Here is a 55,566-nt window from a genome sequence, read left to right as displayed (position 1 = left end):
CGGCGGCATGAAGGGCACCACCTGGGTGCAGATCGTCAAGGCCGTGCTGCTGATCAGCGGCACCCTGCTGATCACCTTCCTGGTGCTCAACAAGTTCGACTTCAACATCTCCGACCTGCTGGGCGCCGCCGCCGACAACGCCTCCCAGGGCGAAGGCGGCGTGGACGCCGGGCAGTTCCTCTCCGGCGGCCTGCAGTACGGCCTCAACACCACCACGAAGATCGACTTCATCTCCCTGGGCATCGCCCTGGTGCTGGGCACCGCCGGACTGCCGCACATCCTCATCCGCTTCTACACGGTCCCCACCGCCCGCACGGCCCGCAAGTCCGTGCTCTGGGCGATCGGCATCATCGGCGGCTTCTACCTGATGACCATCGCGCTGGGCTTCGGCGCCGCCGCCCTGATCGACCGCACCGACATCATCTCCTCCAACAAGGCCGGCAACACCGCCGCGCCACTCCTCGCCTTCGAAGTCGGCGGCGGCGAGGACTCGGCGGGCGGCGCGATCCTGCTCGCGGTGATCTCCGCCGTCGCCTTCGCCACCATCCTGGCCGTCGTCGCGGGCCTGACCCTGGCCTCGTCCTCCTCCTTCGCCCACGACATCTACGCCAACGTCATCCGCAAGGGGCAGGCCACCGAGGGCGAGGAGGTCGGCGCGGCCCGCCTCTCCGCCGTCGCCATCGGCGCGGTGGCCATCCTGCTGGGCGTCTTCGCCGGCAACCTCAACGTGGCCGGACTGGTCGCCCTGGCCTTCGCGGTCGCGGCCTCCGCCAACCTGCCGACGCTCCTCTACAGCCTCTTCTGGCGGCGCTTCAACACCAACGGCGCCCTCTGGTCCATCTACGGCGGACTGACCACCGCGGTGGTGCTGGTGCTCTTCTCCAAGGTGGTCTCCGGCGACCCCAACGCGATGTTCCCGGACGCCGACTTCCACTGGTTCCCGCTGAAGAACCCCGGCATCATCTCGATCCCGGCGGGCTTCCTCTTCGGCTACCTCGGCTCGGTCCTCACCAAGGACGAGGACCCCGACGGCGCCAAGTACGCGGAGCTGGAGGTCCGTTCACTGACGGGAGCGGGCGCGCACTGACGAAGTCGTACGGGGGCGGGGGCAGGCCCAGCTGGGCTTGCCCCCGCCCCCGTACGCTTCGAGTCCCTTACGCCCCCCACGCAGCCCCCGCCCCTGACGCTTTCGACACAAAACAGGGTGAGTTGTTGTGGAACCACCCCGTCACTCCCGTCACTCCAGCCTCGTTCTTCCCGCGTACGGATCGCGCCGGAGGAGGCAGCCGCTTGGACGCCACCGTCACCCTGACCGGCTCGGTGCTGGCCTGCTTCGGGATGCTGGGCGCCGCGCTGGTGGCGTACTTCGGCAAACGCGGCGAGAACGTGGTCGCCGGCTACTCCAGCCTCACCGAGCGCCTCCAGACCGAGCGCGACCGCCTGGAGCGGCAGGTCGCCGAACTGGGCGCGCAGGTCATCGAGTTGCGCACCCAGCAGGTCGAGGACAAGAGCGAGATCGCACGGCTTCGGCACAGCAGCGACCACCGGGGAGGCGTCTCGTGAGCAAGGTGGAACGGCTGCTGGCCCGGCGCTGGCGCTCGGTGTTCCTGGCCTGCGTACTGGTCGCCCTGTGCGGGGTGGCGGCCGTGCTGTGGGCCCGGATCGACGCGGGCGACCGGCGCGCGGAGCGGATGACCGCGGAGGCCGACCGCCGCGGCCGGGCGCTGGTCACCCTCGCCGACGACGTACGCGCCCTGCGCGCGCAGGTCTCCCGCACCGGGGAGACCCCCGCCGCCCCCGACCCCTCGCAGGCCGTCGAAGGGCTGATGGCGCGGGTACGGGTGCCGGTCGGCGCCGCCGGGAGCGACGGCAAACCGGGCGAGGAGGGGGCCGACGGCTCGATCGGCCCGCGCGGACCGGCAGGCGTCCGGGGACCTGGAGGAGAACAGGGCACCCCGGGCGCGGACGGCGCTCCGGGTGCCGACGGAGCGGACGGCGCTGCTGGAGCGGACGGAATCGACGGTGCGAACGGCATCGACGGCGCCCCCGGAGCGCCGGGCGCGGACGGGGCGGCGGGCGCGCCGGGGGAGCCCGGGGCCTCCGGCGAGCAGGGCCCGACCGGCCCGCAGGGACCGGAAGGCCCCACCGGCCCGCAGGGGGAGAGGGGCGACCCCGGCCCCGCCTGCCCCGAGGGCTACGCGCTGCAGGCCCCCGCCTACGACGCCGACGCGCTGGTCTGCCGCCGCGGCGCCCCCGCGCCCGAGGCGCCGGCGGCGAGCGCGGGCTTCATGCTCCTGCCCCTCCCGCGTCGCTGGACGGCCCGCCTGCGGCGGTGGCGGGACCGGGCGTGGTCGGACCGGCCGCAGTGGGACCGGCCGTAGCAGGACCCGACTGGGGACGGGGAATGCCGGCGGCCCGCGCGGCGCGCAGATCGGCGCCGACGGCCGGGGAGTCCGCGAGCGCCTCCTCCAGCGTCCCCACCGGCCGGAACACCCGCGTCAACTCGGCGGCCCGCAGCACCCGCAGCGCGCGCCCCGGCCCGCAGACCAGCCGCAGCGTCCCCTCGCGCTCGGCGACCCGGCGGTAGGCGCGGCACAGCAGCCGCAGCCCGGAGCAGTCGAAGAAGTCCGCCGGCGTCAGGTCGACCACCAGCCGGGGGGCCGGCGCGCTGGTGAGCGCGTCCACCTGGGGCTCGGCCTCCGCCAGCGCGGCGATGTCTATCTCCCCGTGCAGCTCTAGGACCGAGAAGCCCTCTAAGAGATAGCTGCGGGCATGCCACGTCCGCGTGGGGAGCGACGACTCCCCGGCGTGGCTCTGCGGGGCCTCAGCTTGCACGACGGTCCCCCTCGCGGCATGCGAACGGCCTGACTTGGCGGCTTGACGGATTGGCGCCTTGGCAATGCGTAGGGCAACAGGCAACCGACCGCGGGCCGTCGTGGTCAAGGGCGGCGATGCGATCACCGCTCACCGTAATGGCCCATCCCCGAGCCCTGGCAAGAGTTGACCCCTCCGCAACCAAGGTATTTCGCCCGATGGGGTGAACACCCCAGGGCATCCTTGACGTTACCGTCTTACCGGCAACGAGCACCCTTCTTCCCGCCAAACCGCAGCGTGCCGGAGATGCCGCCCCGCTCCTTCGCGCTCCCGCCGCACCCGCCCGGACCGCACCGGCCCACCCCACCCCGGTACCTATGCGCGGCCGCCGCCCGGCTCCCACCGCGCGGGCCGGCCGGCCCTGCTGGCGGGCACACCGCTCAGCGCGTCAGTACGTACCCCTGCGGGCGGTCCCCACCGCGGCTCAGCGTGCGCAGCCGCGTCCAGGCGGGGGCGGGCTCGCGGCGCGTCAGCAGCAGGACGCCGCGCGCCGCGACCGCCGCCGCCACCAGCGCCAGGGCCGCGCCCAGCACGCCCGCCTGGACGCGCTCGCCCAGCAGCGCGAGGCCGATCGCCGCGGCGATCGCCGGGTTGACCAGGTTGGAGACGGCCAGCGGGGCGCCCACGCCGTTGCCGTAGCCGGCCTGCGCCAGCATCAGGCCCGCGGGGGAGAACGCCACCACCGCGAGCGCGGCCAGCAGCGTCCCCGCGCCCCACTCCGGGCGCACCGCCACCGTCTGCGAGAGCACCGACGCCACCCCGAAGGCCACACCCGAGGCGGCGGCCAGGCACAGGCTGCGCACCGTGGCGCCGATACGGGCCCGCGCCGCCCCCGCGAGCACCGCCACCGCCAGGGCGGCGACCGCGGCCACCGCGGCGACCTGGCCCGTACCCAGCGCCTGCGGCGTGCCGTCCGAGCGGGTGAGCAGCACGATCCCGGCCAGCCCCGCCATCGTCAGCGCCGCGCCCCGCCACTGCACGGCGCCCACCCGGCGCCCGGTCACCGCCGCCTGCAGCGGCAGGGCGAGCACCAGCGTCAGGGCGCCGAGCGGCTGGACGATCGTCAGCGGCCCGTAGCGCAGGGCGACCACGTGCAGCAGCGCGGCGGCGACGTTGAGCCCGACCGCCACCCACCAGCCGCCCTGCCGCAGCGCCTGCGCGGCCGAGGCGCGGCCGGCGATCCGCTCCTGCAGAACGGCCCCGCCCGCGTACGCGACCGAGGAGGCGAGCGCCAGGAGGAGTGCTGCGTACATGACGGTTCTTCTTCCTCTGCGGAGGGGAGGGGATCGGCTCCCTCTGTACTTCTCAAGTTAGAAGCCAACTAGGACAGTTGCTGTCCTCGACGGCTGTCGGAGACCCGACTTCCTTGTCTGCCGCCTGTGCTGACCCGCACTGCCCGGGAAACTCATCGCCGCGGGCCGTCCGGTGCCACTCCGGGGCATCCAAGAGAGAAGGATCGTTCGTTTTAGCGTCGGGAACACTGTCCTCCCGGCTCCGCCTCCTTGTCAAGAACGACCGTTCGTTCTAACGTGCCGCCCATGGCACGCGTATCCCAGCAGCACCTCGACGCCCGGCGCCGGCAGATCCTCGACGGCGCTCGCCGCGCCTTCACGCGGGGCGGCTTCCACGCCACCTCGATGCAGGACATCCTCAAGGAGAGCGGCCTGTCCGCCGGTGCGGTCTACCGCTACTTCCCGGGCAAGAACGAGATCATCGCGGCCGTCGCGGAGGAGGCGTTCGAACGGCTGCGCGGCGCCTTCGAGGACGCGGTGCACGAGGCCCCGCTCCGGCCGCTGGAGGACGTACTGGCGAGCGTGCTGGCCGCCGCGCTGCACGAGGAGGGGTCGTGCGGGGCGGACGGGGCCGGCGGAACGGGCGGATGCGCGGACCCGCTCGACGGGCGGACGTTCCCGCAGCTCATCCTGCAGGTCTGGGGCGAGTGCATCCGCGACGAGCCGCTGCGCCGGGCCATGACCAGCGGCTACGGGCGGATGCGCGAGGCGTGGGCCGGGCTGATCGCCGCCTACCAGTCCGCCGGCGTGCTGCCCCCCGACATCCCGGCCGTCGCCGTCGCCCGTACGCTCATGGCCGCCTGCCAGGGCTTCCTCGTCCAGCAGGCCGTCTTCGGCGACGTCACCAGCGACCTCCTGCGCGACGGCCTGCGCGCCCTGCTGACCGCGCCCGTGCCGCAGTCCGGCGCCCGCGATCGGTAGCCTGGCCAGCGCCGCAACCGCGACCGATCCGCCGGACGAGCGTACATACACCGCCGCGCGGAGTGTCCGCGCCGCCCGGCGGCCGTGTCGCGTGACGATCACCCCATGCGACGATTTATCACACAAACGGGAGTGGCGACCGTGCTCTGCCTCGCCGTGTCGGTACCGGCCGTCGCGGCACAGGCGGCCCCGCGACCAGGCACCCCGCAGACCGGCCTCCCGCGCGCCGGCGACGACGGCAAGAACAGCCTGAAGGCGGCGAAGAGCGAGGTCGACCGCCTCTTCGCGGACGCCGGGCGCATCACCCAGCAGTACGAGGCCGCCCGGCGCGCCGTGCGCCACCAGCAGACGAGGATCGAGCGGCTGGCCGGCCAGGTCCGCGACCAGCAGCGCCGGGTCACCGCCCTGCGGGGCAGCCTCGGGCGGATGGCCGCCCTGCAGTACCGCAACGGCGGGGACGCGGCGTTCGACCCCACCACCCAGTTCATGCTGTCCGACGACCCCGGCGACTTCATGGACCGCCTCTACCTCGCCGGCAGGGGCGAGCGCGCCGCCGGACAGCTGCTGGAGCGCACCCAGCGGGCCGAGGAGGGGCTGCGGGCGGAGAAGGCGCGCGCCGGGCGGGCGAAGCTGGAGCTGGACCACGAGCTGTACGTACAGCGGCAGGCGAAGCGCACGCTGGAGAGCAAGCTGCTGCGCGCGCAGGACAAGCTGGCCAAGCTGCGCGACCGGCTGGCGGCCCAGGAGCGCGCCCGGGCCGCCGCGCAGGCCCGCGCGCGGACCTCGGACAAACCCGCCGCGGGCGGCGCGGACAGCGCGGACAGCACGGACAGCACGGGCGGTGCGGGCAGCAAGCGCGGCAGCGAGTGCGTGGCGTGGCAGTCCGCCGTCCCCTTCAGCATGAACGGCGCGGAGGACGCGGCCGACGGCAAGCCCTTCGTGGCCCGGCGCTGGCGCGCCCCGGTCACCGGCTACCAGCTCACCTCGCGCTTCGCCCAGGCCGGCGAGCACTGGGGCAGCCTCCACACCGGCCTGGACTTCGCTGTTCCCGAGGGCCGGCCGGTGCGCAGCGTCGGCTTCGGCACGGTCTACGAACTGGGCTGCGACGGCGCCTTCGGCAACTCGGTGACCGTCCAGCACGACGACGGCTACTACACCTTCTACGCCCACCTCTCCGAGCTCGACGTCCGGCCCGGCCAGCGGGTCTTCCCCGGCCAGCACCTCGGCAAGGCGGGCACCACCGGCAACTCCACCGGCCCGCACCTGCACTTCGAGGTCCGCGCCACCCCGCTCTTCGGCTCGGGCATCGACCCCGAGCCGTGGCTGAAGGCGAAAGGAGTCACCCCGTAGCCGCCCGCGCTCACCCCAGCGCGAACTCGCACCACACCACCTTTCCGTCGCCCCGCGGCTCGACCCCCCAGACGTCCGCGAGCCGGTCGACCAGCAGCAGCCCCCGGCCCGACACCCCCGACTCGCCCGGCTCACGGCGCCGGGGCATCGCGCTGGAGGCGTCCGCGACCTCGATCCGGACGCGGTGGCGCCGCACCCCGGCGGGGCCGGCGCCGGCGGCCCGCAGCGTCCGCGCCGTGACGACCGCCGGGCCGTCGGTGTGCAGCAGCGCGTTGGTGACCAGCTCGTCGGCGACCAGCTCCACCTCGTCCGATCGGTCCCCGGCGCCCCAGGCCCGTACCGCGGCCCGGATCATGTGCCGGGCGGCCGAGAGGCCCTCCGGGTCGGCCGGGTTGACGTGCTGGGTGAGCCGCCCGCCGGTGTCCCCGACGGCGGGGGAGCCGCCGCGGCGCAGCGCGAGCAGCGCCATGTCGTCATCGCCCCCGCGCGTCTCCACCAGGTCCAGCAGCGAGTCCGCCAGCGCGCCCAGCTCCGCCGGCCCCGAGGCGACCCGCTCGGCCAACTCCCGCATCCCCTCCTCCAGTCCGGACCCCGGCCGCTCCAGCAGCCCGTCCGTGCACAGCAGCACCGTCTCGCCGGGGTCGAGCCCCAGCCGCGTCACCGGGTACTCCAGCTGCCCGAACTCCGCCGAGAGCCCCAGCGGCAGCCCGCCGGGCACCGACAGCCAGCGCGCGGTGCCGTCCGCCGCGCGTACCAGCGGGTCCACGTGTCCGGCCCGTACCACCCGCAACGCCCCTGAATCCAGGTCCACTTCGGCGTAGACGCAGGTGGCGAAGCGGTCGGTGTCCAGCTCGTGGAGGAACTCCGAGGCCCGCGCCATCACCGTCACCGGCGAGTGCCCCTCGGTGGCGTAGGCGCGCAGCACGATGCGCAACTGCCCCATCACCGCCGCCGCTTCGGTGTCGTGCCCCTGCACGTCGCCGATCACCACCGCCACCCGGCCGCCCGGCAGCGGGATCACGTCGTACCAGTCGCCGCCGATGTCGCGCCCGCTGCCGGCCGGGCGGTAGCGCACCGCGACCTGGGCGCCGGCCAGTTCGGGGATGGTGCGCGGCAGCATCGCCCGCTGCAGGTCCTCGGCGAGGTGGTGCTCCTGGTCGAAGAGCATCGCCCGCTGCAGGCTCTGCGCGATGCTGCTGCCCAGCGCGATGAGCAGGTTGCGCTCCTCGGGCGTGAAGACGGACTTCCCCTTGTAGAAGAGCGCGATCGCCCCGATCACGCGGCCCTGCGCGATCAGCGGCAGGTAGGCGGCCGAGTCGATGTCGCGCGGCTCGATGTACGGCCACAGCCGCGGATAGCGCCGCCGGAACTCCCTGCGCGACAGGACGAACAGCGGCCGCATCGTGCGGACCACCTCGCTCATCGGGAAGGGGTCGGAGACGCGGGTGAACTCCGTGCCCGCCGCGTAGCTGCCCGCCTGCCCCTCCGCGACCAGCGAGATGTGGCCGCTCTCCACCAGCCCCAGGATGACGTTGCCCGCGCCGAGCCGCTTGAGGCCCTCGGGACCGTCGAGTACGTCCACGACCTCGCCGACGGTGCGCGCGTGCGCCAGCGCCGCCGTGGTCGACTCCACGATGGAGGTCTGGCGCGCCCGCTCCCGGTCCAGCGCCAGCCGCACGGCGGAGTAGGTCAGCTCCAGCGTGGCGTCCCGCAGGACGCCGACGATCCGCAGCGCCCGGCCCGCCCCGTCGCGCTGGATCGCGCCCTGGGTGTGCGTCCAGCGCAGGGTGCCGTCCGGGCGGCGGGTGCGGAAGTAGGCGCCGTAGTGGGAGGAGCCGTCGTTGAGCGCCTGCGAGATGAGGGTGTCCAGCCGGTACACCTCGGCGGCCGGCACCCGCGCGTTCAGGGAGCGCGGGTCGCCGCCGTACTCCTCGGGGGTCATCTCGAAGACGGCCAGGGCGTTGTCGTCCATCGCTATCTGCCCGGTGGACAGGTCCCACTCGAAGGCGCCCATCCGGTTCAGCGCCATGGCCTCGCCCGGGTCCGGCCGCCGGGCGGACGGCGCGGGCGGGGCGGGGCGGGCCGGGTCGCTCACCTGTCCACTGTGTGGCCTGCGGGGGCGTTCCGCAGCTTGTGCGGGACCGCCGCGGGCGCCGCTGCGGAAGCGGCCGGGGCCGGGCCGGGGCTGCCCGAGCGCCCGGTGGGCGGTGATGAGACATTGGCACCATGAGCGACTCAACCGCAGCCACCTCCCCGCAGACCCCCGAGCTGTCCCGCGAATGGCAGCTGAAGGCCCGCCCCGAGGGCTGGCCGGTGCCCGGGGACTTCGCCCTGCTCGCCTCGCCGGTGCGCGCGCCCGAGCCCGGGGAGATCCTGGTCCGCAACGAGTACCTCTCCGTGGACCCGTACATGCGCGGGCGGATGAACGACGTGAAGTCCTACGTCCCGCCCTTCCAGCTCGACGAGCCCATGGACGGCGGCGCGGTCGGCGTGGTCGTCGCCTCCCAGAACGAGGACTTCCAGCCCGGCGACCACGTCCTGCACGGCCTGGGCTGGCGCGAGTACGCCACCCTGCCCGGCGCCCGCGCGGCCAAGGTCGACCCCGAGGCGGCGCCCCTGCCGGCGTACCTCGGGGTGCTCGGCATGCCCGGCCTGACCGCCTACGCGGGCCTGCTGGAGGTGGCCGGCTTCCAGCCCGGCGACGCGGTCTTCGTCTCCGGCGCGGCGGGCGCGGTCGGCAGCCAGGTCGGCCAGATCGCCAAGCTCAAGGGCGCCTCCCGGGTCGTCGGCAGCGCGGGCTCCGACGAGAAGGTGCGCATCCTGGTCGAGGACTACGGCTTCGACGCGGCGTTCAACTACAAGAACGGCGACGTGTACGGCCAGCTGAAGGCCGCCGCCCCCGAGGGCATCGACGTCTACTTCGACAACGTCGGCGGCGAGCACCTGGAGGCCGCGATCAGCGCCCTGCGCGTCCACGGCCGCGCCGCCATCTGCGGCATGATCGCCCAGTACAACGCCACCGGACCGGAGCCGGGCCCGAGCAACCTCGCCCAGGTCATCGGCAAGCGGCTGCGCCTGCAGGGCATGCTGGTCAGCGACCACGCCGAGCTGCAGCCGCAGTTCCTGCGCGAGGTGGGCGGCTGGATCCGCTCCGGCGAGCTGGCGTACAGCGAGACGATCGCCGAGGGCATCGACAGCGCGGTGGACGCCTTCCTGGGCATGCTGCGCGGCGACAACATCGGCAAGATGATCGTCCAGCTCTGAGGCCGGTCGCCACGACGCACGCCCGCCCGCGGCCCGTCCCGGGCGGGCCGTTAACCTCGGAGCATGGACAGTCTGCGGATGATCGACTCCTGGCCCGTGCCCACCGCGGCGGCGGCCGTCGTACGGGCCGACGGGACGCTCGCGGGCACCCGCGGCCCCCAAGGCCACCGCTTCCACCTGGCCTCCGTCACCAAGCCGCTGGTCGCCTACGCGGCGCTGGTGGCGGTGGAGGAGGGCGCGATCGAGCTGGAGGAGCCGGCCGGCCCCGAGGGCTCGACGGTACGGGACCTGCTCGCGCACACCTCCGGCCTCGGCTTCGACGAGGACCGCGTCTTCGCGGCGCCCGGCAACCGCCGGCTGTACTCCAACGAGGGCTTCGAGACCCTCGCGGAGCACCTGGTGAAGGCGACCGACATCCCCTTCGCCGAGTACCTGCGCGAGGCGGTCCTCGTCCCCCTCGGGATGACGGCCACCACGCTGGAGGGCTCGGCGGCCAAGGACGGCCGCTCCACGGCCGCCGATCTCACGCGCTTCGCCGCCGAGTTGCAGGCCCCGCGGCTGATCTCCCCGCAGCTGCACGCCGAGGCGACCTCGGTCGTGCGCCCCGGCCTGAAGGGCGTCCTGCCGGGCTACGGCCACCAGAGCCCCAACGACTGGGGCCTGGGCCTGGAGATCCGCGGCGGCAAGTCCCCGCACTGGACAGGGACTTCCTCCTCCCCGCGCACCTTCGGCCACTTCGGCCAGGCGGGCACCTTCCTGTGGGTCGACCCCGAGGCGGGCGCCGCCTGCGTCGTCCTCACCGACCGCCCCTTCGGCGAGTGGTCGGCGCAGGCCTGGCCGCCCTTCACGGACGCGGTGCTGGCCGAACTGCGGGCGCGCTGAGCGCACTTCGGGGCGGGCCGGGGCCCGTGGGGCGCAGGTCCTAGCCGAACTCCGGCCCCGCCGCGTTCATCTCCCACACCAGCACCTCCGCCGCCCCCGCGGCGGTCAGCTCCAGCCCCTCCGAGCCGGCGATGCGCGCCGCGTCGCCCGCGCGGACCTCCTCGCCGGCGAGGAGCACCGCGCCGCGCACCACGTGCACGTACACCCACGGGGCGTCCGGCAGCGCGGTGCGCTCGCCGTCCACCAGGCGCCGCACGTGCAGCATCGCGCCCGCGCGCTCCACCGCCAGCGGGGTGCCGTCCGCGATGCCGCGCACCAGTTCGTACGAGGACCGCCCGCCGGGCTTGCGGGGCATCAGCCACATCTGCACGAAGCGCAGCGGCCCGCTGGAGTCGTTGCGCTCGACGTGCCGCACGCCCTTGCCCGCGCTCAGGTGCTGCACGTCCCCGGGGCGCACGGTCTGGCGGTTGCCCCGCGAGTCGCGGTGGGTCAGCTCGCCCTCGATCACCCAGGTGACGATCTCCATGTCGCGGTGCTGGTGCTCCGCGAAGCCCGAACCGCCCTTCAGCCGCTCCTCGTTGGCGGCGACCAGCGCCCCGAAACGCACGTTGGAGGGGTCGTAGAAGCCCGAGAAGGAGAACGCGTGCAGCGACTCGACCCCCTCGGCCCCGTCCCCGCCCCGATACCGACCCTCGCCCCGCCGCACCTGAATCACGAAGTCACGGTACGCCGCGCACGCCCCCACCCGGCGCGAACCCCGCAGGATTCACGCCCGCACAAACCGCGCACCCCGGAATAACCGGCTCCCCCCACCCGAAACCCGCGCACATCCCGAACGGCCCTACCCTTGGACACGTGCCCGAAGCCGAACCCCCCCTGCATGCCCTCCGCGGCGACGACAGCCACGCGGCCACCCTCAAGCGTCTGGAGAAGGCCTCCGGCGAGCTGGCCGCCGCGGCCATCGCGCGGATGGACGAGCAGCTGCCCTGGTACCGGGCGATGCCGCCCGAGCACCGCTCGTGGATCGGGCTGGTGGCCCAGGCCGGCATCGCGGCCTTCACCGAGTGGTTCCGCCACCCCGAGACCCCGCAGGCCATCAGCACCGACGTCTTCGGCACCGCGCCGCGCGAGCTGACCCGCGCGGTCACCCTGCGCCAGACCGTGGAGATGGTCCGTACGACCATCGAGGTCATGGAGACGGCCATCGACGGCGTGGCCGCCCCCGGCGACGAGGGCGTACTGCGCGAGGCCCTGCTCGTCTACGCCCGGGAGATCGCCTTCGCCACCGCCCAGGTCTACGCCCAGGCCGCCGAGGCACGCGGCGCCTGGGACGCGCGCCTGGAGTCCCTGGTGGTCAACGCGGTGCTCTCCGGCGAGGCCGACGAGGGCGCGCTCTCGCGGGCCGCCGCCCTGGGCTGGAGCAGCCCCGAGCACGTCTGCGTGGTGCTGGGCACCGCCCCCGAGGGCGACAGCGAGCTGACCGTCGAGGCCATCCGCCGCGCCGCCCGGCACGCGAAACTGCAGGTCCTCACCGGCGTGCTGGGCGACCGGCTGGTCGTCATCACCGGCGGCAGCGCCGATCCGCTCAAGGCCGCCAAGTCCCTCATCGGCCCCTTCGCCCGCGGCCCCGTCGTCGCCGGCCCCGTCGTCGGCGACCTGCTCGCCGCCACCCGCTCCGCGCAGGCCGCCACCGCCGGCCTCAAGGCGTGCGCCGCCTGGCAGGACGCGCCCCGGCCCGTACTGGCGGACGATCTGCTGCCCGAGCGGGCCATCGCGGGAGACCCGGCCGCGCGCGAGCAGTTGGTGGAGGAGATCTACAGACCGCTGGAGGAGGCGGGTTCGGCGCTGCTGGAGACGCTCAGCGTCTATCTGGAGCAGGCCAGCTCCCTGGAGGGCGCCGCGCGGATGCTCTTCGTCCATCCCAACACCGTCCGCTACCGGCTGCGACGTGTGACGGACGTCACGGGCTGGTCGCCGTCGGATGTGCGTTCGGCGTTCACCCTGCGGATCGCGCTGATCCTGGGCCGACTGGCCGAGGCCGAGCCCTCGTCGTAGGCCGAGCACAGGGTTTTGTGGGAAACCAACAAGCCGCCCCCGGGTTCTTCGTCCCCGTCCCCACGGGCGCCGCAGGGCCCGCGCAGGAGAAGGTGTGAGGGTGCTCGTACTCGTTGCTCCCGGCCAGGGCGCCCAGACGCCCGGCTTCCTGACCCCCTGGCTCGACCTGCCCGGTCTCGCCGACCGCCTGACCGCCTGGTCCGACGCGGCCGGCATCGACCTGGTGCGCTACGGCACGACGGCCGGCGCGGAGGAGATCCGCGACACCGCCGTGGCGCAGCCGCTGCTGGTCGCGGCCGCACTGGCCGCCGCCCACGCGCTGCTCGGGGACGACCCCGTGGCAGCCGTACGGGAGCGGGCCGGCGCCGTCGCCGGCCACAGCGTGGGCGAGCTGACGGCCGCCGCGCTCACCGGCGTGCTGACCCCCGAGGAGGCCCTCGCCCTGGTCCGCGCCCGCGGCCTGGCGATGGCGCGGGCCGCCGCGGTCACCGAGACGGGCATGTCCGCCGTCCTGGGCGGCGACCCCGAGGCCGTCGTGGCCCACCTGAAGGGCCTGGGCCTCACCCCCGCCAACATCAACGGCGGCGGCCAGATCGTCGCCGCCGGTACGGCCGAGCAGCTCGCCGCACTGGCCGAGGACAAGCCGGACAAGGCCCGCGTCATCCCCCTGCAGGTGGCCGGCGCCTTCCACACCGCGCACATGGAGCCCGCGGTGGCCGCGCTGGCCGCCGAGGTCGGCGCGCTCACCCCCGGCGACCCGGTGGCGCCCTACGTCTCCAACCGCGACGGCCGAGTCACCACCTCCGGCCAGGAGGTCGTCGACCGCCTCGTCGGCCAGGTCGCCAACCCGGTGCGCTGGGACAGCTGCATGGACACCTTCGTCGAACTCGCGGGCGAGGGCGGCGGGTTGACCATGGTGGAGCTGCTCCCCGGCGGCACCCTGACCGGCCTGGCCAAGCGCGCCCTGCGCGGCGTCGCGCCGCTGACCACCGTGGCGCTGAAGACCCCCGCCGACCTCGACGCGGCCCGCGAGGCCGTCGCGGCGGCCGCCCCACGGGCGGCGCGGTGAGGCCCGTACGACCGGAACCCGCCGGGACCCGGGACCCGAAGCGACCCATGGAGAGGTGCGCATGAGCGCGAAGATCAAGCCCGGCAAGGGCTCCCCGTACGCGCGCATCCTCGGCGTCGGCGGCTACCGCCCGACCCGCGTGGTGCCCAACGAGGAGATCCTGACGTACATCGACTCCTCCGACGAGTGGATCCGCTCCCGCTCGGGCATCGCCACCCGGCACTGGGCCGGTGAGGACGAGACCGTCGCCGAGATGTCCGTCGCGGCGGCCGGCAAGGCCCTCGCCGACGCGGGCATCGCCGCCGAGGACATCGACGCGGTGATCATCTCCACCGTCTCGCACTTCCACCAGACCCCGGCCGTCGCCACCGAGATCGCCCACCGCATCGGCGCGGGCAAGCCGGCCGCCTTCGACATCTCCGCCGGCTGCGCGGGCTTCGGCTACGGCCTCACCCTGGCCAAGAGCCTGGTCGTCGAGGGCAGCGCCACCCACGTGCTGGTCGTCGGCGTGGAGCGGCTCTCCGACCTCACCGACAAGACCGACCGCGCCACCGCCTTCCTCTTCGGCGACGGCGCCGGCGCGGTCATCGTCGGCCCCGCCGAGGAGCCCGGCATCGGCCCCACGGTCTGGGGCTCCGAGGGCGACAAGGCCGGCGTCATCACCCAGACGGTGGGCTGGGACCGCTACCGGGTCGGGGACGTGGCGCAGCTGCCCCTCGGCGCGGACGGCGAGGTGCGCTTCCCCGCCCTCACCCAGGAGGGCCAGACGGTCTTCCGCTGGGCGGTCTTCGAGATGGCGAAGGTCGCCCAGGAGGCCCTGCGGGCCGCCGGGATTACCGCAGAAGAGTTGGACGTCTTCATTCCGCACCAGGCGAACATGCGGATCATCGACTCGATGGTGAAGACTCTGAAACTGCCGGAGCATGTCACGGTCGCCCGCGACATCGAGACCACGGGCAACACCTCGGCCGCCTCGATCCCGCTCGCGATGGAGCGGCTCCTGGCGACCGGGCAGGCGAAGAGCGGGGACCTCGCTCTCGTCATCGGCTTCGGGGCGGGACTCGTCTACGCCGCGACGGTCGTTACCCTCCCCTGAGCCCACCCGGGCTCACCGTAGAGAAACCGCAGAGAAGCAGAAGGAGCGCCACATGGCCGCCACGCAGGAAGAGATCGTCACCGGTCTCGCCGAGATCGTCAACGAGATCGCCGGTATCCCGGTCGAGGACGTCCAGCTGGACAAGTCCTTCACCGACGACCTGGACGTCGACTCGCTGTCCATGGTCGAGGTCGTCGTCGCCGCCGAGGAACGCTTCGACGTCAAGATCCCCGACGAGGACGTCAAGAACCTCAAGACGGTCGGCGACGCCACCGAGTACATCCTCACGCACCAGGGCTGACGCGGTACGGCCCCCGGCCCCGCCCCCGGTGGGGCGGGCCGGGGCGCCCGCACCCGTCCGCCGCGCCACCGCCCCGCGGTGGCGCCGCACCTTCCCCCGACACCTGGAGAGACATCCGTGAACGCGACCGATCGCACCGTGGTCGTCACCGGTATCGGCGCGACCACACCGCTGGGCGGCGACAGCGCCGCCACCTGGGAGGCCCTGCTGGCCGGCCGCTCCGGCATCACCGCCCTGGAGCAGGAGTGGGCCGCCGAGCTGCCGGTGCGCATCGCCGGGCAGATCGCGGTGGAGCCCACCGAGGTCATCCCGCGCCCCCAGGCCCGCAAGCTGGACCGCTCCGCGCAGTTCGCGCTGATCGCGGCCCGCGAGGCGTGGGCCGACGCCGGCTTCACCGGCAAGGCGGGCGAGACCGGCGACGCCGCGGTCGCCCCCGAGCGCCTGGGCGCGGTCATCGCCTCCGGCATCGGCGGCGTGACCACCCTGCTCGGCCAGTACGACGTTCTGCGCGAGCAGGGCGTACGCCGCGTCTCCCCGCACACCGTGCCGATGCTGATGCCCAACTCCCCCTCGGCGAACGTCGGTCTGGAGGTGAACGCCCGGGCGGGCGTCCACACCCCCGTCTCCGCCTGCGCCTCGGGCGCGGAGGCCATCGGCTACGCCATCGAGATGATCCGCACCGGCCGCGCCGACGTCGTCGTCGCCGGCGGTACGGAGGCGGCGATCCACCCGCTGCCCATCGCCGCCTTCGCCAACATGATGGCGATGTCCAAGAACAACGACGAGCCCACCCGGGCCTCCCGCCCCTACGACAAGGCCCGCGACGGCTTCGTCCTGGGCGAGGGCGCCGGCGTGATCGTCCTGGAGTCCGCCGAGCACGCGGCGGCGCGCGGCGCCACCGTCTACTGCGAGGCCGTCGGCCAGGGCCTCTCCGCCGACAGCCACCACATCGCGCAGCCCGAGCCCACCGGCCGCGGTGTCGCGGCGGCGCTGGAGCACCTCTTCGCCGGCAGCGACCTGAGGCCGGAGGAGGTCGTGCACGTCAACGCGCACGCCACCTCCACCCCGCAGGGCGACGTGGCGGAGATCAAGGCGCTGCGCCGGGTGCTGGGCGAGGACCTGGACCACATCGCGGTCTCCGGTACGAAGTCGATGACCGGCCACCTCCTGGGCGGCGCGGGCGGCGTGGAGACGGTCGCTACGGTGCTGGCGCTGAAGCACCGGGTCGCACCGCCGACGATCAACGTCGAGAACCTGGACGACGAGGTCGACCCCAAGCTCGTCTCCACCTCCCCGCGGCCCCTGCCGGAGGGCCGCATCGCCGCGCTGAACAACTCGTTCGGCTTCGGCGGCCACAACGTGGTGCTGGCGTTCAGGACGATCTGAGGTCGGATCGTCGCGTACGTGGCAAGAGGCGCCCGGGTCCACCGGGCGCCTCTTGCCACGTACCAACGGGCGTGACCCGAACCGGAGTTGCTCAGACCACCTGGTGCAGCCAGCGCACCGGCGCGCCCTCCCCGGCGTAGCGGAAGGGCTCCAGCTCGTCGTCCCAGGGCTTGCCCAGCAGCTTGGCGATCTCCGCCTCCAGCTCCGACTCCCCGCGCGAGGAGCGGACCATCGCCGCCCGCAGCCGGTCCTCGGGGATCAGGATGTCGCCGTGCACACCCGTGACCGCGTGGAAGATGCCCAGCTCGGGCGTGGAGCTGAAGCGCTCGCCCTCGACCTGGGCGCAGGGCTCGGCGGTGACCTCGAAGCGCAGCAGATGCCAACCGCGCAGCGCGGAGGCCAGCTTGGACGCCGTGCCCGGCTCGCCCTGCCAGGAGAACTCCGCACGCCAGGTGCCCGGCGAGGCGGGCTGGCGGATCCAGTCGAGACTCACCCGGCCGCCGAGGACGCCGGCGACGGCCCATTCGACGTGCGGGCACAGCGCGCGCGGCGCCGAGTGGACGTAGAGCACTCCACGTGTCGTCACCTGGACCTCCGATTCGAGAAGACGGCCGCAGCTCCCAGGGGGTTGCCTAGAGTAAACACCTCCGGAGGGCGATTCCCGCAAAGCGGACACGATGTGACTCCACGTCACCGCTTGTGTGGGGGTGCCCCGAATGCTGGGAAAAAACTACCGTGCCCGGCGCACCCGCGGGTGACGTACCGTCGGTACGGGAGGGGGCCGACGTCCGTTCGGAGGAGACCCCGTTGGCGCGAAAGGGCACAGGGATGCGGATGCGGCTGCGGAGCCGGACGGGACGCGGGGCGGGCGCGGCACTGGGCGCGGTGCTTGCCCTGACGCTGGCGGGTTGCTCGACGGGCGGGGGCAACTCCGGTTCGGCAGCGGGGACTTCGCCCTCCTCCCCGCCCAGGTCGGCGGCGCCCCCGCCCCGTACCCCCGACTCCGCCGCGCCCGCCCCGCCCCCCGGCGCCCCGCGCTCGATCGCCGCGCTCGGCGACTCCATCACGCGCGCCTTCGACGCCTGCGGGGCGCTCGCCGACTGCCCCGCGGCCTCCTGGGCGACCGGTACGGACCAGGGCGTGCGGAGCCTGGCGGCGCGGCTGCGGACGCCCGCCGACCGCACCTGGAATTTCGCCCGTACGGGCGCCCGGATGGCCGATCTGGACGCCCAGACGGAGCAGGCCCTCGCGCGCCGCCCGGAACTGGTGACCATCATGATGGGCGCGAACGACGCCTGCCGCGCGACGCCGGAGGCGATGACACCGGTCGACGCCTACCGCCGGGACTTCGCCGCCGCGCTGGCGAAGCTGGAGCGCGGGGCGCCGGCCGCCCGGGTCTACGTCTCCAGCGTGCCGAACCTGGAGCGCCTGTGGGAGGTCGGCCGCGGCAGCGAGAACGCCCGCCAGATCTGGGGGCTGGGCATCTGCCCGTCGATGCTGCGGGCGCCGGACTCCCAGGCGGCGGAGGCGGTCGACCGCCGCGCCCGGGTGACGGAGCGCGTACGGGCGTACAACGAGGTACTGCGCACACAGTGCGCGAAGCACCCGCGCTGCCGCTACGACGACGGCGCGGCCTTCGCCTTCGACTTCACCTCCGCGCACCTCAGCAGCTGGGACTACTTCCACCCCAGCGAGAAGGGCCAGGCGTCCCTGGCGGCGCTGGCGTACGAGCGGCTGGGGGGCGGCGGGTAGCTCAGCCCAGGAGCGGGTCCAGGGCTTCGGCCTCGGGGGCGTCGGTGTGTGCGTACGCCTCCCGTGCGGACCGCCAGTGCTCCAGCGCCGCCTCGCGGCCGTCGCGGGCGGCGAGGGCGTTGCCCGCGAGGAGGTGCAGGCGCGCGCGGGTCAGCGCGTTCTCGGAGGGGTCGTAGAACACCAGCAGCGAGGCGGCCTGAGCGAGGGCCTCGTCGAAGTGCCCCGCGGCCACCAGCGCCTCGATCGCGCAGGACTGGTGCTGCGGGTCCATCCCCATGGACTCGGGGCCGGGCGCCAGCGACAGCACTCTGCGCGCATGCAGTACGGCTTCGTCGTGCCGTCCGAGAATGCTGTACGCGAGGGCGAGGCCGGCGAGGGCGCTCAACTCGCACTTGCTGGCGCTGTTCTCCCGCGCGACCGTCAGTGCCCTGTCCAGGTAGCCGAGGGACTCGTCGGCCCGCCCCAGCCGGCACAGCACATGGGCGACGTCGCTCAGGGAGTAGCTCAACGCGGCACCGGCACGCATCTGCTCCGCCGCCGCGACGGCCCGCAGACCGTACCCCAGTCCCTTCTGCGGCTGCCCGAGCGCGGTGTGGATGGCGGCCAGGTTGCTCAGGTGGGTCGACTGATTGGACCTGTTCACTTCCAGAGAGAGTGAGCGCTCGATGAAGTCGACCGCGCGACGCAGCTGTCCCGCATGGTGCAGGACATCCCCGAGGTTGTTCAGCGCGGAGGAGATGCCCGCCTGGAAGCCCACCCGCTCGAAGCATTCGGCCGCACGCTGGAAGCGGACCTCCGACAGCGCCAGTTCACCCCGCGAGGACGCCGCGATCCCCATCGTGTTGCAGGTGGCGGCGATGCCCAGCAGATCGCCTTCCGCCTGCGCCGCCTCCAGCGCCGACTGGGCGCACGCCAGCCACTCCATGTCCTGGCGGCTGACGTAGAACGAGGCGCGCAGCGCGTCCACCAGATGCCACGACAGCCAGCGCGGACCCGCCGTCGCGGCATGCTCGATCAACGCGACCAGATTGGGCAGCTCCCGGTCCAGCCAGGACACCGCGTCGACGGTGGAGGCGAACTCCGATGCCGTGCCGACCAGTTGGCACTCGGTGCGGGGCAGCCGCAGCATCGTCGGATTGTGCAGCTCCGCCACCGCGTCCGCCGTCAGCAGGTACCACGACTGCAGCCGCCCCACCGCCGCCTCCCGCTCGACCGCCGGCAGCTCGTGCCGCGCGCACCGGCCCGCGTACAGCCGCACCAGGTCGTGGCAGCGGAAGCGTCCCGTGCCGCCGGGTTCCAGGAGGTTGGCCGCGGCGAGACTGTCCAGGGCCGGGACCGGCTCGTGCGGGGACAGCCCGGCCAGTACGGCGATGGCAGGCGCTGAGATCTCCGGGCCCGGCATCAGACCGATCAGCCGGAACGCCCGCTTCGCCTCCGGGGAGAGCACCGCGTACGACAGGTCGAAGGCACCCGCCACCGCCGCGTCCGGATCATCGACGACCTGGAGGCGGGCCAACCGGTTGACGCCGTGCAACTGGGCGGCGAAGTCCGCCAGTGGCTGGTCGGGATGGCCGACGAGGTTGGCCGCGGCGATCCGCAGGGCCAGCGGCAGGCAGGCGCACAGCCGCACCAGTTCGCGGGCCGCCTCCGGCTCCGCGGCGACCCGCTCCGCGCCCAATCGGCCGGCCAGCAGGTCCAGGGCCTCGGCCTCGGAGAGCTCGCCGAGGTGCACCTGGCGCGCACCCTCACGGACGGCCAGACCCCCCAGGGTGTTGCGGCTGGTGACCAGCACGTGGCAGCTCGATGTGCCGGGCAGCAGCGGCCGTACCTGCTCCGCGTCGCGGGCGTTGTCCAGGACGAGCAGCATCCGGCGCCCCGTCATCAGCGAGCGCAGCAGCCCGGTCTGCACCTCCAGGTCGACGGGGACGCTCTCGCCCGCCACCCCGAGCGACTGCAGCAGCAGCGAGAGCGCCCGCCGGGGGTCCAGCGCCGGTGCCACCGCGTGCCCGTGCAGGTCGACGAAGAGCTGGCCGTCCGGGAACGACTCGGCCCGCTGCTGCGCCCAGTGCACCGCCAACGCGGTCTTGCCCACCCCGACCGTGCCGGTGATCACGGTGATGGAGGGAACGGCGGTGTCGAGCTCGGCCAGGTAGTCGGCCCGGCCGGAGAAGCCGTGCAGGGGCGGCAGTTGGCGCGGGGCACCCCGCTCGGGGGGCGCGGTCTCCCGTGGCGGGGCGGCGCCGTGATCCTGCTGCTGCTTGAGCCCGTACCAGGCTCGTTCGAACCAGGCCAACTCGGCCGGTTCGGCCCCGCAGCCGTGCAGCAGCGCCCGTACGAGCTCCAGCGACGGCAGCCGGCGGCGCCCGGTGTTGAGGGCGTCGGAGAGGGTGCTCGCCGGTATCGAGGTCCGTCGCCCCAGCTCACCGAGGGAGGGCTCGCCCGCGCGCAGCCGCACCGCACGCAGCCCTCTGATGAACTCGCCCACCGAAGTGGGAGGTTGCCGATCGAGCCGTTCCACGCGCCACCCCCGTGCACCGCGACCAGACCGGCAGGTTACTGCGTCGGAGATCAACGCGCGCCCGGCATCCCATCATCCGGACTCCGCCGGATTCGAACGGACCTGGCCGGAAGGCTCGCCGGAGGCCGCGCACCGCCGCTTGGCTGACTGCCATGACGAGTCCACAGCTTCTCCACGACCCCCTGGTCCGGCCGTACGCACTCACCAAGGGGCGCACCCGTCCGCGCAGTGCGCTGCCGCTGGAGGCGCTCCTGGTCGCGGGTCCGCAGCCGTACGGTGACGGTGCCCTCACGCCGGAACAGCAGCGCATCCTCGCCTCCTGCCACACCCCCGCGTGCGTCGCCGAACTCGCCGCGCGGCTCGACCTCCCCGTGGGCGTCGTCCGGGTCCTGGGCGCCGACCTGCTGGCCGCCGGGCATCTGCGTCGGGAGGAGACGCCGGTGACGCGGATCGTACTGGAGCGCATCATCATCCGCCTGCGCGACTGCTGACGCGCCGGCCCCGGCAGTCGGTGCCGGGCCGTGCACGGAGGACCACACGCATTTCGGTCACGTGCCTTATTTACGCTCTGGCCCGCCGCCCCTCCCCTCTCCGACCATGGGGCTCCCCGAGGCAACGGGGTGCAGGAGGGCGTGGAGTACCCGGAGAAGCAGTGACGTGCCCTCGCGACCCGCCTAGGAGGTCGCCACCTCCGGCGGCCACTCCTCCAGACCGTCCAGCACCGCCCGTACGAACGGCAGGAAACCCTCCGGACCGGAGGCGGAGTCCTTCAGATGGACGGTCGTGGTCCCGCTCGCCTCGAAGATCTCCCGCACGACATCGAGCCGCGCGTCCAGCGGCAGCCCCGCCCCCATGACGACGTGGTCCACCGCCCCCTCGGCGAAGGCGTCCCGCACATCCGCCACCCCCGTCCCCACCAGGACGTCGACGCCGGGCACCTGCAACCCCGCCTCGTCGACGACATCCAGGGTCCGTCCGAGCAGCAGCACACGTTTCGCCATGGGCCCTCTCCTGTCGCGGTCAGCACGTCTCCCCATGGTGACGCAAGGCACCCGGTCGCGCGCGACGCTCTTCGCGGACACGAAAATCGCCGACCGCCCCGGAGTGCGTAGGGCAGTCTGCCCACATGATCGAGCGAGAGACCGCGATGCGCATGGTCGAGGAAGAGCTGGACCACACGTACCGGAGCGCGTATCCGGGGCCGGACCGGATACGCACGACCGTGGTGGCGGCCGAGGAGCACGAGCTGGTGTGGATCGTGAGATATCAGTCCGAGGAGTATCTGCGCACCCGCAACCCCAGCACCATGCTGATCGGCAACGGCCCCTATCTCGTGGACCGCGTCGACGGGGGACTGCACCGGATCGGTGTCCTCTCGGCACGCGGCGGCGAGTGGGAGGCGGACTACCGAGTACGCATCCGCGGGGAGAGGATCCGCACCCCACTGGACGACCTGCACGACGAACTGCACGAAGCCGTCGCCCTCCACGGCCGCCCCCACTCCGTACGCACCCTGCGCCAGAAGCTGCCGGCGCTCTCACCCGCCGAGGCCCTCGCGTACGTGAAGGGCCTGCAGGCCGGCGCCGTTGCTCCCCGTCTTCTGGCTGTCGCCGTGGATCAACTCGTCGAACCCGTCGACCCGGTGTTCGGGGTGGAGACCATCCGCCCGGCATCCGGCGGATGAGAGCCCCGGGCGGTCGGGTGCGGCGTCGAAGAGATCGGTGTCATCCGCCTCTTCGGGGAGGGCTGGGCTGCCCACTCAGCGCGCCCGCGTCGCCGCCTTCGCCGTCCGGAACCCGCGCTGCAAGACCGCGGCGGACGCGCTGATCGCGCTCGACCGGCTCCAGGCCGGTGATCACAGCCCATGGTTGTACCCGACGGAGAACGCCCTCCACAGCGGCCCCATGGACAAGACCGTCGCCGCTCCGGACGCGGACGACACCGGCGCCGCGTAGGGCCCCACCCGAAGCACCGGGAACGCACAAGGCCCAGATCTGCGGGGATCTCCCCACTGACCTGGGCCTTCGTCGTATCCGGCGTTGTGGACGCGGACGGTTTCGAACCGCCGACATCCGCCTTGTAAGGGCGGCGCTCTACCGCTGAGCTACGCGTCCGGGTGAGTCGTCACCTTACCTTGCCCTCGGGGTGGGGCTGCAAATCCGTTCGGAGGCGGGTGGGCTTGGGTGCGAACTATTTCGGGCCTGTGTTCGTCCTCCTCCAGTGGGACAATGCAGCTGCCGGTGGACGGCGGCAGGTGGGCGAGTACTGGAGGTCGCGTGACGGCGCACAGCGCCCGGCGGTGGGGTTGGGGGAGCGGGCGGGGCGACAGCGGACGCAGTGGGGCGCAGGCGGCCAAGGACGCCGCCGCCAATGCCTTCTACGAGCTCGACAGCACCCAGCGTGACCTGCGCATCTCCATCGAGACCATCGCCGCCGTCGACGACTCGCCCGCCGCCCGCACGGCGGTCGGGGACTTCGCCGAGCTCGGGCGGCGGATCGACGAGGCCAGCGCCGCCTACATCGCCGCCGTCGACGCCCACGACCTCGACCGCGACGATCTGACGGCCGCCGCGGCCGACCGGGCGCGCCAGGAGTTGCAGCAGGCCACCAACAAGCTGGAGCGGGTGCGCGCCGACCTCGATCACTTCGCGCACGGGCTCGGGTCCATCCTCCAGCAGGCCGAGACCCAGCTCGCCCGCCTCGCCCCCGCCGTCGAGCGCGCCCGCCAGGCCCTGCTGGCCGCCGGCAACGCCCTGGACGCCGTACGGGACAAGGGCTACCGGGCCGACGACCTCGCCGCCCGGCTGGCGCGCCTGGCACCCGAGCTGACCAGGCTCAACGAGGGCGCCGGCGTCCACGGCGTGCAGGCCACCGTCCACCGCGCCGTCGAACTGCAGCGCACCGCCGAGGAGTTGCGCGCCCAGGCCGAGCAGCTGCCGCGCCGGGCCGAGGAGATCGATCGGCGGCTCGGCACGCTGCGCACCCGCGCGCAGGCCCTCGCCACCCGCGCCGAACGCACCGCGCCCGTGCTCAGCGAGCTGCGCCGGCGTTTCGCCATGGCCTGCTGGGAGGACCTGCAGCCGGTGCCCGAGCAGGCCGCGCGGGCCGTCGCCGAGGCGGAGGGGAGGATCCGGGAGGCAGCCGGGGCCCGCGCCGAGCAGCGCTGGGCCGATGCCACGGCGCTGCTGGCGACCGCGCGGGCGCTGCTCAACCAGACCGACGAGGCGATCACCGCCGCGCAGGAGCGGCTGCGGCGGCTCAACGAGGTCCAGGCGAGCCACCGGGGCGAGGTGGACCGCACCCGCTTCGCCGTACGCGACGCGCAGCGCCTCGCCATGGCCGGGCGCAGCACCCCCGACCCCCGCCACGCCCGCCCGCTCGACGAGGCGATGGCCCGGCTGGACCGCGCGGTGGAGGACCTCGGCGGGCGCCACCCCGACTACTGGCACTTCCTGATGGAGCTGGAGGCCGTACGGGACACGGCCGCCCGCGTCGTGCAGGCCATCCGCGAGGGGCTGAGCACCGGGCACTGAGCCCGTACGAGAGCCCTGCCCGTAAAACCCCGCAAAGCCCCGTAAAGCCCGTAAGCACAGCCGCGGCTACCCGCAGCAGCCGCCCCCGCAGCACCCCCCGCCCCCGGTCGGCGCGGCCGGCGCGGCGGAGGCGGACGGCGCGGAGCCCCCCGCCACCGCCACCGTCGACAGCAGCTTGACCGTGTCGTCGTGGCCCTGGGGGCAGGAGGCGGGGGCGGCGGACTCCGCCATGGGGCGGCTGAGCTCGAAGGTGGTGTCGCAGGGACGGCAGCGGTACTCATAGCGAGGCATGCGCACAGGGTAGTCGGTCACTGTCCGTCACCGCGAGGACTTGCCCCCCTTCGCACCCCGGGAGGATCCTGGACGGAGGGTCCCTACCCCGAGGAGGTCACCATGGCCACCCAGGACTACCTGGCGGACGCGCCCCCGCACCCGCTGGCGAACGAACCGACCCACAAGCAGGAAGGTGCCCGCGGCGCGCTGCACGAGCGCGGCGTCAACATCGGCCTGAGCAAGCACACCTTCCTCGACGAGCATCTGCCCGTCGACCACAGGCTGAGCCTCGTCTACCGCATCGGCGCCGGCCTCGCCGGGGTCTGGCTGCTGGTCTTCGGCATCCTCGCGCTGGTCGACCAGGTCGGGTTCGCCGCCCGCGAGGGGGAGGAGCTGATGGGCCTGAGCACCAACGGCCTGCTCGGGCTCCTCTCCGTGATCGTCGGGCCGGTCCTGCTCTACGGGGCCTGGCGCGGCGGGAACTTCGCCTCGTCACTGAACATGCTGGTGGGCTGGCTGTTCATCCTCAGCGGCTTCGTCAACCTGGCGCTGCTGGACACCGAGGCGAACTTCCTCGCCTTCACGATGTCGAACGTCATCTTCAGCTTCATCCTGGGGCTGTTCCTGGTGACGTCGGGGATGTACGGCCGGGTGAGCAGCAAACTCCCGCACGACAACCCGTACTGGCAGACCCGCAACGCCGGGAAGCCCGGCGACAGGGGAAAGAGCGGGCTGCGGACGGCCTGAGGCGCACCCGGGTGCGAGGCGCGGGTACGGCGGGGCGGGCGGTTTCACAACCCGCCCGCCCCGCCGCCGTACCCGCGCCTCGTCACACCCGCCGCAGCAGCTCCGCCAGGATCAGCTCCCCGGCCAGGACGCCCCGCTCGCCCAGCGCCGTGACCTGCGGCGCCGTCCAGCCCTGGTCGGCGAGCTCGCCGTGCCCGGGGCGCCAGCCGTGGTCGCCGGCCAGCAGCAGGTCGGCGTCCAGCAGCGAGTCGCCGGCCGTCAGCACCACCTCCGTGCCGGCGCGGCGTACGACCTCCGCCACCGCCGCGCTCTTGGTGAGCGGGCGCGGCACCAGGTAGACCTTCGAGCCCTGCGCGGAGAGCGACCAGCCGCGCTGCCCGGCCCAGTCGGACAGCTCCTTCAGCCACAGCTCCGGTACGAGGGCCCGCTCCGTCACGACGTACGCGAACAGCTCCTCCGCGGTGCGCAGCTTGCGCGTCCAGTCCGGGTGGGCGGTGCGCTCCAGATGCGCGAGGACCTCCGCCAGCGGCGCGCACTGCTCGGCCAGCCGCCGGGCCACCGCGCCCTGCCAGTCCCGGTCGCTCTCGCCGTCGACCAGGAGGTGGCCGCCGTTGGCGCAGATCGCGTACGGCGCGGGCGGGCCGGGGAGGTGGATGCGGCGGTACTGCTTGCGGGTGCGCGTGGTGGTCGGGACGAAGACCGAGCGCGCGGCGAGGGCGGCGAGGTGGGCGGCGGCCGTCTCCGTCAGGAACGACAGCGGCCGGCCCTCGTGCACCTCCACGCACAGCAGCCGCGGGGCCCGGACGTCCGGCATCGTCAGCATCAGCGCGGCGGGCGAGTAGATCAGCGTGCGGTCGAGGTCGCTGGCGACGAGTACGGACGGCCCCGTACGGCTCGCGGAGTTCAAGGAGTGATCGCCTTCCCGTCGGCGCCGGTGGCGCCGCGCGTGTACTGCGGGTGGATGAGGCCCACACAGGTGTACGGCAGGTCCGCGTCGTCGCACTCTTCGACGGGGACGCCGCGCTGCTGTGCGAGCAGCCGGACATGGTCGAGGTCGCTGCCCGCGCCGCGCCGCGCGAGGATCCGCCAGGGGACGCGGCGCAGCAGCACCCGGGTCGTCTCGCCGACGCCGGGCTTGACGAGGTTCACGTTGTGGATGCCGTAGGCCTCGCTGACGCGCTCCACGGCCCGCCAGCCGCTCCAGTCGGGCGCGCGCCCGGGGGAGTCGGGCATCGGCGCCACGGTCCCGAGGCCGCCGAAGTGCCCGGCGACGGTGTCCAGGAACGCCTCCGAGACGTCCGCGCCGGCCAGTTCGCGGTAGAACTTCGCGCCGTGGAAGTCCCCCGGCCCGATCAGCCCCTCCCGCAGCACGGTGCGCGAGACCAGCCCGGAGACGGTGGAGTTGAGGCAGGCGGAGGGGATGAGGAAGTCCTCCCGGGTGCCGTACGTGTCCACGCAGCGGCCCGGGTCGGCGAGGACCGCCATGCGCGGGTCGAAGGCGGGGCGGCCCGGCAACCGGTCGAGCGCCTCGGCCAGTTCGCGCGTGATGGCGCCCTTGCCCGTCCAGCCGTCGACGAAGACCACGTCGGCCGGGTCGTGGTGCTCGGCCAGCCAGCGCATCGCCGTGGGGTCGATGCCCCGGCCCCGCACGATGGAGACGGCGTAGTGCGGCAGGTCCAGATCGTGCGCCTGGCGCGCCCAGCGGCGCATCAGCACGCCGACCGGGGTGCCGGCGCGGGCGAGGGAGACCAGGACGGGGCGGGGCGAGCGCTCGCGCAGCACCGTCTCGGTGACGACCGCGACCGCGTGCGCGACGCGGCGGGCGGAGGTGGTGAGGGCCTGCTGGAAGAGCGCCTGGTAGTCGGCGCTGGGCTGGTACTCCACCGGCAGCGACTCGGCGTAGTGCGCCCCGCCGCGCTGCACGGCCTCCTCGCGCTCCTCGGTGGGCGCCTCCAGCGCCACGCCGGAGAGGTCCTTCAGCAGCCAGCCGACGTCCTCGGGGGCGTAGCTGCCGAAGTCCGGGCCGCGCAGGGGGCGGGGGAGGGGCGTGTACGAGGGGATCACGGCGAGGAGCACCTGCGGGGTACGGGCGGTGAGTCGGGCGAGGAGGCCGTCCAGCGCGGGGGTGTCCCCGGCGGAGTCGACCACGGCGATGACGGCGTCGAAGGGTGAAATGCCCTGCGCGGGGGCGACGTTGTAGGCGTACCGGGTGCCGGGGCCGTCGGCCGGGTCGTCGTGGGCGGGGAAGGCCAGCCGGGTGCGGATCGCGTAGCCCGGATCGTCCACGGCCAGGACCGGGGAGCGCGTCGTGGTGGAGAAGCGCACCTCCAGGTCGGGCGCCGCCTCCTGCAGCGCGCCCGCCAGCCGCAGCGGGGCGTACATCAACTCCTCGGAGCCCAGCACCAGTACGCGCCGCGCGCCCGCGTCCAGCGCCTCCGCCAGCCGGGCGGCCATCGCGGGCAGCGCCGCCTCCAGGCGCGCGCGGTGGCGGGGCGTGAAGCCGTGCCGGGCGCCGTCGGGGAGGTCGAGGGGCCAGCCCAGGTCGACGCGTCGGGGGGTGGCGGGGGCGGCTTCGGGAGCCTCCGGGGCCCCGTCCTCCTCCGGCGCCCCGTCCTCCTCCAGCGCCGCCACCAGCTCCTGCCCGCGCTCCAACACGCCCTCGGGCAGCCGCACTTCGCCCGCCGCCAGCGCCACCACGTCCACCCGCGCGCCCAGCTCCGCCGCGAACTTCGCCAGCTCCCGGCGGTCCGCCGCCGAGCGCATGTCCACCAGCGCGGCGACCACGTAGCGCTGCCGGGGCGCGACGGCGTGCAGCGCCGCGACGGTGTTGCGGACCGTGCGGCCGGTGGACAGCTCGTCGTCCACCAGCACCAGCGGGCCGTCCCCGGCCAGCAGCGCCGGGTCCTCGGGGAGCAGTAGGTGCGAGGTCGCGTGGCTGTGCTCCTCCTCGAAGCCGCCCGCCGCCGCCACGCCCGCCACCGGGCGGCGCGTGGAGTGCAGGTACGCCGCCGCCCCCAGGCCGTCCGCCGCGCAGTGCCCGAGCCCGGTGGCGGTCTCGGCGTAGCCGAGCACCACCGCGCGCGCCGACTCCGCCGCGCCCAGCGTCTCCCGTACCAGCGCGCCCAGGCGCAGGCCCGCCCCGTACACCTCGGCCGGCGGGGCGGGCACGTGCTTGCCCAGCACCGAGGAGACCAGCAGGTGGGCGCGGCGCGGATTGCGGCGCAGCGCGAGGCCCAGCAGGCCCCGCAGCTCCGCCCGCGCGCCGGCGTCTCTGTAGGAGGCGCCGTCGGGGGCGCCGTCGGGGGCGCCGGGGTCGTCAGGGGGCCCCGTCAGCTCCACGCCCAGCCGTTCGGTGACCCATTCCCCGTTCCAGACGACCACGGTTCAGCGGTTTCCCTTCAGTCCTGCCAGTCCCGCGTCCAGCAGCTCCACGAACGTCACGTCCTCGCGCGCGACGCCGAAGACCTCGGCGCGCAGCAGGGTCCGCTCGGCCCAGGCGCGGTGGGGCTTGGCCTCGTTCATCTTGTTGGTGTACGCCGAGCGCAGCACGCCGCCGCCCTCGGCCTCCCGCCGCACGATGTCGTGGGCGTCGCCGAACTCCTCCAGGCTGACCACCGACAGGGCGTGCACGAGGGGCACGTGGCTGGGGTGGATGCAGCTCTTGCCCTGCAGGCCGTTGGCGCGGTCGAGTTCGATCTCGCGCAGCAGGCCGTCCATGTCGTGCGCGATCAGCAGGTCGCGCAGGGTCTCGGTGGCGCCGGTGAAGGGGCTGCGGCGCAGCTGCGGCTTGAACATCCGCTCGTGCGGGCGGAAGTACTCCCACACCGGGCCGGTCACGGTGAAGCCCGTGCCGTCCGCGCGGCCGAAGGCGTTGACCACGTCGCCGATGACGGAGGCGACCAGCTGCAGGTCGTAGGCGGTGATGTCGGGGGCGCGGCGCAGTCCGTAGACGGAGCAGAAGTCGGTGACGCCCAGGCGCAGCGCGAGGACGCGCTCGCGGTACTTGTCCAGCGTCCGCTTGATTCCGGCCAGGGTCTCCTGGCGGCTCTCCAGGTGCAGCAGCTCGGGCGACTCCAGCACGGGCATCGCGAAGAAGCGCAGGCCGCTCGCCGCCTCGGCCTCGACCAGGGACTCCAGGAACGGGATGCCGCGGTCCTCGGTGAACTTGGGCAGCACGAAACCGGAGAGCAGCCGTGCCGCCGGGCCCAGCCGCGCGACGAGGTCGGGTATCTGGGCGGCGTCGCGGGTGCGTATGAACAGCAGCGGCAGCCCGGCGCCGCCGTCCCCGCCGGCCTCGCGCCCCGGGTCCGCCAGCTCGCGCAGATGCCGCACCACGTTCGCCTCGGCCGCCGGGACGTCCCCGTCGGCGATGGCGTCCTCCAGGCACAGCACCATGGAGACCACGCCGCGCGCCGCCTGCTTGGCGATGGCGGCGCCCAGGTCGGGGCGGGTGGCGGGGGTGTAGAGGGTGGCGCCCAGCGCGCACGCGAGCGTACGGGCGGGGGAGCCGGTGTGGAACTCGGCCGGTTCCTGGTGGAAGAGGCTGTCCCGCAGATCCGGGGCCAACTGTCCGAAATGCCGCATGCGATCCCCCTGTCGCTGGTGTGGGTGCTGGTGCCGATACGGACGGCAGGGCGGTAAGAGTACGTCGCGCACTGGCTGAAACGTTCCCCCCGGCCGTGAAATCCCCGTAACCGTCGCACATCAGTGCCGTGTACGACAGTCCGGATTCCGGGGGCGCGTTGTCCCGGACGGTGGGGAGGGGGCAGGATATTCGCATGACGCACGCCATGGCCAAGGGCGCCAACCTCACGCTGCGGGCCGCGGCGGTACGGGCCGTGCTGCGCTGGCACCCCGGTCCCGCGGTGCCGGACGTGGACGCCTCCGTGCTGCTGCTCGGCGCGGACGGACGGGTGCGCTCCGACGACGACTTCGTCTTCTACAACCAGCCGCGCCACCCCTCCGGGACGGTGCGCAAGCTGCCCAAGCAGAGCCGCACCGACGGCCTCACGGACTCCATCGAGGTCCGGCTGGAGTCGCAGGCGGCGGACGTGGGGCGGCTGGTGCTGGCGGCCTCCTCGGACCAGGGCACCTTCGACCAGGTCTCGGACCTGCGGGTGCTGCTGTACGACGCGGGGGCGCCCGGCGCGGAGCCGTTCGCGTACTTCGACATCACGCCCGAGACGGGCCGGGAGACGGCGCTGATCTGCGGCGAGTTCTACCGCCGCGAGGGCGGCTGGCGCTTTCGCGCGCTGGGCCAGGGCTACGACTCGGGGCTGGTCGGCCTGGCGACGGACTTCGGCATCTCGGTCGACGAGGAGGCGGCAGCGGCGGCCCAGGAGCCCCCGGCCCCGCAGCCCGCGCCCCAGCCCGTCCCCCAGTCCGCGCAGCCGCACCCCGCGCCCCCGCAGCAGCCCCCGCCCCCGCCCTCTCATCCGGCCCCGGCCCCGGTCGGCTACGGCTACCCCCCGGCCTTCACCCTCCCGCCCCAGGGACCGCAGTTCATCGGCCGCTGAGACCCGGCCGGGCGCCGGAGGCCGGTGTCGGGGCTCAGCGGGCCGGGGTCTTGTAGCCGCGGCCCCACTGCAGGCCCCAGCCGTACATGCGGTCCAGCTCCGACTGGAAGCCGTAGACGTACTTGACCTCGCGGCGCACCCGCAGCTCGCCCTTGACGTTCTCGATCAGCACCACCGCGCAGGAACGGGCCTCCGGCGCACGCTCGTCGAGGGTGATCTCCACGCGGGGGCCGTTGCTGGGGTAGAGCGTGACCGAGGCGTGGGTGCGGTCGAAGGCCGGGGTGCCGTCGTAGATGTAGACGAAGACCAGCAGGCGGGTGATCTCGTCGCGGTGGTCGAGGTTGACGTAGATCGTCTCGCCGGAGGCGGAGCCGAAGCGGTCGTCGCCGCTGAGCTTCACGTACGGCGCCTTGTTGGTGTCGCCGAAGAAGTTGCCCAGCGGCTGCACGACGCCGCGCGAGCCGTCCTTCAGCTCGTACATGCACGCCAGGTCGAGGTCGACGTTGACCATGGCCTGCCCCTGCGCACTGGGCACCTCCGGCCGGAAGAGGCGGCCGGGGTGGCGCAGCAGGCTGCCCGTGCGGACCGGGCGCGCGCCCACGTCCGAGGAGCGCATCCGCCAGGAGAGGTTGATCCGCATCGTGCCCCGGTCGGCGCCCTGCCGGGTCAGCGAGATCGTCGGATTGCGCTTGGTCAGCTGCACCGCGTACGAGGTGCCCCCGCTGTCGAAGCTGGGCACGCCCTCGCGCCGCCAGGTGCCCAGCAGGCTGTCCCAGAAGCCCATCGCCTCTTCGTCCCCTCCCCTTCGTCCTCTTCGCCCCACATGTCTCACCCGCCCCGCGGACCGGCCACCCGGCGCCCGGAGCATCGAAAAGGCCCTGGGGGCGGTGGCAGCCACCGCCCCCAGGGCCCATCTTTCCCGCTCTGCCCGCCGTCAGACCCCGGAGGAGACCTCGGACTTGACGTCCGAGCCGCCGCCCTCGGCGGCCAGCCGCTTGTTGCGCTGCACCGAGGACCAGAACGACCAGGCGATCAGCGCCACGCCGATCAGGCCGGTGACGATCTCGGGGACCTCGTAGCGGATGGTCACCAGCAGCAGGACCGCCAGCGCGCCGATCGCGTAGTGCGCGCCGTGCTCCAGGTAGACGTAGTCGTCCAGGGTTCCCTTGCGGACCAGGTAGACCGTCAGCGACCGGACGTACATGGCGCCGATGCCCAGGCCCAGCGCGATGACGATCGCGTCGTTGCTGACGGCGAAAGCGCCGATGACGCCGTCGAAGGAGAAGGACGCGTCCAGCACCTCAAGGTAGAGGAACATGAAGAAGGCGGCCTTGCCGACCAGCTTGACCGGCTCGAACTTCTTTCCGGCCCGCGCCGCTTCCTCCTCCAGCTCGTGCTCGTGCTCCTCCTCCTCTTCGAGTTTGGACTCGAAGTGCCCGGAGAGCCCGCCGACCACGAGGTAGGTGATCAGGCCGGCCACACCGGCCAGCAGCACCGTGGAGGTCTTGTCCGCGTGGTGGCCGCCGTACTGGTGGGCGTCGCCGGCGAAGAAGAGCGCGCTGCCCAGCAGGGCGATCAGGGCCAGGCACACGGAGATGCCGTCGATGTTGCCCAGGCGCGAGAGCGGGCGCTCGATGAAGCCGAGCCAGGTGTGCTCGCGCTCCTCGAAGATGAACTCCAGGAAGATCATCAGCAGGAACATGCCGCCGAAGGCCGCGATGGAGGGATGCGCGTTGGTGACGAGCTCCTCGTAGCGCTCCTTGTCGTTCAGCGCGAGGTCGATCGCCTTGACCGGGTTCAGGCTGGCCGTGATCGACACGATCGCGACCGGGAAGACCAGCCGCATGCCGAACACGGCGATGAGGATGCCGATGGTGAGGAAGATCTTCTGCCAGAACTCGCTCATCTTCTTCAGCACGCCGGCGTTGACCACCGCGTTGTCGAAGGAGAGCGAGATCTCGAGGACGGACAGGATCGCGACCAGCCCGAAGGCGACCCACCCTCCGTAAAGGAACGCAGCCACCAGTCCGAGCGCGGTGACCGCGAAGGACCAGCCGAAGGTTTTCAGGATCACAAGCCGTCCAATCCAATCGTGTGTACGAAATCAGCCAACATTGACTCCGAAGTCTAGGGCGATGCCCCGCAGCCCGGACGCGTACCCCTGCCCCACTGCCCGGAACTTCCATTCACCGTGGTAGCGGTACACCTCGCCGAAGATCATCGCCGTCTCCGAGGAGGCGTCCTCGCTGAGGTCGTAGCGCGCCAGCTCCGCCCCGTCCGCCTGGTTGACCACGCGGATGAAGGCGTTGCTGACCTGGCCGAAGCTCTGGCCGCGGGCGTCGGCGTCGTGGATGGAGACCGGAAAGACGATCTTCTCGCAGACCGCCGGGACCAGCGAGAGGTCGACATAGAGACTCTCGTCGTCGCCCTCGCCCTCGCCCGTGAGGTTGTCGCCGGTGTGCTCCACGGAGCCCTCGGGGCTCTTGAGGTTGTTGTAGAAGACGAAGAACTCGTCGCCGAGCACCCGGCCGCTGCTCCCGCAGAGCAGGGCGCTGGCGTCCAGGTCGAAGTCCGCGCCGGTGGTGGACCGGGCATCCCAGCCGAGCCCGACCATGATCTTGGTGAGATTCGGAGCGGCCTTCGAAAGGGAGACGTTGCCGCCCTTCGCCAGCGTTACGCCCATGACTGTGTCCTCCCCGGTGTTGCCTGACGTCCTAGTGTGGTGCGTGTGCGGGGCGCCGCGCACTGCCCGAAACGGGCAATGAGCGGCGCCTGGCGCTGCTTGGTTCCCCGAGGGGCTCAGACGTTGACGCCGTAGTCCTGGGCGATGCCGCGCAGCCCGGCGGCGTAGCCCTGGCCGATGGCGCGGAACTTCCACTCGGCGCCGTGGCGGTAGAGCTCGCCGAAGATCATCGCCGTTTCCGTGGAGGCGTCCTCGCTGAGGTCGTAGCGCGCCAGCTCGTTGTTGTCGGCCTGGTTGACCACGCGTATGTAGGCGTTGCGGACCTGGCCGAAGGACTGCTGGCGGGTCTCCGCGTCGTAGATCGAGACCGGGAAGACGATCTTGTCGACCTCGGCCGGCACCCCCGCCAGGTTGACCTTGATGACCTCGTCGTCGCCCTCGCCCTCGCCCGTGAGGTTGTCGCCGGTGTGCTCCACGGAGCCCTCGGGGCTCTTGAGCTGGTTGAAGAAGACGAAGTGGGCGTCCGAGAGGACCTTGCCCGAGGGGCCGGTCAGCAGCGCGCTGGCGTCCAGGTCGAAGTCCGACCCGGTGGTCGTGCGGGCATCCCAGCCCAGACCGACGACCACGGCGGTGAGACCCGGCGCCTCCTTCGAAAGTGAGACGTTGCCGCCCTTGTTGAGGCTGACTCCCACAGTTCCCCTCCTGATGCTTTCCGAATGACGTCCGCGCGTCCGCGGCGTGCGCCGCCCGCGCCCCGGCCCCTGCCGTGCCCCGCAGCGCCGCGCACAGTGCTGCTTGATCCCCTGGGCCAGGACTCAAACGTACCGGTCAACCGCCGTTGCCGTCCCGTGGTCTGTGGACAACGGGGCTCCTGTGGACAACGTGACGCGATGTCAGGGAGTTGTCACAGGGGGCTGCTAGGAGCGAGGGCCGCCAGCGCCCGCTCGTACTCCTCGACGTCCCGGGCGTCCGGCAGGGAGTTGACGACCGTCCAGCGCACCGTGCCGCCGCCGTCGATGAGGAAGGTGCCGCGCACCGCGCAGCCCTTCTCCTCGTCGAACACGCCGTAGGCGCGGGCCACTTCGCCGTGCGGCCAGAAGTCGCTCAGCAGCGGGAAGTCGATGCCCTCCTGGTCGGCGAAGACCCGCAGGGTGTGCATCGGGTCGCAGGAGACGGCCAGCAGCCGCGCCCCGCCGCCGGCCAGCCGCTCCTCGACGTCGCGCAGGGCGCGCAGCTCCGCGGTGCACACGCCCGTGAAGGCGAAGGGGTAGAAGACGAGCAGCACGGCAAGGCCGTCCGGCTCTCGGTGATCCGAGAGCCGGACGGCCTTGCCGTGCTGGGTACGCAGGGTGAAGTCGGGCGCGGTCGAGCCGGGCGTCAGGGCAGCCATGCCCGTCAGCCTAGGCCGTACCGAAGCCGCTCCGGAGCGGCCCTGACGGCGACTCCGGCACCCGAAGGCGCCCCACCGGCCCCGCGAGGGGTGCGGTGGGGGATCCGTCAGCGCTTGCTGCCGGAGCGGGCCGCCTTCGGGGTCAGCAGCCTGCTGCCGTTCCACTCCTTGCCCGCGTTGATGCTCTTGGTCTGCGACAGACCCGCCGTGGTCGCGGCGTCGTTGATGTCGCTCGGCTCGACGTATCCGTCCCGGCCGGTCTTCGGCGTCAGGAGCAGGACGGAACCACCCTCGTCGATGTACGTGGTGGCGTCCACCAGTGCGTCGGTCAGGTCGCCGTCGTCGTCGCGGAACCAGAGCACCACGGCATCGGCCACGTCGTCGTAGTCCTCGTCAACCAGCTCGGAACCGACGGTCTCCTCGATCAGATCGCGGAGCTCCTGGTCGGTGTCCTCGTCGTAGCCGATCTCCTGGACCACCATTCCGGTCTGGAAACCCAGCCGTACGGCCAGGTTCGTCTCCGCGTGGCCCGCGGTCGCGCTCACGGATTGCCTCCTGCTTCGGTTCGGATACTCACGTCTACTCATGGTCTGCCGGCGTCTCAGGGCCCCCGGGTCGGGGTGCCGCTCCAAGACTGCCCGCTGCCCCGCGTACACGCGAGGCGATGGGCGTAGTCCACACGTGCCGGGCGGATCGCGCAAGTACCCCGCGACGGCTTCCGCCCAAACGAAGTGTGGTCGGGCATGTCCGAGTATGGGGCAGCGGGGCCCGGGCCCGTGCACCGGGGCGGGCCGGATTCGCCGCAGACCGCTGGTTACCCCCCGGTAGAGATGACGTACGCGCCGCAGCGGTACACGATGGGAGGCGCGCACACAACAGCACAGGTGCCGGCAGGCAGCACGACCTGAGCAGCACATCCGACTGAAGAGCGAAGGAACAGCGTGGCTTCCGCATCCGATCGCAACCCGATCATCATTGGCGGCCTTCCCAGCCAGGTCCCCGACTTCGACCCGGAGGAGACCCGGGAGTGGCTGGAGTCCCTCGACGCGGCCGTCGACGAGAAGGGGCGCGAGCGCGCCCGCTACCTGATGCTGCGGCTCATCGAGCGCGCCCGCGAGAAGCGCGTCGCCGTGCCCGAGATGCGCAGCACGGACTACGTCAACACCATCGCCACCAAGGACGAGCCGTTCTTCCCCGGTGACGAGGAGATCGAGCGGAAGATCCTCAACGCCACCCGCTGGAACGCGGCCGTGATGGTCTCGCGCGCCCAGCGCCCCGGCATCGGGGTCGGCGGCCACATCGCCACCTTCGCCTCCTCCGCCTCCCTCTACGACGTGGGCTACAACCACTTCTTCCGGGGCAAGGACGACGGCGACGGCGGCGACCAGATCTTCATCCAGGGCCACGCCTCCCCGGGCATCTACGCCCGCGCCTTCCTGCTCGACCGCCTCTCCGCGGCCGACCTCGACGGCTTCCGCCAGGAGAAGTCCAAGGCCCCGCACTCGCTGTCCAGTTACCCCCACCCGCGCTCGATGCCGGACTTCTGGGAGTTCCCCACCGTCTCCATGGGCCTGGGCCCGATGGGCGCGATCTACCAGGCCCGGATGAACCGCTACATCCAGGCCCGCGGCATCGCCGACACCTCCCGCTCGCAGGTCTGGGCCTTCCTCGGCGACGGCGAGATGGACGAGCCGGAGTCGCTGGGCCAGCTCTCCATCGCCGCCCGCGAGGGCCTGGACAACCTCACCTTCGTCGTCAACTGCAACCTGCAGCGCCTCGACGGCCCGGTGCGCGGCAACGGCAAGATCATCCAGGAGCTGGAGTCGCAGTTCCGCGGCGCCGGCTGGAACGTCATCAAGCTGATCTGGGACCGCACCTGGGACCCGCTGCTCGCCCAGGACCGCGACGGCGTGCTGGTCAACAAGCTCAACACCACCCCCGACGGGCAGTTCCAGACCTACGCCACCGAGTCCGGCGCGTACATCCGCGACCACTTCTTCGGCGACGACCAGCGGCTGCGCCAGATGGTCGAGGGCATGAGCGACGACCAGCTGCTGCACCTGGGGCGCGGCGGCCACGACCACCGCAAGGTCTACGCGGCCTTCAAGGCGGCGCAGGAGCACAAGGGCCAGCCCACCGTGATCCTCGCGCAGACCGTCAAGGGCTGGACGCTGGGGCCGAACTTCGAGGGCCGCAACGCCACCCACCAGATGAAGAAGCTCACGGTCGAGGACCTCAAGCGCTTCCGCGACCGCCTCCACCTGCCGATCCCGGACAAGGACCTGGAGTCCGGCCTGCCGCCGTACTACCACCCGGGCCGCGACTCGCAGGAGCTGCAGTACATGCACGACCGGCGCCGGGCGCTGGGGGGCTACGTGCCCAGCCGGGTGGTGCGCGCCAAGCCGCTGCCGCTGCCCGACGAGAAGGTCTACGCGGGCGTCAAGAAGGGCTCGGGCACCCAGGAGATCGCCACCACCATGTCCTTCGTGCGGCTGCTGAAGGACCTGATGCGCGACAAGGGCATCGGCCACCGCATCGTGCCGATCGCGCCCGACGAGTACCGCACCTTCGGCATGGACTCCTTCTTCCCGAGCGCCAAGATCTACAACCCGCTCGGCCAGACGTACGAGTCGGTCGACCGCGAGCTGCTGCTGTCGTACAAGGAGTCCCCGACCGGGCAGATGCTGCACGACGGCATCACCGAGGCCGGCTGCACCTCCTCGCTGATCGCCGCCGGCTCCGCGTACGCCACGCACGGCGAGGCGCTCATCCCGGTCTACGTCTTCTACTCGATGTTCGGCTTCCAGCGCACCGGCGACTCCTTCTGGGCGATGGCCGACCAGCTCTCGCGCGGCTTCGTCATCGGCGCCACCGCGGGCCGCACCACCCTGACCGGCGAGGGGCTGCAGCACGCGGACGGCCACTCGCAGCTGCTGGCCTCCACCAACCCGGCGGTCATGGCCTACGACCCCGCCTACGGCTACGAGATCGCGCACATCGTCCAGGACGGCCTGAAGCGGATGTACGGCTCCTCGCCCGAACACCCGCACGGCGAGGATGTCTTCTACTACCTCACCGTCTACAACGAGCCCACCGTCCAGCCCGCCGAGCCCGAGGGCGTGGACGTCGAGGGCATCCTCAAGGGCCTGCACCGCGTCTCGGCCGGCACCCGCGGCCAGCACCCGGCGCAGATCCTCGCCTCCGGGGTGGCCGTGCCCTGGGCGATCCGGGCGCAGGAGATGCTCGCCGAGGAGTGGGGCGTCAAGGCCGACGTGTGGTCGGCGACCTCGTGGAACGAGCTGCGGCGCGAGGCGGTCGACGCCGACCGCTTCAACTTCCTGCACCCCGACGAGGACAAGCGCGTGCCGTACGTCACGAGCAAGCTCGCGGACGCGCCGGGGCCGAAGGTCGCCGTCTCGGACTGGATGAAGTCGGTGCCCGACCAGATCGCGCGCTGGGTGCCGGGCACGTACACCTCGCTGGGCGCGGACGGCTTCGGCTTCGCCGACACCCGCGGCGCGGCGCGGCGCTACTTCCACATCGACCCCGAGTCGATCGTCACGGCGGTCCTCACGGAGCTGGCGAACGAGGGGAGGATCGACCGGGGCATCCCGCAGAAGGCGATCGACCGCTACCAGCTGCTGGACGTCGCGGCGGCGGACCCCGGTCCGGCGGGCGGCGACGCGTAGCCGCGGACGCGTAGCCGCTGACGCGGGGCCGCGCAGGGGACGACGCGGTGTACCGGTGTGACTAGCATCGGTGCGCCGCGTCGTCGTCTTCGTAGGGGATCTCCATGACCACCGCCGTCGGGCCGTCCACTCCCGAGCGCGTCCCCGAGCCCGCGCCGGAGCCCACCGGGGAGGTCGTCAAGCTGGCCACCCGCGTCGAGCGCTGGGAGCGGGCCGCCTACCGGCCCCTCCTCGCGCTCGCCATGCTGTTCGCCGCCGCCTACGCGCTGCCGATCGTCGTGGACGACCTCCCACCGGACCCGACCGCCCTGTGCCAGGCCGTCGAGTGGCTGGTCTGGGGCGCCTTCGCCGCCGACTACCTGATACGGCTGGCGCTCGCCCAGGAGCGGTGGCGCTTCGTGCGGCGGCACTGGCTCGACCTGCTCATCGTGCTGCTGCCGCTCATCCAGCCGCTGCGGCTGCTGCGGCTGGTCTCCGCCGTGCTCCTCACCGGCCGGCGGGTGCGCGCCGCCTCGCAGGTGCGCCTCACCACGTACATCGGAGGCTCGCTGCTGGGACTGCTGTGCGTCGGCTCGCTCGCCGTACTGGAGGTGGAGAAGGGCCGTCCCGGCGCGAACATCAACAGCATCGGGGACGCCGCCTGGTGGGCTTTCACTACGATGACTACTGTCGGTTACGGAGATCATTCTCCCACCACCGGCCTGGGCCGCCTGATCGCGGTGGGCCTGATGATCTCCGGTATCGCGCTGATCGGTCTGGTCACCGCGAACATCGCCGCGTGGTTCATCTCGCGTTTCGAGGCCGACACCGCGCAGGAGACCCGCCAGCTGGAACTGCTCCAGAGCCTCTCCCAGGAGGTCGCGGCCCTGCGCGGCCAGGTGGGTGAGCTGACCGAACGGCTGTCCGGGCGGGAGTCCGCGTAGGTGTGAGCGGGATCCTCCGTGATCCATGTCTCACCCCCCGGCCGCCGCAGGCGCCCCCGCGTCTCCTAGGGTGCTCGGCAGTGAACGTCTTCCTCCGCTTCCGCTCCGCCGCTCCCGCGGCCACCGTGCACCGCGCGATCATCGTCCTCGCGGTGGTGCTGGGCGTCTTCGCCACCGTGGGATGGACCGCGGCGCGCTGCGACCCCCAGGAGCGCACCGCGTGGGAGAGCGCGCTCGCCGACTGGAACCACGACAGGCTGCCCGCGCCCGACTCCGCGCCGCAGACGCTGAGCCGCTGGTTCGCCGAGGTCGGCACCGCACGCGGACAGCTGCTCGCCGACCGCCACCCCCTCGTCGTCGGCAACCTCGACGGCGCGCCCCCCGCCCTGCGCTACCGCGCCAACCGCCGCGCCGTCGCGCGGGAACTGGCGCTGGAGGAGCGCCAGTTGCGCGAGCTGGCCCTCACCCCGCAGGGCCGCGAGCAGCGCCACGAGCGCATCGCGGTGCTGCGCTCGCTGCAGAACCCGGCGCGGCACATCCTGGCCTTCGACCCCGCCGGCACGGGGCAGGTCGCGGAGGTCCACGGCGACCTGGCCCGCGCCGAGCGCGTCGCCGTCGTGGTGCCCGGCGTCGACACCAAGCTGAGCAACTTCCGCCGCTTCGCCGCCGACGGCAAACCCGGCTACGTCGCCCCCGCCGGCATGGCCGACGCGCTCTACGACGCCGTGCGCGAGGCCGCCCCCGGCCGCCGTACCGCCGTGATCGCCTGGGCCGACTACGCCGCGCCCGCCGGCCTGGGCGTGGACGCGGCCACCGGCGTTCCCGCCGAGGCAGGCGCCGCCCGCCTCGCCCGCTTCGCCTCCGCGCTCCCGGGCCGCCCGCGCACCTCGCTGTTCTGCCACTCCTACGGCTCGGTGGTCTGCGGGGTCGCCGCCGCCCGGCTGCCCGCCTCGGTCACCGACATCACGGTCGCCGGCAGCCCCGGTATGCGCGCCGACGACGCCGCGGCCCTGCACAGCACCGCCCGGATCTGGGCGACCCGCGCGGTCGGCGACTGGATCTCCGGCGTCCCGCACGTCGAGGTGGCGGGCCTGGGCCACGGCGCGGACCCGGTCGCGGCGGAGTTCGGCGCCCACGTCTTCCCCGCCGGCACGGCCCGGGGGCACACGGAGTACTTCCGGCCCGGAACCCGAAGCCTGCGCACCTTTGCGGCGATCGCCGCCGGAGAGGCACTTCAACGCGCGTAGCGTGCAATCCCGGCGGGAGAGGGGACGTAACGTGTCCGCGCCCCTACGATGAGCCGCATGGGTGATGTGTTGTCCGGGCTCCACGCATCCTGGGAGTTCGGTGCGGACTCCGTGCTCATCCGGTACGAACGGGGGATTCGTACGCCGAGGCTGCTCCACGCGCTGGGGGAGCGGCGGATCCCGTTCGCCGCGCTGGGCGGGGTGGAGCTGGCAGAGGGCAAGCGGGGGACGGTGGTGCTGCGGCTCGTGCCGCGGCCGGGCGCCGACCCCCTCCACGACGTGGCCGCGGGGCAGCTCAGGGAGGGCTGCGACCCGTACCGCCTGGTGCTGCCGGAAAGCCGTGCCACGCTCGCGGAGTACTACCGCGACGAACTGCGCACCGCGCTGGGCGGCGACGTCGGCGACCCCGACGGCCTCGACGACGGGTCGCCGTGCGCGCCGATGGTCGCCGTCCCGCCCGTGCCGCTGCACTTCAAGGCGTACGACGCGAAGGCCTCCTTCGACGGGCGGGCGGTGGTCTTCCGCTGGTTCTGGACGGGCGCCTCCTCGGCGAAGTGGAAGGCCGGCGACCAGACCTTCCCGGTGGCCGCCCTCGGCGGCGTCGAATGGCGCTCGCCCGAGGGGCTCTCGGGCCATCTGCGGCTCGTACCGGCCGGCAGCGCGCCCGCGCGCGGCCCCGCCGACCAGGACCCGGCCGCGGTGGTCTTCGGCCTCGGCTACGGCTCGGTGCACGAGTCGCTGCCCTTCGCGGCGGCCGTGCTGGCCGCGATCCGCGCCGCCGGCCCGGCCCGGCTGCCGGCGCCGCCGCCGGCCCGCCGCGATCCCTCGGAGGTGGCCGACCGCATCCGGCACCTGGGCGCGCTGCACCGCGACGGGATCCTGACGGACGCGGAGTTCGCCGCGAAGAAGGCGGAGTTGCTGGCCGAGCTGTGAGGGCCGGAGCGGCTCAGGCGGCGCGCGGCCGTCGTACGAGGTATGCCGCGCCCAGCCCCGCCAGGAACAGCGCCAGGACCGAGACGCCGGTGGCCGTCCAGCCCGCGCCCAGCCAGCGGCTGCCGAGATAGCCCAGCCCCACGCCGTACGCCGCCCAGACCACCCCCGCCAGCGCCGACCAGGGCAGGAAGTCGCGCGCCTTGCGGTGCGCCACCCCCGCGCCCAGGCTGACCACCGACCGCCCGGCGGGGGCGAAGCGGGCCAGCACCACCAGTGCCCCGCCCCCGGCGGCGACGGCCGCGCCCAGGCGCTCCTGCGCGGCGGAGAGCCGGCGCGAGCGGGCGAGGGCGCGGTCCAGGCGCGCCCCGCCCCGGTAGGCCAGGCGGTAGGCGGCGAGGTCGCCGACGACGGAGGCGGTGGCGGCGCAGACCACCAGGGCGAGCAGCTCGGCGAGCGGCACGCTGCCGTCGAGCACGGCGACGCCCTCGCGGACGGCGGAGGCGGCCGGCCGGGCCACGGTGGTGCCCGCCGCGGCGGTCGCGGCCATGATCACCAGGGCGCCGCTGGGCAGCACGGGCAGGAAGACGTCCAGCAGGATGGAGAGCGCGACGATCGCGTACATCCATCCCGTGCCGGCGAACGACGCCAGGAATTCCACTGTCCTACCCCCATGTGACCCGCCCCGGTAACGTCGGGGTCACGGACGGTGGTCCGTGATCAGCCGACTACAGCGTACGCCCGGTGTGATGGGCGATAACTCCTGGGGCGCCAGGTATCACGTAGATCACGTGCGGCGGACCGCCCTGTCACCCGGATGCCACGCGCGTGTACCGGCGGGTGGGGCGCGGCGGCCGGGACCGTGGGGGCCGACCGTGTCCCCCAGAGGAAGCAGCACCCCCATGCGCAAGGCGCTCACCGCCACCGCCCTCCTGCTCGCCGCCGCCGCGCTCCCGGCCGCGACTCCCGCCGCCGCGGCGCCCGTCGGGCAGCAGCCGCCACAAGTCCTCGTCCACAGCGCGCGGTTCGCGCCGCCGATGGCGCTGATCCCCTCGGACGCGGTGACGTACGACATGGAGCTGGTGCCGGCCGGGGCGTACATCGCGGTGGCGCAGATGTCCGCGGGCCGCGCCTCGGTGGTGCGCCTGGCGGTCGACGGCCTGCTGCCCGACCGCCGTTACGGCGCCCACGTCCACACCCGGCCCTGCGGCGCCCTCCCGCAGGACTCCGGCCCGCACTACCAGCGCGTCCCCGACCCCGTGCAGCCCTCCGTCGACCCCGCCTACGCCAACCCCGCCAACGAGGTCTGGCTGGACTTCACCACCAACGCGGCGGGACGCGCCGCCGCGTTGGCGGCGCACGGCTGGCGCCTGCGGGCCGGGGAGGCGCGTTCGATCGTCATCCACGAGGAGGGGACGGCGGACGGCGAGACCTCCCGCAGGGTGGGCTGCTTCACCGTACCGCTGCGGTAGCCACCCCAACCGGGCCCGGAATCACAGGAGTTCCCGGTCCTCCACGGTGACGAGCCGCACCCCGCGCGTCGTGCCGGGTGCGGCTCGCGCCTGCTCCAGCCGCAGCCGCGCGCGCTCGCGCCCGGCGAAGGTGAGCCGCATCAGCTGGTTGCCGAACCACGGCCCGCCCGTACGCACCCAGTCGACCCCCGGCCGCGCTACCCGCCCGTGGCGGGAGAGCAGCCGGCCCAGCGCGCGGCCCGGACGGCTCCAGCCGAAGCGGAAGCCCGCGCGCATCGCGGCGGGGATGACGTTGTGCATCGGCGAGCAGGTCAGCTGCAGCACCAGGCTGCGCACCGGCTCGGGCCAGCGCGGCTCGGCCACGTACGCGTGGTGGACGTCGCCGGAGAGCACCAGCACCGTGGCGGGGGCCCGCGGCCCGCGCGCGACCTCGGCGATCAGGTCGGTGAGGTCGGCGAAGGAGCGCGGGAAGGCCGCCCAGTGCTCCAGGTCGCCCGCCTGGCGCAGCCGCTCCCCGAGCCGGGCCCAGCGCGGGCCCCGGCGCCCCTCGCACAGGGCGGCGTCCCAGGTCTCGGCGTCGTGGATGGCGGGCGGCAGCAGCCAGGGCAGCGAGGTCCCCAGGAGCAGGTGGTCGTAGGAGCCGGGGTCGTCCAGCGCCTGGGCGCGCAGCCAGCCCAGCTCCTCGTCGTCGAGCATCGCGCGCCGCTGCTCGGCGAGCACGCGCGAGCCCCGGGTGTCGACCATCAGCAGCCGCACCCGCCCGAAGTCGCGGCGGTAGCTCCAGCGCACGGCGGCCGGATCGGCGTCGGCGCGCTCGGCGAACTCCCGCACCAGCGCGGTCGCGTCGCCGGCGCTCTGGACCGCCTTGTAGAGGGGGTCGGCGGCGAGGGCCGCGGGGGGGAGGTTGCCGAGGTGCTGGTAGACCCAGTACGACATCAGTCCGCCCACCACCCGCTCGTGCCACCAGGGCCGGGAGCGGATGCCGCGCTGCCACGCCTCGCTGGTGTTCCAGTCGTCGATCAGGTCGTGGTCGCCAGGGTTGGGGCAGTAGGTGTTTTACATTGTCCCATTCTGCCCCGATGTGGACACGAATGTTCCTCGCGCGGGTCGCGTGATCACTAGCCCTTCGCTGCGGAGGATGTCCAACGCGCGCCGTACGGTCCCCGGCCCCACCCCGTAGGCGTGAGTCATCGTCAGCTCACCCGGCAGGCGCGAACCCGGTGGGTATTCCCCACTAGCGATCTTGTTCCGAAGGATTCCCGCGAGTTGTTCATACACGTACTCGGGGCTATTTGGGCTGATCTTGTCCACGCTGTCGACGCTACGGGCGTAGGAGCCGCTACGCATTACCGCCCACTACTACCTACCGCTACCCACCACTACCTACACTGGTCCGGAAATGACAGTGCCCCCGCGACGCGGCGAACGTCCGGGGGCTGACCGGGAGGTAACCCCGATATGGCAGAGAATACGCGGCGCCGATACGACACAGGCGACGGCACCATGATGATCTGTACAGAGGTCGGCGGCGTACTGGACGGCCTCTCGCTGGCGCTTGACGTGGCCACCCTGGCGAACGCCCGAAACGCGCTGCGCATGGCCGAACTCCTGCTCGACGCCGACGGGCTGACAACCGGCGAAGCTGCCGAGTGCGCACGGCGACTCGCTGGGACCCTTCACAACGTCCTGGACGTCGTCGCTGCCCGGCTCGACATGTAGGCGCGGCGCTGCACGCACGGAACCCCCGTAACTCCCTTGGCGACAGGGTGAGTTACGGGGGTTCCTGCGTTGTGCGCAGCGGATGCGCAGTGCGCTATGGCGAGTGCGCAAGCGCAGACCGGATGCGCACCGCCCGCGCCTGCCCGATGCGTAGATGTGCCTGGAGTGCGCGCAGCGTCGGCGGCTTGTCTGGCAATCACGATGAAACCTCACCGCGAGAGCCAGAGGGTCGGTAGCATATCGACATGGAAATATGTTGTGTGTGTAGTGAAGAATTCGACATCGAAGACGCGCGAAGCGAGTACAACTCTCACTACAACGGAGATCTAGATTACGACGAACAGTGCGAAGGTCACTGTGCGCCTTGCGGTATTTCGCTCTCCGAGGGACTGATGGCGAAGGGTCGTGCAATCCTCATGATGAATGGGGATGAGGACTACGACGACGATTTCGTGCGAGACAATTTGTGAGCGACCAGCTCACTACCGGTCAGCGCGGCCAGCAACGCACCCCACCGCAGCCAATTTGCGCCTTTCATGAACCCCCTCCCCGTATAGGTGGTTAGCGCGCCCTTAGCGCCATCTCAGTACGCCGGACATCCATCGTGGAAGGTCCCGGCATTTCGGCCGGATGGACATAGGACCGACGCCCAGCACGCTGCCGCACGTTCCGCGCAACCCAAGCCGACCGCTGCTCCGCACCTTCGGGAGGCATGCCCCAGTCGGCGGGGAAGACGCGACGCTCTGCCGCAGCGCTTGCCTGCTCCATACCGCGCATTACAGAACCTCGTTCCGCAGGAAGTCGCTCGCCTTATTCGCTAGCGCGCCAATGGGACCGCGCGGCGCCTCGGACACATCAATGAAGACGTAAGGCTCATAGTTACCGGGCTGGGGGACCGTTCGCTCGTACGACTTCCCGGCGCGGACGCGTGCAGCCATGGCGTGCGCGGAAACGTCCGGACCCGGAGTAATACCAGCGGGCATCGCCAGGAAGGCCGTACCGGCGCCTACAGAATCCCGCTCCTGCGCTGCGCGCTCCGCATAAGCAGCTGAATAAGCGGCATCACAGCGCGACAAGGCGCCATGTGCGGGTCTCATGGCATATGGGTCTAGCGGCTGGTCGGGGTCGACGGAAAGGGGCACCAGGTGGTCGGCCTCGCCCGCACCCTCGTGGCCGCATATGTGGCAGCGAGTACCGAAGATGGCGAACATCCGAGCACGTACGCGGCGCCATGGTCGGCCCGCACGGTGATTAGCCACGCTCCACCCCCAGAAGGGGGCAGTCTGCAACGTTACAGATTGCCCCCCTCGCGGGCCCGCTCAGCTCGCGCCACCCTGGAAATGCTTAATGGCACCGCTCGCGTCGACCTGCTCCCCATCAGCGCGGAGCAGGCACCGGAATGTAATAAGGTCCTGATTGAACGCGTAATCGTCGCTGCGCTCGAAACGGACGCCCTCGGCAAAGCGAACGAAGTACGAGCGGAAATCACCGAACAGAATGGACTTAGCGCCCACGCCGACGGACGGCATGTTCGGATCGATAACAACACGCTTGCCAAGGAGTAGGCCCGGGTCAGCAGCGGTAAGCCCCGGACTCCACAGATAGTTGCCATTCCCCGCGCCGCCCGACCCATCGCGGAGCTTCCGCAGCTTGGCATAGGTGGTGTCGGACATCAGCCATACAGCGTGGTCGCGGTATGGGTTAGAGACGGAGTGGTAAAGGTCGATCAGATCATCACCACTCGGCATGCCCTGGGCGCCAGTCGCACCAGTCTTACCGGTAGTCGACGCCGTTAGAACGCCCATAGGCTGGCCGCTACCCGTGCCGCTCACGAGGTGAATTCCTAGACCATCCCCCAGCGCACGACCGGCCGACTGGGCCAGGTAACCCAGAATGTCAACGGCCGAATCATTGACAAGTTCGTGGCTGAGCTGAATTAGATAGCCATACTTCCACGCGTCAAGCGTCGCCATACCAAAGGCCGGATCGTTGGCCGGGAGAATTCCAGCTTCCGCGACAATGCCCGCGTTGGCGCTGTGCGCCGTGGTCTTGGGAATGGTCATCTGCTCGCCGGACGAGGTGTGCAGTACGGTCGGACCAGCGTCCAGCACACCCGACTTGGCGGTCAGGTGCTGAATAAGGCGCGAATAGAAAGACGTGGGAACCGTCGCGCCGCCAGCACCGGCGGAAATCTTCGACAGCGTGCGCGCTTCCTCAGGCGAAGGCTTAAGCTCTAGCGCGCGCGTGCCGTCGCCGGTGAGCCACGAACGTATCTCGGAAGTTTCGCGGTGGTTGTACATCATGTGTTGGTGTCCTTTCGAGACATGAAGAAAGGGCTAGTACCAACGGTCTCGATCAGGAGACCAATCCTGAGAGAACTAACGTTGGTACTAGCCCTAGACTTGATAAGAGCTCGTAACAGGATCTTGTTGAGATGCCCTGGTCGGGCGTAACTGGTGTGATGATTCGGCCGTTCGTGGTGGTGTGAGTACTCGGCCGTGGATCGTGGACGACGACTTGTGGGCGCTGATCGAGCCGCTGCTGCCGCCCTGGCCGACGAGGTCGCCAGGGCCGCGGCCGGTAGCTGACCGGTTGTGCCTGCAGGGCATCCTGTACGTCCTCTACAACGACATCGCGTGGCAACTCCTGCCCCCTGAGCTTGGGTTCGGCTCGGGACAGACCTGCTGGCGGCGCCTTGAGCGGTGGCAGCAGGCCGGGGTTTTCGACCAGCTGCACCGGATCCTGCTCGCCGAGCTGAATGCGGTCGGCCGGCTCGACTGGTCCAGGGCATGCGTGGACGGCTCCCACGTCCGCGCGAAAAAGGGGGTGCCGACACCGGTCCGTCGCCGGTCGACCGGCGGAAGACGGGCAGCAAACACCACCTGATCTGCGACGGACGCGGCACCCCGCTCAAAGTCATCACGACCGCGGCGAACGTCAACGACGTCACCCAGACCCTCGCCCTGGTCGATGGCATCCCGTCAGTGGCGGGCCGCCCCGGCCGTCCCCGCAAACGCCCGGACGCCCTGCTCGGCGACAAGGGATACGACTCCAACCCCAACCGGGAAGAGCTGCGCAAACGCCGGATCCTGCCCGTCATCTCCCGCAAAGGAGCCCCGAACATCAAGGGCATGGGCAAACTCCGCTACGTCGTCGAGCAGACCTTCGCCCTGCTCCACCAGTTCAAACGACTCGCCGTCCGCTGGGAACGCCGCACCGAACTCCACGACGCGCTCGTATCCCTGGCCTGCGGTCTCATCTGCTGGCGACGCCTCAACCAGCCCGATTCATGATCGTGTTACGAGCTCTAAGGGTCGGTCAGGCCCTTTACAGCGGAGGAACACCCACCCCCAGAAAGGGTGAAAGAAAGGTAGGTGTCTCTCACGGATCGGCGTGTGTTGCGCACTGCGCCGGTGATAAGGGGCCCCATTACCCCCTCACCTGTTACTTTCTCCGACGGCGCCGTTCCTTCGCCTTTTCAGCGTCGCGGGCACGTCGGCACGCGTTCTCGCAAAACTCCGGCCACCGCGTCACCTGAGACATAGGGCGCGTGGTCGAGAACCCTTCGCCGCACTGCTTACACTGCGAATAGCGCGTCTTAGTAGGGCCTGGGCCGAATTCCGTGTGCCCGCGTAGGTCCTCGTTCAGCGAAACGCTCGTGGGTAGCGGCGCGCCATCCCAAGGGCCCGATATCGCGCCGCTACCCCCAGCGCCAAGCACGGACGCCCCCGAATAGCGCACTCCCTGCGCCAGCAGATAGGCCAGACGCTGTACAGAACGCGCGTTGATATCGTCCGCGCCCAGCTCCTCGCGCGGCATCGTGGGGGCGGCGAATAGGTGGCCGGTAAGTTCGCGCAGTTGCGCGTCATATAGCTTGTCGTTTCCTTCAAGGTTCAATTGGTAAACCATGTGTGCGACCTCCATTGGGCATGGAAAAGGGACCGAAATTACGGCCCCTGGATTAGTTATAGGCCCCGGCCGGCCTCGGCCTATCAGCGAATAGGGGCGGCAGGTGCACAGCAACACATAGAACTGTTGCGTCGGGAACTTTTGAGATGACTAGGTATTGGCAATGTTGGATGTTTGTAGTTTGTATGCACAGTGTGTTGTTGTGTTGCTTTCCGCAGGTCAGAGGGGGTGCGCTTGCGCAACACAAGGCGTGCACATGCAACACACCCCCTTCCCGCTGTCCTACGGCGCGCAGAACAGGGCCGGTGTGTTGGCCCAATCCGTTTGCTCAGAAAGCCGGACGCCCGTAAACCCGCGCTTTCCTCCACTGTTGAATGTCTGCATAGTCCGGCACCGTTCCCGCAATGCGCTGGTTAGTGCCCGCTTTGTACGGAATGCGTCCATGCCCTCTTCCTCGGCCCACGCTGTGTACGCGTTCCAAAGTTCGGAGCCCGTAATGCGCCCCTGGGGGTCCTCGGCGAGTACGCCGGGGAAGAACCCTGCAAGCGTGTCGCTCTCGTCCTTGTACGCCTCCACGGCGGCTTTCACGCTGGCCGGATCGTGTAGCCCGTCGGCGTACCAATCGACGGCACCACGGACCAGCCACGCGAGGATTCCCGGCATTTCAGCGCGTAGCGTTTCCTCTAGGTGCGGGTCCTTGCGGTCGCCTTGGAAACTCTGCAAGAAGGGGATGAGCTTCACCCGCCGCCACGTGCCGTTGTCCTGCTCCTTAACGACCGGTTTGTAGTTGCTCGCTAGCAGGATCAGCGCTTGCGGCTTGAACGCGTACGGCTTGCGGTACTTGGGATTGACCGTGATTTCCTCCCCGCCGGTCGCATTCTTAATAGCGGCGGAATCCAGCACGGCCGATCGGTTCGTCTCGCTGGCCAGCGCTAGGCGTGTACCCACCAACATCTCGGCATCGGGGCCGCCGCGCGTCTTCCCGCTGGTAGTGAACATGTCGAATGGAACGGTCGTTGCATGTGCGCCGAGGAGTTCCCGCAGCGTAGTTAGCAGCGTGGATTTTCCGTTCGACCCTGATCCATAGAGCACCGCGAAACACTGTTCTCGCGTACTGCCCGTAACGCCGTAACCTAGTAGCCGCTGTACGTAGGCGGGCAATTCTGGATCGTGGGCGAAAACCTCAGTAAGGAACTGTTCCCAGCGAGGAGCGCGGGCGTCCGGGTCGTAAGGAACGCTCACGGCCTTTGTTATCCGCTGCTCCGGCGTGCCGCCGCTTAGCTTGCCGGTGCGTAGGTCGATGACACCATTAGGCGCGGCGAGTAGCCACGGGTCGGCGTCCCACTCGCCGCTGTAGCGCACATCAGACAAGCCTTTGAGCATGTCCACAACGTTGTCGCGGCGCTGCTTACTTCCTAGGTACTGGCTACGCTTCTGGTCTCTCTCAACCCGGCGTAGGTCGCGCAGCATGGTTTGGGTTGTGGCGGTTATGTCGTCGCCCTCGGCGTCCGACTGCCAATGGTGGGCACCTTCGGGGAAGAAGTGCCATCCGCGTGCCCGGTTGAATGCCAGGGCGCCGTTAAATCGGCTTTCCAGCGCGTGAATAGCTAGGTCGTCATCAGCCATGGTGCCGACATCTTCGCCGCCGCTAGCTGCCTGATGTAGCGCTGCGAGTAGGGCCTCAGTGTTGATATTCGATAGGTCCATTACAGTCCAACCCCCGCAGCGCCAAGCACGCTCGCTATCCCGTCGATCTCTTCTCTGAGTTTCTTCTTTGCATGCTTCTCGCGCGCCGTCCATGGGTCCATGCGGTCGTGTTCAGCGGACAAGCGCCGATAGCGTGCCCGGGTTACCCATAGTTGGGCGTACACGCGCTCTAGGCCCCAATCCACGTCGTCGCTTGGCTCGCACAGTTCGTAGCCCGGGTTCTTATGCGCATCGCTGATCTTGAGCCGTCCGCGCTGCACGGTGTGGGGGAGGCAATGCGGCGTGCGGTGGCCAAGAGATGTGCCGTGCGTGTGCTCGTTTCCGCAGAATGGGCAGGAGACTACGCGGCTTTGCCCGGCAAGCTTTCCGTTGCTGTAATGGACGTCGACTAGGAATGCCTGTGTTTTCGGCGTGTAGGTGTCAAGGTTCATCGGGCACCCCCGTATGTCTTGCGCTGGTAGTAGGCGCGTGAGTTGCAGGAGCGTCCGCACCACTTGGGGCGGGTGCCGGTGCCGCAGTAGGGCCGTAGCGGTTTGCCGCATGGGCATTTGCCGGTCATGTTTCCTCCGAGTTGGATCGATCTGAATCAGGGCCGCGAAAAGGCACCCTCGGCCGGAAGGTGCCTGTGTGTGTCACGCGGGGTGTTCGTTAAGCGCCGCACCCTCTGCGCGGGGTGCCCGTTACGGCATCCCCTCGAAATACAGAGGGTGTGTGCGTTACGCAGCTCGTAACGTTACGGCCAGAGCATTACTGAGAGTAGTTAAACGGTTACATGTAGAGGAGTGGGGCGCACTCGGTCCTCGGTGCGCGGTACCCGCCCTCGACGTCCACGAGGTAGTGCCCCCCTCGGTGGACCGACGCGAAGCGCAGAGCGCCCGTCTGACGGCCCGTAGGGCAGACATGGCAACGCCCCCGGCGGATTTCCCTCACCGGGGGCGCTGTACGGCTCTCTGCCGCCTTACTAGGGCGTCTCGGCGCCCCGCTCCCTTTCCCGCGTCACAGCGGCTCTCATGCGTTCCTCGCGCTCCGCGCGTATCTGGCTCAGCCGCTCAGCCTCGGCAATCCGCGCCGCAGCTCGCGCTATCCGCAGGCGCTCCCGCTCCGCCCGGCGCTCCTCGCGGTAGGCGCGTTCCTGCTCTCGGCGTTCCTCCCGCTCGGCCCGCTTCTGTTCGGCGCTCACACGGACGCTCACGGCCTTGTCGGCGGGACGCCCGGCGGACCGCTCCTCGCGCTCACGCGCCGCTAGCCGTGCTGGGGTTTCACGGGCGACGAACGCGCGCAATGCGGCGGCTTCCTCGGCGGGGGTGAGTCTGCGCGTCATTGTGCGTCCGCCTTTGCAGCTTCCTCGTAATCCGCAGCGTCGGCGTATGCGTTATCCGTCAGCTCCATAGTCACCCGCGCGGGATTGAGTGTGCGCCATCCCCCCGCCGACCCCGGATGCACAGTGATCCTCACGCCAGCATCGGTCAGCATTCCACGTCTTCCCGCCGTGCTGTCCGTCGACGTCCAGGCGTCCGCGATACTTTCGCCGGTTTCCACGCGCTCTACACGAGGAGGGACCACCGGCAGCGTCTCCAGTTCTGCTAGACGGGAATCAAGTGCAGCGGCGCGTCTTTCCCAAGCGTTGCGTGCGGCGTTGCTCTTTTGTTGCCCCTGCTGCGCTTGATGCGCCTCAAACTCGGCAAGCGTTTCGGCGATCTCGGGGCCGGGGTCGTAGCCGGGGTGGTTGATTGTCCGCGACATCCGCAGGCCACCCAGCAAGCGCAGGAACTCTTGCTCCGCGTACTCGTCCACCCAGTCGGCGCGGATATTCATCGGAGATTTGCAGCGCTTGCCCCTGGACGACGCCCGGCAACGGTAGGTAGGTCGCTGCCCCGGTCGTCCCTGTTGGCGGTTCAAGTACATGTAATCGTCGCACCCGGAGCAATAGACAAGCTTGAACAGCAGAGCGTCAGTGTCGCGCCGGATGGCGTTGTTCACGCTGCGACTGTCGAGGATCGCCCGTACGGAATCGAGTTCAGCGCGGGTGAGGATTGGTTCACGCGTCATCATCACGGGTCGCCCCTCGACGTCGCGTACTGGCTTACCACTGCTTAGTTTCCAGCCAATGAGCGATTCACTTCGCAGCATGGCGGTAAGGGTGGCGGCAGACCAGCGTGTCGGTGCTTCCACCTTGCGGCCTCGCGAGAGGGACCAATGGTCGGCGGGGGACGGTACGCCTTCCTCGTTCAGCGCGTAGGCGACGCTATTAGCGGAGGAGCCGTTCACCAGCGCTGCGATAGCACGTTCAATGACGCGCATCGCATCCGCGTCGGGCTCAAGTGTCCACCCGCCGGTTTCCAGCGGAATAGGACGGTAGCCGTACGGGGGGCGCGATCCTCGCCATCTCAAAGGCATGAGACGCATGGCGGCCTGTGCACTGGTTACTCGCTCGCGGATTGACTCGGCTTCCATCTGGGCAGCGAACGCCATCAGGGTTGCGATCAGCTCGCCGACCAGGCTGGACATATCAAGTTCGAGGCGCGCGCCGCCCGGTCCTTCGGCGAATACGAGCCGCTTCCCATGCGCCCGTGCCCACGTGATCAGCTCCGACATGTCAGCCATGGAGCGAACGGCGCGGTCGAGTCGCCACCAAATGATGATGTCGAAATCGTCGGGTCGGGCGAACCAGGGCCCAAGCTTCGGCCGCTGGAAGGGAGTTGTCTTAGAGGCGGATACGCCTAGGTCAACAGCTTCGCCGATAATGGTTGCGCCAAGACTTGCAGCGGTGAACGCGTTGGCCTCTCGTTGCCGGTCGGGGGACGTTGTCTCGTCGGTGAGAACGCTTAGGCGGATCGCGCTCAGGGCGCGGGGTGCTGTCATGGGGTCAGTCTGTCAGAACACCTAGTCGTACAGCTTCGGATCGTCGAAGACCATGCAGCTGGGCACGGTGGAGAGCAGCCAGCGCACCTCGGGGTCGAGCCAGGACTCCTCGTAGAGCAGGGTGTACTCGTCGTAGTCGGCGATCTGCGCCCCCGGCCCGGCGGGGTCGGCCAGCTCGCGGCGGGCGGCGAGGCGGGTGCGCATGGCGGCGGAGGTCTCGTCGGCGTAGACCTGGTCGCCCAGGAGGAGCAGGACGTCCGGACGCTCGGCGGCGGGGTCGGCGGCCAGCTGCCGGGCGAGGGTGTCGAGCGCGTCGGGGCCCGCGGGGTCCTCGTCGCCGGCGGGCTTCGCGGCCCAGCGGCAGGAGCCGAAGGCCGCCCGCACCGGGGCGCCGGGGGCGGGGGTGCGGATCTCGGAGGGCGGGAAGGGGCTGTCGGGCAGGGGCCACACGCGCTCGCCGTCGAGCCGCACCTCGTACGGCACCCGGGCGCCCGGGGTGAGGCCGGTGACCGGGACCAGCGCGTAGTGGTGCCCGCCGACCTGCCAGGTCCGCGCGCTGCCGCCGGCGCCGTCGGGGGTGCGCACGGCGGCCTCGCAGGGCCGGTCGGCCTCGACCCAGACGGTGGCGCTCCCGCCCGACGCGCCTGTGCCGGAGGCATCGACGTAACGCAGCAGCGGTCCCAGGCGAAGTGCGGCCATCCGGCCCTCCCCGTAGTCGTTGCGCCGAGCGTAGAGAACTACCGTACGAGGAGGCCAGGTTCGGGCCGCGTAAGGGGAAAAAGGGGGTGCGGGACGCGGGCCCCGCACCCCCGGGCGGCGGTCACCGCGCAGATACGTTCCTGCGGTCGGTGGGCCGGCGGCCGGTCAGCAGCCGTTGAGCACGGCGGACAGGGCGGACTTCTCCGAGGACTCCAGGCTCAGGCCCCAGTGGTACTTCACCCAGACCCACATCCGGGCGTAGGTGCAGTGGTACGAACTGCGCGGCGGCATCCACTGGTCGGGGTCGGAGTCGCCCTTGGACTGGTTGACGTTGTCCGTGACGGCGATCAGCTGCGCGGTGCCCAGGTCGTTGGCGAACGACTGGCGCTTGGAGGTGGTCCAGGACGAGGCGCCCGAGCGCCACGCCTCGGCGAGCGGCACGACGTGGTCGATGTCGATGTCGGAGGCGAGGTACCAGGTGGCGCCGTCGTAGGGGGAGTACCAGCTGCCGCTGGCGGCGGCGCAGTTGGAGTCGGTGACCACGCCGCTGCCGTCGCGCTTGAGGACGACCTCGCGGGTGTTGCAGGTGCCGTACTGGGTGATCCAGTGCGGGAAGAGGTCGCGGCTGTAACCGGTCAGGGAGCCCTCGGACCTGACCGTCAGTGCGGCGAGGTACGAGCGCGCGGTCGCGGCGCTGGGCGGGGTGGGGGGAGCGGCCTGGGCCGGGGCGGGGGCGAGCAGCAGGAGGAGAGGGGCGAGCGCCGCGGCCGGCGCGAGTCGACGCGCGTAGAGCCGGCGGCGCACGGATATGCGCAGAAGCGAGGGGGCCATGGGGAACTCCCGGAGGGTAGTGGGGGATTGCCGAACCACGCCCAGGCTGCGACCCGGAGGTTGCGGCCGTACGGGCGCCGGGTAACAGGGTGAAGGCATGGGCATGACATGCGCAAGACGCGGTTCGGCCCCTCGACTCCTGTGTTGCCGGGGCGTGTTCGGATTCGGAGCGCGGGCGCCGCCTACGTGCGCTCCTCCAGGGAGGCGCGTGTGGCGTCTCCGTACACCCCGCTCGGGTCTCCGGAGATCCCGGTGCTCTTCTGGTAGTTGGACACCGCCTTGACGACCTGGATGTCGTAGTCGCCGTCGATCGGGCCCGAGTACGCGCCCACCTGCTTCAGCCGGCTCTGCAGCTCGACGACCTCCGAGCCCGTCGCCCCCCGCTGCAGGGTCGGCGCGGCGGCCTGCGTGCTCTTGGCGGCCGACGGCGTGGGCGAGGCGGACTTCGACTTCGACGGTGTGGGCGAGGGCGAGGGTGAGGCGGAGGCGGACTTCGACGGTGTGGGCGAGGCGGACGCGGACTCCGACTGCGCCGGGACCTTTGGCGGTGAGGCGTCCACCGAGGCGACGCTCCTGGGCTGCGGGGGAGCGCCCTGCGTCGCCGCCTCGTCCGGGGCGGCGACCACCGCGACGGCCACCCCCGCGACCAGCAGCGCGGCCGCCGCGGCGCGGGCGG

At 71.6% G+C, this 55,566-nt stretch carries 52 protein-coding genes, 1 tRNA gene and 2 pseudogenes; 26 read left to right on the top strand and 29 right to left on the bottom strand.

The genetic code is table 11. From position 1 onward, the window contains the following. The 3 genes from ACFQLX_RS21010 to ACFQLX_RS21000 all read left to right on the top strand — a co-directional run. Positions 1–1,087, top strand: a 1,087-nt coding sequence (locus ACFQLX_RS21010) for a solute symporter family protein (RefSeq protein WP_386417413.1), incomplete at its 5' end; no start/stop codon positions are given. 203 nt (positions 1,088–1,290) lie between these two features. Continuing rightward, positions 1,291–1,563: a hypothetical protein gene (locus tag ACFQLX_RS21005; protein ID WP_386417411.1), complete on the top strand. Its 273-nt coding sequence runs from the start codon at positions 1,291–1,293 to the stop codon at positions 1,561–1,563. Next, the gene (locus ACFQLX_RS21000; RefSeq protein ID WP_386417409.1) at positions 1,560–2,381 is read left to right on the top strand and encodes a collagen-like domain-containing protein; all 822 of its coding nucleotides are present in this window, start codon (positions 1,560–1,562) and stop codon (positions 2,379–2,381) included. The genes ACFQLX_RS21005 and ACFQLX_RS21000 overlap by 4 nt, the downstream gene beginning before the upstream one ends. On the opposite strand, the gene ACFQLX_RS20995 is transcribed toward ACFQLX_RS21000, so the two are convergent. Both ACFQLX_RS20995 and ACFQLX_RS20990 read right to left on the bottom strand, forming a co-directional pair. After that, positions 2,287–2,835: an STAS domain-containing protein gene (locus tag ACFQLX_RS20995; protein ID WP_386417407.1), complete on the bottom strand. Its 549-nt coding sequence runs from the start codon at positions 2,833–2,835 to the stop codon at positions 2,287–2,289. The two genes, ACFQLX_RS21000 and ACFQLX_RS20995, sit on opposite strands and share 95 nt — an antisense overlap. Before the next feature lie 419 nt (positions 2,836–3,254). Further along, positions 3,255–4,127: a DMT family transporter gene (locus ACFQLX_RS20990; RefSeq protein ID WP_386417405.1), complete on the bottom strand. Its 873-nt coding sequence runs from the start codon at positions 4,125–4,127 to the stop codon at positions 3,255–3,257. Between the two features lie 285 nt (positions 4,128–4,412). Here ACFQLX_RS20990 and ACFQLX_RS20985 point away from each other — a divergent pair, with 285 nt between their 5' ends. Both ACFQLX_RS20985 and ACFQLX_RS20980 read left to right on the top strand, forming a co-directional pair. Then, positions 4,413–5,087 carry a TetR/AcrR family transcriptional regulator gene (locus ACFQLX_RS20985; protein ID WP_386417403.1) on the top strand — a complete coding sequence of 225 codons (675 nt, stop codon included), beginning with the start codon at positions 4,413–4,415 and terminating at the stop codon, positions 5,085–5,087. Positions 5,088–5,192: 105 nt separating this feature from the next. Further along, positions 5,193–6,437, top strand: coding sequence for a murein hydrolase activator EnvC family protein (locus ACFQLX_RS20980; RefSeq protein WP_386417401.1), 1,245 nt, complete (start codon positions 5,193–5,195; stop codon positions 6,435–6,437). 10 nt (positions 6,438–6,447) lie between these two features. On the opposite strand, the gene ACFQLX_RS20975 is transcribed toward ACFQLX_RS20980, so the two are convergent. Beyond that, positions 6,448–8,532: a SpoIIE family protein phosphatase gene (locus ACFQLX_RS20975; protein ID WP_386417399.1), complete on the bottom strand. Its 2,085-nt coding sequence runs from the start codon at positions 8,530–8,532 to the stop codon at positions 6,448–6,450. A gap of 131 nt (positions 8,533–8,663) precedes the next feature. Between ACFQLX_RS20975 and ACFQLX_RS20970 the strand changes: the two genes are divergently transcribed. Together ACFQLX_RS20970 and ACFQLX_RS20965 are read left to right on the top strand one after the other, a co-directional pair. Next, entirely contained in the window at positions 8,664–9,701 is a 1,038-nt protein-coding gene (locus ACFQLX_RS20970; protein WP_386417397.1) for an NADP-dependent oxidoreductase, read from the top strand. 63 nt (positions 9,702–9,764) lie between these two features. Then, entirely contained in the window at positions 9,765–10,583 is an 819-nt protein-coding gene (locus ACFQLX_RS20965) for a serine hydrolase domain-containing protein (protein WP_386417395.1), read from the top strand. A gap of 40 nt (positions 10,584–10,623) precedes the next feature. On the opposite strand, the gene ACFQLX_RS20960 is transcribed toward ACFQLX_RS20965, so the two are convergent. Continuing rightward, a complete protein-coding gene (locus ACFQLX_RS20960; protein ID WP_386417393.1) occupies positions 10,624–11,298 on the bottom strand; it encodes a pirin family protein in 675 nt (224 codons plus the stop codon). Between the two features lie 140 nt (positions 11,299–11,438). Here ACFQLX_RS20960 and ACFQLX_RS20955 point away from each other — a divergent pair, with 140 nt between their 5' ends. The 5 genes from ACFQLX_RS20955 to fabF all read left to right on the top strand — a co-directional run bounded on the left by ACFQLX_RS20955 (position 11,439) and on the right by fabF (position 16,490). Then, entirely contained in the window at positions 11,439–12,638 is a 1,200-nt protein-coding gene (locus ACFQLX_RS20955; RefSeq protein WP_386417391.1) for a PucR family transcriptional regulator, read from the top strand. A 100-nt stretch (positions 12,639–12,738) separates the two neighbouring features. Beyond that, the gene (locus ACFQLX_RS20950) at positions 12,739–13,707 is read left to right on the top strand and encodes an ACP S-malonyltransferase (RefSeq protein WP_386417416.1); all 969 of its coding nucleotides are present in this window, start codon (positions 12,739–12,741) and stop codon (positions 13,705–13,707) included. Between the two features lie 61 nt (positions 13,708–13,768). Next, positions 13,769–14,803, top strand: coding sequence for a ketoacyl-ACP synthase III (locus tag ACFQLX_RS20945; RefSeq protein WP_386417390.1), 1,035 nt, complete (start codon positions 13,769–13,771; stop codon positions 14,801–14,803). Between the two features lie 52 nt (positions 14,804–14,855). Further along, the gene (locus tag ACFQLX_RS20940) at positions 14,856–15,104 is read left to right on the top strand and encodes an acyl carrier protein (RefSeq protein WP_386417388.1); all 249 of its coding nucleotides are present in this window, start codon (positions 14,856–14,858) and stop codon (positions 15,102–15,104) included. A gap of 117 nt (positions 15,105–15,221) precedes the next feature. Next, entirely contained in the window at positions 15,222–16,490 is a 1,269-nt protein-coding gene (gene fabF / locus ACFQLX_RS20935) for a beta-ketoacyl-ACP synthase II (protein ID WP_386417386.1), read from the top strand. A 91-nt stretch (positions 16,491–16,581) separates the two neighbouring features. On the opposite strand, the gene ACFQLX_RS20930 is transcribed toward fabF, so the two are convergent. Then, the gene (locus ACFQLX_RS20930) at positions 16,582–17,076 is read right to left on the bottom strand and encodes a DUF3145 domain-containing protein (protein ID WP_386417384.1); all 495 of its coding nucleotides are present in this window, start codon (positions 17,074–17,076) and stop codon (positions 16,582–16,584) included. Positions 17,077–17,297: 221 nt separating this feature from the next. Here ACFQLX_RS20930 and ACFQLX_RS20925 point away from each other — a divergent pair, with 221 nt between their 5' ends. Beyond that, on the top strand, positions 17,298–18,242 hold the full coding sequence (locus ACFQLX_RS20925; protein ID WP_386417382.1) for an SGNH/GDSL hydrolase family protein: 945 nt from the start codon (positions 17,298–17,300) through the stop codon (positions 18,240–18,242). Position 18,243: 1 nt separating this feature from the next. Here the strand turns inward: ACFQLX_RS20925 and ACFQLX_RS20920 are convergent, their stop codons facing one another. Further along, on the bottom strand, positions 18,244–20,727 hold the full coding sequence (locus tag ACFQLX_RS20920; protein WP_386417380.1) for an ATP-binding protein: 2,484 nt from the start codon (positions 20,725–20,727) through the stop codon (positions 18,244–18,246). A 185-nt stretch (positions 20,728–20,912) separates the two neighbouring features. Between ACFQLX_RS20920 and ACFQLX_RS20915 the strand changes: the two genes are divergently transcribed. Further along, on the top strand, positions 20,913–21,251 hold the full coding sequence (locus tag ACFQLX_RS20915) for a DUF742 domain-containing protein (RefSeq protein ID WP_386417378.1): 339 nt from the start codon (positions 20,913–20,915) through the stop codon (positions 21,249–21,251). A 183-nt stretch (positions 21,252–21,434) separates the two neighbouring features. Here the strand turns inward: ACFQLX_RS20915 and ACFQLX_RS20910 are convergent, their stop codons facing one another. Continuing rightward, positions 21,435–21,761: a hypothetical protein gene (locus tag ACFQLX_RS20910; RefSeq protein WP_386417376.1), complete on the bottom strand. Its 327-nt coding sequence runs from the start codon at positions 21,759–21,761 to the stop codon at positions 21,435–21,437. Between the two features lie 125 nt (positions 21,762–21,886). Here ACFQLX_RS20910 and ACFQLX_RS20905 point away from each other — a divergent pair, with 125 nt between their 5' ends. Next, on the top strand, positions 21,887–22,444 hold the full coding sequence (locus ACFQLX_RS20905) for a YrhB domain-containing protein (RefSeq protein WP_386417375.1): 558 nt from the start codon (positions 21,887–21,889) through the stop codon (positions 22,442–22,444). A 37-nt stretch (positions 22,445–22,481) separates the two neighbouring features. After that, a complete protein-coding gene (locus ACFQLX_RS20900; protein ID WP_386417373.1) occupies positions 22,482–22,715 on the top strand; it encodes a hypothetical protein in 234 nt (77 codons plus the stop codon). Between the two features lie 87 nt (positions 22,716–22,802). On the opposite strand, the gene ACFQLX_RS20895 is transcribed toward ACFQLX_RS20900, so the two are convergent. Then, positions 22,803–22,874, bottom strand: a tRNA-Val gene (locus ACFQLX_RS20895). Positions 22,875–22,988: 114 nt separating this feature from the next. On the opposite strand from ACFQLX_RS20895, the gene ACFQLX_RS20890 reads away from it, so the two are divergent. Continuing rightward, positions 22,989–24,293, top strand: coding sequence for a coiled-coil domain-containing protein (locus ACFQLX_RS20890; protein WP_386417372.1), 1,305 nt, complete (start codon positions 22,989–22,991; stop codon positions 24,291–24,293). A gap of 66 nt (positions 24,294–24,359) precedes the next feature. On the opposite strand, the gene ACFQLX_RS20885 is transcribed toward ACFQLX_RS20890, so the two are convergent. Further along, positions 24,360–24,584, bottom strand: a complete 225-nt coding sequence (locus ACFQLX_RS20885) for an FmdB family zinc ribbon protein (RefSeq protein ID WP_386417370.1) — start codon at positions 24,582–24,584, stop codon at positions 24,360–24,362. A gap of 102 nt (positions 24,585–24,686) precedes the next feature. Between ACFQLX_RS20885 and ACFQLX_RS20880 the strand changes: the two genes are divergently transcribed. After that, the gene (locus tag ACFQLX_RS20880; RefSeq protein ID WP_386417368.1) at positions 24,687–25,313 is read left to right on the top strand and encodes a DUF4383 domain-containing protein; all 627 of its coding nucleotides are present in this window, start codon (positions 24,687–24,689) and stop codon (positions 25,311–25,313) included. A gap of 82 nt (positions 25,314–25,395) precedes the next feature. Here the strand turns inward: ACFQLX_RS20880 and ACFQLX_RS20875 are convergent, their stop codons facing one another. The 3 genes from ACFQLX_RS20875 to ACFQLX_RS20865 all read right to left on the bottom strand — a co-directional run bounded on the left by ACFQLX_RS20875 (position 25,396) and on the right by ACFQLX_RS20865 (position 29,897). Continuing rightward, positions 25,396–26,136 carry an HAD family hydrolase gene (locus ACFQLX_RS20875; protein WP_386417415.1) on the bottom strand — a complete coding sequence of 247 codons (741 nt, stop codon included), beginning with the start codon at positions 26,134–26,136 and terminating at the stop codon, positions 25,396–25,398. A gap of 80 nt (positions 26,137–26,216) precedes the next feature. Further along, positions 26,217–28,694 (bottom strand): phosphoribosyltransferase, encoded by a 2,478-nt coding sequence (locus tag ACFQLX_RS20870; RefSeq protein ID WP_386417367.1) that lies wholly within the window; start codon positions 28,692–28,694, stop codon positions 26,217–26,219. A 3-nt stretch (positions 28,695–28,697) separates the two neighbouring features. Continuing rightward, positions 28,698–29,897 (bottom strand): HpcH/HpaI aldolase/citrate lyase family protein, encoded by a 1,200-nt coding sequence (locus ACFQLX_RS20865; RefSeq protein ID WP_386417365.1) that lies wholly within the window; start codon positions 29,895–29,897, stop codon positions 28,698–28,700. Positions 29,898–30,091: 194 nt separating this feature from the next. Here ACFQLX_RS20865 and ACFQLX_RS20860 point away from each other — a divergent pair, with 194 nt between their 5' ends. Next, positions 30,092–30,829, top strand: a complete 738-nt coding sequence (locus ACFQLX_RS20860; RefSeq protein ID WP_386417363.1) for a TerD family protein — start codon at positions 30,092–30,094, stop codon at positions 30,827–30,829. Positions 30,830–30,863: 34 nt separating this feature from the next. Here ACFQLX_RS20860 and ACFQLX_RS20855 read toward each other — a convergent pair whose 3' ends face one another. From ACFQLX_RS20855 to ACFQLX_RS20830, 6 genes are all read right to left on the bottom strand, one after another. Next, a complete protein-coding gene (locus tag ACFQLX_RS20855) occupies positions 30,864–31,613 on the bottom strand; it encodes a TerD family protein (RefSeq protein ID WP_386417361.1) in 750 nt (249 codons plus the stop codon). Positions 31,614–31,763: 150 nt separating this feature from the next. After that, on the bottom strand, positions 31,764–32,903 hold the full coding sequence (locus ACFQLX_RS20850; protein ID WP_386417360.1) for a DUF475 domain-containing protein: 1,140 nt from the start codon (positions 32,901–32,903) through the stop codon (positions 31,764–31,766). Between the two features lie 30 nt (positions 32,904–32,933). Beyond that, entirely contained in the window at positions 32,934–33,512 is a 579-nt protein-coding gene (locus ACFQLX_RS20845; protein ID WP_386417359.1) for a TerD family protein, read from the bottom strand. Positions 33,513–33,628: 116 nt separating this feature from the next. Beyond that, the gene (locus ACFQLX_RS20840; RefSeq protein ID WP_386417357.1) at positions 33,629–34,204 is read right to left on the bottom strand and encodes a TerD family protein; all 576 of its coding nucleotides are present in this window, start codon (positions 34,202–34,204) and stop codon (positions 33,629–33,631) included. A 212-nt stretch (positions 34,205–34,416) separates the two neighbouring features. Then, positions 34,417–34,902 (bottom strand): peroxiredoxin, encoded by a 486-nt coding sequence (locus tag ACFQLX_RS20835; RefSeq protein ID WP_386417355.1) that lies wholly within the window; start codon positions 34,900–34,902, stop codon positions 34,417–34,419. 107 nt (positions 34,903–35,009) lie between these two features. Further along, entirely contained in the window at positions 35,010–35,447 is a 438-nt protein-coding gene (locus tag ACFQLX_RS20830; protein WP_386417353.1) for a DUF3052 domain-containing protein, read from the bottom strand. Positions 35,448–35,843: 396 nt separating this feature from the next. On the opposite strand from ACFQLX_RS20830, the gene aceE reads away from it, so the two are divergent. The 4 genes from aceE to ACFQLX_RS20810 all read left to right on the top strand — a co-directional run bounded on the left by aceE (position 35,844) and on the right by ACFQLX_RS20810 (position 41,694). After that, entirely contained in the window at positions 35,844–38,591 is a 2,748-nt protein-coding gene (aceE, locus tag ACFQLX_RS20825; RefSeq protein WP_386417352.1) for a pyruvate dehydrogenase (acetyl-transferring), homodimeric type, read from the top strand. A gap of 104 nt (positions 38,592–38,695) precedes the next feature. Next, complete coding sequence (locus ACFQLX_RS20820) at positions 38,696–39,514, top strand: potassium channel family protein (RefSeq protein WP_386417350.1); 819 nt, start codon at positions 38,696–38,698, stop codon at positions 39,512–39,514. A gap of 80 nt (positions 39,515–39,594) precedes the next feature. Further along, on the top strand, positions 39,595–40,761 hold the full coding sequence (locus ACFQLX_RS20815; RefSeq protein WP_386417348.1) for an alpha/beta hydrolase: 1,167 nt from the start codon (positions 39,595–39,597) through the stop codon (positions 40,759–40,761). A 57-nt stretch (positions 40,762–40,818) separates the two neighbouring features. Next, positions 40,819–41,694, top strand: a complete 876-nt coding sequence (locus tag ACFQLX_RS20810; RefSeq protein WP_386417346.1) for a DUF4429 domain-containing protein — start codon at positions 40,819–40,821, stop codon at positions 41,692–41,694. 13 nt (positions 41,695–41,707) lie between these two features. On the opposite strand, the gene ACFQLX_RS20805 is transcribed toward ACFQLX_RS20810, so the two are convergent. After that, positions 41,708–42,316, bottom strand: coding sequence for a DedA family protein (locus ACFQLX_RS20805; RefSeq protein WP_386417414.1), 609 nt, complete (start codon positions 42,314–42,316; stop codon positions 41,708–41,710). 277 nt (positions 42,317–42,593) lie between these two features. Here ACFQLX_RS20805 and ACFQLX_RS20800 point away from each other — a divergent pair, with 277 nt between their 5' ends. After that, complete coding sequence (locus ACFQLX_RS20800; protein WP_386417344.1) at positions 42,594–43,163, top strand: superoxide dismutase family protein; 570 nt, start codon at positions 42,594–42,596, stop codon at positions 43,161–43,163. Between the two features lie 21 nt (positions 43,164–43,184). On the opposite strand, the pseudogene ACFQLX_RS20795 reads toward ACFQLX_RS20800, so the two are convergent. Beyond that, a pseudogene (locus tag ACFQLX_RS20795) lies at positions 43,185–44,195 on the bottom strand (metallophosphoesterase family protein); the annotation flags it as partial. A gap of 24 nt (positions 44,196–44,219) precedes the next feature. Further along, positions 44,220–44,510: a GntR family transcriptional regulator gene (locus tag ACFQLX_RS20790; RefSeq protein WP_386417343.1), complete on the bottom strand. Its 291-nt coding sequence runs from the start codon at positions 44,508–44,510 to the stop codon at positions 44,220–44,222. Between the two features lie 156 nt (positions 44,511–44,666). Here ACFQLX_RS20790 and ACFQLX_RS20785 point away from each other — a divergent pair, with 156 nt between their 5' ends. Further along, the gene (locus tag ACFQLX_RS20785) at positions 44,667–44,882 is read left to right on the top strand and encodes a hypothetical protein (protein WP_386417341.1); all 216 of its coding nucleotides are present in this window, start codon (positions 44,667–44,669) and stop codon (positions 44,880–44,882) included. A gap of 1,319 nt (positions 44,883–46,201) precedes the next feature. Here ACFQLX_RS20785 and ACFQLX_RS20780 read toward each other — a convergent pair. Next, positions 46,202–47,185, bottom strand: a complete 984-nt coding sequence (locus ACFQLX_RS20780; RefSeq protein ID WP_386417340.1) for a phage major capsid protein — start codon at positions 47,183–47,185, stop codon at positions 46,202–46,204. Between the two features lie 181 nt (positions 47,186–47,366). Between ACFQLX_RS20780 and ACFQLX_RS20775 the strand changes: the two genes are divergently transcribed. Next, a protein-coding gene (locus ACFQLX_RS20775) for an IS5 family transposase (protein WP_386417338.1) occupies positions 47,367–48,175 on the top strand; the annotation gives its coding sequence in 2 pieces (ribosomal slippage) (positions 47,367–47,684 and positions 47,687–48,175; 807 coding nt in all). 898 nt (positions 48,176–49,073) lie between these two features. Here ACFQLX_RS20775 and ACFQLX_RS20770 read toward each other — a convergent pair. From ACFQLX_RS20770 to ACFQLX_RS20740, 7 genes and pseudogenes are all read right to left on the bottom strand, one after another. Further along, the gene (locus tag ACFQLX_RS20770) at positions 49,074–50,417 is read right to left on the bottom strand and encodes a DNA primase family protein (protein WP_386417337.1); all 1,344 of its coding nucleotides are present in this window, start codon (positions 50,415–50,417) and stop codon (positions 49,074–49,076) included. An 80-nt stretch (positions 50,418–50,497) separates the two neighbouring features. Continuing rightward, positions 50,498–50,929, bottom strand: a complete 432-nt coding sequence (locus ACFQLX_RS20765) for a hypothetical protein (RefSeq protein WP_386417335.1) — start codon at positions 50,927–50,929, stop codon at positions 50,498–50,500. 530 nt (positions 50,930–51,459) lie between these two features. Next, the gene (locus tag ACFQLX_RS20760; RefSeq protein ID WP_386417333.1) at positions 51,460–51,819 is read right to left on the bottom strand and encodes a hypothetical protein; all 360 of its coding nucleotides are present in this window, start codon (positions 51,817–51,819) and stop codon (positions 51,460–51,462) included. Next, positions 51,816–53,360, bottom strand: a complete 1,545-nt coding sequence (locus ACFQLX_RS20755; protein WP_386417331.1) for a recombinase family protein — start codon at positions 53,358–53,360, stop codon at positions 51,816–51,818. The genes ACFQLX_RS20760 and ACFQLX_RS20755 overlap by 4 nt, the downstream gene beginning before the upstream one ends. 24 nt (positions 53,361–53,384) lie before the next feature. Beyond that, positions 53,385–54,059 (bottom strand): annotated as a pseudogene (locus tag ACFQLX_RS20750) (DUF7800 domain-containing protein); the annotation flags it as partial. Between the two features lie 165 nt (positions 54,060–54,224). Further along, complete coding sequence (locus tag ACFQLX_RS20745) at positions 54,225–54,890, bottom strand: HNH endonuclease family protein (RefSeq protein ID WP_386417329.1); 666 nt, start codon at positions 54,888–54,890, stop codon at positions 54,225–54,227. A gap of 182 nt (positions 54,891–55,072) precedes the next feature. Then, on the bottom strand, positions 55,073–55,566 hold a 494-nt coding region (locus tag ACFQLX_RS20740; RefSeq protein ID WP_386417327.1), incomplete at its 5' end, for a peptidoglycan-binding domain-containing protein.

It is taken from the genome of Streptomyces polyrhachis (assembly GCF_042663125.1).
Lineage (GTDB): Bacteria > Actinomycetota > Actinomycetes > Streptomycetales > Streptomycetaceae > Streptomyces > Streptomyces polyrhachii.
This window is presented reverse-complemented; position numbering and strand designations above follow the sequence as displayed.

Bases quoted from the DNA above. Each gene is read 5' to 3' on its own strand.
- ACFQLX_RS20805 (WP_386417414.1), bottom strand. From the start codon at position 42,316: ATGTACGCGATCGTCGCGCTCTCCATCCTGCTGGACGTCTTCCTGCCC.
- ACFQLX_RS20790 (WP_386417343.1), bottom strand. From the start codon at position 44,510: ATGCGTAGCGGCTCCTACGCCCGTAGCGTCGACAGCGTGGACAAGATC.
- ACFQLX_RS20970 (WP_386417397.1), top strand. From the start codon at position 8,664: ATGAGCGACTCAACCGCAGCCACCTCCCCGCAGACCCCCGAGCTGTCC.
- ACFQLX_RS20885 (WP_386417370.1), bottom strand. From the start codon at position 24,584: ATGCCTCGCTATGAGTACCGCTGCCGTCCCTGCGACACCACCTTCGAG.
- ACFQLX_RS20800 (WP_386417344.1), top strand. From the start codon at position 42,594: ATGCGCAAGGCGCTCACCGCCACCGCCCTCCTGCTCGCCGCCGCCGCG.
- ACFQLX_RS20910 (WP_386417376.1), bottom strand. From the start codon at position 21,761: ATGGCGAAACGTGTGCTGCTGCTCGGACGGACCCTGGATGTCGTCGAC.
- ACFQLX_RS20835 (WP_386417355.1), bottom strand. From the start codon at position 34,902: ATGGCTGCCCTGACGCCCGGCTCGACCGCGCCCGACTTCACCCTGCGT.
- ACFQLX_RS20985 (WP_386417403.1), top strand. From the start codon at position 4,413: ATGGCACGCGTATCCCAGCAGCACCTCGACGCCCGGCGCCGGCAGATC.
- ACFQLX_RS20760 (WP_386417333.1), bottom strand. From the start codon at position 51,819: ATGACGCGCAGACTCACCCCCGCCGAGGAAGCCGCCGCATTGCGCGCG.
- ACFQLX_RS20855 (WP_386417361.1), bottom strand. From the start codon at position 31,613: ATGGGCTTCTGGGACAGCCTGCTGGGCACCTGGCGGCGCGAGGGCGTG.
- ACFQLX_RS20905 (WP_386417375.1), top strand. From the start codon at position 21,887: ATGATCGAGCGAGAGACCGCGATGCGCATGGTCGAGGAAGAGCTGGAC.
- ACFQLX_RS20965 (WP_386417395.1), top strand. From the start codon at position 9,765: ATGGACAGTCTGCGGATGATCGACTCCTGGCCCGTGCCCACCGCGGCG.
- ACFQLX_RS20755 (WP_386417331.1), bottom strand. From the start codon at position 53,360: ATGACAGCACCCCGCGCCCTGAGCGCGATCCGCCTAAGCGTTCTCACC.
- ACFQLX_RS20820 (WP_386417350.1), top strand. From the start codon at position 38,696: ATGACCACCGCCGTCGGGCCGTCCACTCCCGAGCGCGTCCCCGAGCCC.
- ACFQLX_RS20745 (WP_386417329.1), bottom strand. From the start codon at position 54,890: ATGGCCCCCTCGCTTCTGCGCATATCCGTGCGCCGCCGGCTCTACGCG.
- ACFQLX_RS20875 (WP_386417415.1), bottom strand. From the start codon at position 26,136: ATGCTGACGATGCCGGACGTCCGGGCCCCGCGGCTGCTGTGCGTGGAG.
- ACFQLX_RS20780 (WP_386417340.1), bottom strand. From the start codon at position 47,185: ATGATGTACAACCACCGCGAAACTTCCGAGATACGTTCGTGGCTCACC.
- ACFQLX_RS20915 (WP_386417378.1), top strand. From the start codon at position 20,913: ATGACGAGTCCACAGCTTCTCCACGACCCCCTGGTCCGGCCGTACGCA.
- ACFQLX_RS20860 (WP_386417363.1), top strand. From the start codon at position 30,092: ATGACGCACGCCATGGCCAAGGGCGCCAACCTCACGCTGCGGGCCGCG.
- ACFQLX_RS20770 (WP_386417337.1), bottom strand. From the start codon at position 50,417: ATGGCTGATGACGACCTAGCTATTCACGCGCTGGAAAGCCGATTTAAC.
- ACFQLX_RS20845 (WP_386417359.1), bottom strand. From the start codon at position 33,512: ATGGGCGTAACGCTGGCGAAGGGCGGCAACGTCTCCCTTTCGAAGGCC.
- ACFQLX_RS20980 (WP_386417401.1), top strand. From the start codon at position 5,193: ATGCGACGATTTATCACACAAACGGGAGTGGCGACCGTGCTCTGCCTC.
- ACFQLX_RS20880 (WP_386417368.1), top strand. From the start codon at position 24,687: ATGGCCACCCAGGACTACCTGGCGGACGCGCCCCCGCACCCGCTGGCG.
- ACFQLX_RS20990 (WP_386417405.1), bottom strand. From the start codon at position 4,127: ATGTACGCAGCACTCCTCCTGGCGCTCGCCTCCTCGGTCGCGTACGCG.
- ACFQLX_RS20865 (WP_386417365.1), bottom strand. From the start codon at position 29,897: ATGCGGCATTTCGGACAGTTGGCCCCGGATCTGCGGGACAGCCTCTTC.
- ACFQLX_RS20765 (WP_386417335.1), bottom strand. From the start codon at position 50,929: ATGAACCTTGACACCTACACGCCGAAAACACAGGCATTCCTAGTCGAC.
- ACFQLX_RS20890 (WP_386417372.1), top strand. From the start codon at position 22,989: ATGCAGCTGCCGGTGGACGGCGGCAGGTGGGCGAGTACTGGAGGTCGC.
- ACFQLX_RS20945 (WP_386417390.1), top strand. From the start codon at position 13,769: ATGAGCGCGAAGATCAAGCCCGGCAAGGGCTCCCCGTACGCGCGCATC.
- ACFQLX_RS20785 (WP_386417341.1), top strand. From the start codon at position 44,667: ATGATGATCTGTACAGAGGTCGGCGGCGTACTGGACGGCCTCTCGCTG.
- ACFQLX_RS20810 (WP_386417346.1), top strand. From the start codon at position 40,819: ATGGGTGATGTGTTGTCCGGGCTCCACGCATCCTGGGAGTTCGGTGCG.
- ACFQLX_RS20940 (WP_386417388.1), top strand. From the start codon at position 14,856: ATGGCCGCCACGCAGGAAGAGATCGTCACCGGTCTCGCCGAGATCGTC.